Below are 46436 nucleotides of genomic sequence, written 5' to 3' on the forward strand. Positions count from 1 at the left end.
TTATTGAGTTATGTGTCGGGCATCGGGCCGAAATTAGCAGAAAACATTGTGAATTATCGCGAAGAACATGGTGCATTTACTTCTAGAAATGAGATCAAAAAAGTACCGCGTTTGGGCGCCAAAGCTTTTGAACAGGGCGCAGGTTTCTTACGTGTCAAATCGGCTAAAAACCCATTAGATGATTCTGCAGTTCATCCAGAAAGTTATGCATTAGTTGAAAAAATGGCCAAGGATTTAGGCAAGAACGTTTCTGATTTGATCGGCAATAAAACCGAACTTCAAAAATTGGATTTAAACACATACTGTTCTAAAGATGTGGGCTTACCGACGCTTCAGGATATTATCAAAGAACTGGAAAAACCAGGATTGGATATTCGTGAACAGGCGAAAGTGTTTACATTCAACCAAAACATCAAAACCATCAACGATTTAGAAGAAGGTCAATTGCTTCCAGGAATCGTGAATAACGTAACCAATTTTGGTGCTTTTGTAGATATCGGAATCAAAGAGAGCGGCTTGATCCATGTGTCCAATCTGTCAGATACTTTTGTTTCTGATGTGAATGCACACGTTGCCTTGCATCAACAAGTTATTGTTAAGGTTTTGGATGTGGACATTCCGCGGAAGCGCATTCAGCTTAAATTGCATAAATAATAAGTATAATAAACTTAGTATAAAAAAACCATCCCTCTAATACTTCTATAATTTGAATATTTAGAAGCGTTAAAAGCGATGGTTTTTTTTGTGTATTACGACTGTTTAGGCAGCGCTAACGTTATTTTTATTGTATTTATGCTTGTCAATAAACGCCAACCATTTTTCAGCACGTGGCATTTCTTCGTTTTGTGAAAAACCTTCATCTGTAGAATACAAGCTAATTTTCACTGGCGCAGCATTCGAGATAAATGTAAATTCTAAATCGAGTCGGGACATTTCAGAAAAATGCTTGTCTCCGTTTTTAAACTCTCTAGTTATTCGATTAATCACACATTTTCTGACATCATCGAGGTCAACTTTTTGAAATCTGGTTACTGAATCCATGATGTTGATGTAAATCAATGTGTTTTCATGATCATCATATCCCAAACAGGAATTATTCCAATATTCGACCACTGACAATTTCAAATTTTGTTCTCTGGCAACATCTAAAAATTTTTTCTTCTTTTTAGCTTTTTCGGATTTGTCCGCCCAGATAAATAAGGAAAAAGGAATTACGACGATAAGTATGACGACAAGCATCACGATATTTAAGGATAATGAAATCATTGTTTTTTGTTTTAAATTATAAGATAGACTGACATAGGTACAGCGGTGTACCTATCATATTTTAACTAAAAAAAACAGTCGTTCTATGTAAAACAATGAAAGGGAAAAATGATGGCTTTCACCGAAAAATTGACCACAATTTGCTGGCCAATAATATAATAGGAAAGCTCATAAAATAAAGGAACAGTAACGCTTTGGACGCTTTTTTCTTTCTGTGGAAAGGTTTTGGCTGCTGGCGTTTCATAAGTAGACGAATGATTGACATCTAAAACTGCGTCAAAAAATAAAGGCGTGCGCTCTTGCTTATCTGAGGCAGCAATACTGTCCACAGGGGTATATGATGCGCTAGGCAATGCCGTCAGATCAGTAGATCCCAACAACATCAACCATCCAAAAAAGCTAAATATGGCGCCTTTTAATGCAAACATCAACGTAATTTTATAGGACAAAGATAAGGATTGCAGTGTTAAAAAAATCTAATAAATTTTTGAAACTTTGCATGCGAACAAATTATCTAGAGATCAATCCAACAATTCTTTAGAATACTCTCAAGCTGTCTACAGTTTTTATTCGGCGATTCTTTTCTTCAAATCCATTCTTTCATGTAATATTCTTGTTATTTCTACATAGCTCTCGCTTAAAACCCTATAAAATACTATATGTCGATTTGCCTTGAATCCGAGAAGTTGCTTAGATATTCCTTCGTAGTTTTGACCTAAATCTGGATCTTCAGAAATCTCATGACAACTTGACAATTTGAAATTAGTTCATTCTAATATTTGACAACTTGTTTTTCCGACGAAACCTCAAAGTTATACTCCCAAATCTTTGATACATCCTCAACAGCTTTCTTTGTTAGCTTATATTCAGCCATTCGAGTGCATTTTAGCCTTTAAAGATTCAAGATGTTTTTTCGGGTCAAGGTCATGAGCTATTCCGCTGTCAATTCCTTCTTGAATTGCACTTTTTAAAGCACTCACTTTGCTTTCTTCCTCTTCTAAGAGCCTCAATCCAGCACGGATTACTTCGCTAACATTTTTAAATCTTCCTTGACCTATGCTACTTTGGACGAATTCGTCGAAATAATTTCCGAGTGATATGGAGGTGTTTTTACTCATTTAATTATCTTTTAGTTCAAATGTACCAAAAATCGGGTTTTTCAAAATCTTTTTCAAATTACGCAGGACTTGATTTATCCTGTTTTCAAGCCGATATCTAAAATAGATTTTATAATTTGCGGCGACTGCGGGTCATAATATACTGCATAAACAACGAATCTCTGCCCAAGATATTTGCATATGCTTAAAATAGCGTACCATCCCATTTATAAACATCCACTACCGGAAGGCCATAGGTTTCCGATGCTTAAATATGAACTGCTTCCTGAACAATTACTGCATGAAGGCACATGTACCGAATCCAATTTTTTCAAGCCTACTATGGCTGAAGAACATCATATCCTAAATGTTCATACCCAAGCATATGTTGACGATTTAAAAAATCTGACGATTGAACCAAGAGCGGCTCGGAAAATCGGATTTCCTTTAAGTAAAATGCTCGTCCAGCGCGAATTCATTATTGCTGACGGCACTATCAAAGCCAGTAAATTTGCACTCAAATATGGGATTGCCATGAATATTGCTGGCGGCACACACCACGCATATTCCGATCATGGCGAAGCTTTTTGTATGCTGAACGATCAAGCTATTGGTGCACGTTATCTTCAAGAAAAAGGATTGGCTCAAAAAATCTTAATCGTCGATTTAGATGTGCATCAGGGCAATGGCACCGCTGAAATTTTTGAGAATGACCCTTCGGTATTTACCTTTTCCATGCATGGGAAAAGCAATTATCCGTTTAAAAAAGAGCACAGTGATTTAGATATTGCGCTTGAAAACGATTGTGACGACGCTACTTACCTTTCAATTTTAAAGGACACCTTACCACAATTAATCGATTGGGAAAAACCAGATTTCATCTTCTATTTATGTGGCGTCGATGTCATTGCTTCTGACAAATTAGGAAAACTAGCTTTATCCATTGCAGGCTGCAAAGAACGCGACCGCTTTGTACTACAAACCTGCAAAGACCATAATATTCCAGTGATGTGCAGTATGGGCGGTGGCTATTCTCCCGACATCAAAATCATTATTGAAGCGCACGCGAATACGTTCCGGTTGGCACAGGACATCTTTTTTTGAAATTCCAATAAAAAAATCCCAAATTCCAATGGTTGACTATTGGAATTTGGAATTTCATATTTTTTGGGATTTGACTTTTATTTGCTTCCCAATAACAACAATTCATTACAGATAATTTCTGTCATATACTGCTTCTTGCCATCCTTATCGTCCCAAGAACGGTTGGTCAGTTTGCCTTCAATGGCGATTTCCTTGCCTTTTGCGACATACTTTTCCACAATCTCTACAAGGCCACCTTTAACGACAACATTGTGCCAATACGTGCGCTCCACTTTAGCGCCACTTTTGTCTTTATAGCTATCGTCTGTGGCCAACGAAAATTTCGCCATTTTGTTTCCGTCAGGAAAGCTTACAATTTCAGGATCTTGTCCTAATCTTCCAATCAACTGTACTGTGTTTCTTAATGCGTTCATGATTTCTAAAATTTAAAGGTTAAACAGTTAATACTATTGAATATCGTTCGGTCAATTCAACAATACAAAGATGCGAGGACTTCCAAATGTTATTCGGTTGTTAACTGTTTAAACTCGTTTGTAAATGCTTGTAAGCGTTTGTAAACGGATATAGCTTGTGATTTACCCTATCTTAGAATGCATTGAATGACGTAAACCTACAAGTCGTGAACACTACAAATAATATTAGTTCGGAAAATAACCGAACTTTTTTGTATATTTATATCCAATAATGAGACTAACCAATAAAAATCATTAGAAAAGCTCAAGTGGAAGAATAGAGGAAATGTTCCTTTGGGTAATGCCATCGATAAATTGGTTAAAGATATTGAAGGCCACCAATGGAAAAACCAAACTGAAATAAATCAGACCAGACCAGATGCTGATTGCGTGCATAGTGATGGCTTTTATATATTCAATATCAGTATCCATAGGACAATGATTCTTATTGAAATTGATGACCAAGAAGCTTCAGTTGTTTGGGTCAGCACACATCAAGAATATGAAACCACCTTCAAAAACAATAAGAACACCATAAAGAAATGGTTAAAGTCTAACGAGTACATTTAACAAAAATCATGACAACAAAACTTGACATATCAGACTTATTGGAACATGGAAAAATTCAAAATGAATTAGATTTAGAAAGAGCCATGATTGCAGATCGAAGATTAAGAGTTCTTTCTAAAGAAGATCCCAAATATAAAGTCTTACGTAAGAAATTAAGAGACTGGATAGAAGACTATGAAAACAAAAACTGGTCTACTAACTCAAAAATATCTGAGGAGAAAATACAAGACAGTGATTTAGCTGAATTAATAGCGGAGAGAGAACGACAGTTCATTCAAAACAGAAAAGGGTTAATCAGAAAGAAACTCAAAAATTTAAATCTGACGCAACAAGATCTTGGCTCCGTATTGGGACACAATAGCAAATCCTATATGTCTGAATTAATGAATGGCATGAGTCCTTTTTCTTTAAAAGATTTAATTGTTATCAATCGTTTACTGAAAATAGAGTTATCTGATTTAATACCTACTTTTTTACCGGAATCCGACCAGGTAAGAATAAAAACTTCAATTGATAAGCTTGATAATCCAAAACTGAAGTTAAGCCAGGATGATTTTAAATTGTTGTAAATACTAGTAGCAACATGTCTAAAATTCATTACTGGTCTTTTTTTGGGGAAGCCTACAAAACCTCAGGATCTTGTTACGATTTTCCAATTAACATTCAAAATTTATTATTACAATAATGCTTTCTAAAATTTAAAGGTTAAATAGTTAATACTATTGAATCTCGTTCGGTCAATTCAACAATACAGAGACGCGAGGACTTCCAAATGTTATTCGATTGTTAACTGGTTAAACTTGTTTGTAAATGCTTGTATGCGTTTGTAAATGGATATGGATAATAATTATCTTATATTCGAGGAAACTAAATGTGGTATATACACTTGCTAGCTCCAGAAAAATAAACCGTAAATAAATGAACATTCGAAAGGTAAGTTTAAAAGATCTTGAAACTTTAAAAGACATCGGAAAACTAACTTTTGTTGAGACTTTCGCTTCCGTTAACAGCCAAGAAAACATGACGGAATACCTGGAAAATGCATTTTCGACCGAAAAACTTAAAGCCGAGCTGACCGACAAAAATTCTGAATTCTACTTTGCAGAACTTGACGGAAAGGCAATCGGCTATTTAAAAGTCAATGTCGGAGAATCACAAACCGAGTTAAAAATAAAAAATGCACTTGAAATTGAGCGTATTTACGTGCTAAAAGAATTTCACGGAAAAAAAGTAGGACAACTTCTTTACGACAAAGCTCTTGAATTGGCGAAAGAGAAACATGTAGAACATATTTGGTTAGGAGTTTGGGAAGAAAATCATAGAGCAATAAGCTTTTATGAAAAAAACGGTTTTGTAACATTCGACAAACACATTTTCATCCTCGGAAATGATGAACAAACCGACATCATGATGAACCTAAGAATTAATTAAAAAGCTAACTTACAACGTTATGCAAAATAATTACCTAGCTACCTTCTACTTGTAAAAAGAATAAGAAAAACAGAATGCTAAAATTATTAGTTTTTTTAGCCCTACTTCTTTCAACCATGCATTGGTACATTAAAACAAAGACTATGAAAAAAAACGTGATTTTATTTTTTGTATATCTCCTTTCTGTAATTCAGACCTATAGTCAAGACCAAAAATATAGTGACTTAATCAATGAAGCTTCTATTCTTTATAATTCTAAAAATTATTTAGAAGCTGCAAAAAAATATTCTGAAGCCTTTTATATAGAAACAAACAGCTCAAAAACTGTCGACAGATATAATGCTGCGTGCTCTTGGGCTTTAGCAAAAGAAGTTGATTCTTCATTTGTTCAATTATTTAAAATTTCGAAATCAGGAGATTATTATAATTACAATCATATTATTCAAGATTCTGATCTAAGTCTTTTGCACAACGACAAACGATGGAGTGAGGTGTTGTCGCTAATTAAAACTAATAAGGAAAAGTTAGAAGAAAATTTCGACAAACCTTTAGTTGCAACTTTAGATACTATCTACCAATTGGATCAATCCTCACGCACAGAATTAGAAAACATAAGTGAAAAACATGGATGGAAATCGCAGGAAATTAAAGAACAATGGGAAAAGATTGATAAAATCGATTCGGTTAATTTAATTAAAGTAAAAAAAATACTTGATGAACGTGGATGGATGGGAACCGACAAAATTGGAGACCAAGGAAACGTTACCCTATTTTTAGTAATTCAACATTCTGACCTTGAGACACAAGAAAAATACTTACCTATGCTAAAAGATGCCGTTAGTAAAGGTAATGCTAGAGCGAGTTACTTAGCTCTTTTAGAAGATAGAGTCGCCTTAAGAAATGGAAGAAAACAGATTTATGGCAGTCAAGTTAGTCAAGACGAAGAAACTGGCGAACCCTACGTTCTTCCCTTAATTGACCCTGACAATGTTGACAAAAGAAGGGCGGAAATTGGACTAGAAAACCTACAATCCTATCTATCGTATTATGAAATGACTTGGGATTTAGAAGCATACAAGAAACAATTACCTGAAATAGAGGCTAAACAAAAGAAATAACGCTTGTCAACACCACATAAAACAAAATCTGGCACTTGCCCATTGAATAGCCTAACGGCACTCGATAGCTTCATAGGATGAAATACAAAATTGGATTTAGTATTAAACTGGCTCGAAATGATTTTAGTTATTTTCATGACATTTTTCGCTGGATTTTTAGTTGCTAGTCCTATTGAGAATAAAATCATTTATGCGAGTATGCTGATTCTCGGGACTGGAATTATTCTAATAAAAAAGAAGGTTAAAATGCCTTTAAAATAAACGTTATTCAAAAAAACCAATCCCATACAAAGCGATTGGAATTTTTGCCCGCCTGTCGGCAGACAGGGAATTTAAAATATTGGGATTTTTATCTATTACTTAACCACCCTCAACGCCTCAAACAACGCCTTCTCCTTCTTCCCTTCAATCGCACCGCGTTCTGAATACACGATAGTTCCGTCACTTTTAATCACAAAATAAGATGGAAACGATCGTAAATCATAATTTTGATCAAAGACCGCATCACCTTGGAGAACCAAGTAATTGATGTCTTTGTCTTTTACAGTTGCTTTTGTTTCTGAGAGGTCATAATCAAAACTTACCGTAATCACCTTAATCTTGTCTCCAAATTCCTTACCAATTTGCTTGACTTTTGGTAGGGATTCCATGCAATGACTGCAGGAAGACACCCAAGCTTCCAAGAAAATTGGAGATCCTTTAAAGTCATTTAAGGACACTTTATTGCCATCGAGATCCAATAAAGTCCAATTGGGCGCTTTGACATTGAGCATCGGTTCTTTTTTAATTCCATAAACCGAAGAAACGTACCCTTCATTTTCCGGATGGGTAAATAAGTCCTCACTCATGGGCTCATTAAACACAACTCCTGAATAAACTATTTCCTTTTGACCTGATGCGCCATCATCGATTTCAAGCTTTAGCGGCGTGGCGTCCTTCGCGTCCAGCCAAAGCTTGTAATTCTGAAGTTTGTAAACATAGACTTGTCGGTCATTAAAATCTGACTTTTCCACAAATGAGAAGTCATCTTTAAACTTACTCAACAATTCCGCCGTAAACAGCAAATTGTCATCATCGCTCATATAAGCCTCCAAATATTTTGGAATGGAGCGATCCTTTCCATAATCGAAAGTTGTGATTTTCTTTTTCTGATTTTCCACCACCGCCAGAGACGTCAATTTGTAATAAATGCTTACTTCTTTGTTCATTTCCTTGAAAAAGAATAGTTTCAAATGTGGCTCATAATTAACGCGCTTCAATTTATAAACGGTTGATGTCGCTGGTTTGGAGCCATCGGCATTAATCGTCGCGGCCGTAAAACTTAAAGTCTCCCAATTGTTGAGTTGCTGGGTAGCTTTAGTCAAAATATCTTGTGGAGCGACGTCTTTTCCTGTGCAAGACAATAAGTTAAACGTTACCGATAAAAGAAGTATGTATAATTTCATAAGACTCGAGTTGATTTTCAAAAATAGAGGTTATAGTTTCATTTCTTCTAAAAATTAAAATAAAAAAATTCCCAACTCAATACAAGTGATTGGACTTTGGAGGTATATAATTTTATGAAATTTGGTTTTACTTGTCACCCAACAGCAATAACTCCTTATAAAAAATAATGATTTAATCTTAAAACATGGACAAATTTTATTTCCATAGCTTCTCGTCTTTCCAATTATCTGGGAACCCCATCGCGCTAACATCAATGTTAGGATATTCAGCCAATAACTTTTTGAACCTAACAACTATAGTATTACTTGGATTTATGGTTTGCATTAAAAACAAGATCATTGATAATATAAAGAATACTTTTTTATTGCTTACCTTGGAATCATCCATCCAGCATTTTGAGGTCTTTTGTGGTTTAATAGGCTGAATACTCATTGATCTATTCCATAACCTCGAATGATGAGCGCAAACATTTCTCAAATAAACTATGCTATGCATCCAAGAAGCAAACGTTCTATCGTTCAGTCCAAAATGTTTTGCAATCATTCTTTTTGTTCTGCCATCCTTTAAATTACTATATAAAAAAGACATTGTTCCAAAAGATGTAATTTCTAACATCATCCAACTCGGTGGTAGTGGATCTGTATATTTATTGCGAAAAGCTTCAATAAACTCTTCATCACTTCTCTCATATTCATTCTGTAAACTCCCTAAGGTTTTACTGTGCCTAATAAGATTTTTAAAAAGAATTGAATCTTGATACCAAAAAGCTCCATACTCATGGGACAGGATGTATATCATTTTAGCTCTTATAGAAACCTCAATCTTCTCTAACTCCCTTAAGACTAAAATCCTAAGCCTTCTATCAAAACAATAAATATCAAATGCATTTTGGAAAGTAGACCCTTCCTTAAATAAATGATTTGATTTATCTATAAGCATTGGATACCAATAACCACTTAATCTGTAATAACTTATACTTTCTAATAGGTGTTTTGCTCTTGGTATATTCGAAATAATTAGTCCCCTATTTTGTAACTGAGAAATTTGTTGAGAATAAGTTAAGGCAGGTTTATTATAAGAAGATTTTGCCATAAAAGTAAAAAGCTTACCCTGAGCGCGCTGATCTAAACGGGAAGCGGGGTAAGCATGTTAATACAAATATATTTAAATTTTTCAAAACAACAGCAGTTTTACCCACAAAGTACGTCTTTTGAGGGTTGAAATGCACGTGTTTTTTCATTTCTTTCATTCCACTACAACTTCTAGTTACACTTGTTATACCATCTTGACATTTAATTGTACAATACACGTTTTCAGATTCTTAATAATTAAAATCTATATAGCATCGACAAATCCTTTTTGACTTATCACAGAATGAGTCTTGAACATCGCTAAAATAATATAATGAGAATTCTGGCATCAGAAGCGAACTTTCATATTGAAGTAACAGTAGAAAATGGAAAGGCCATATTAAAAGTGAAAACCATAGAGATGTAACACAACAAATTATAAACACAAAAATTTTATATTTTCAGAAATCACTATATTTACTTCTATGAGTAAAATTTTAAGCTATCTCTATCCGATTACAAAAAAAGTGCATTCTGATGTCAGCGGCACTTTGGAGATTACCTGGTACAATGGGAAAAAGCACCTCAATACCAAAAACGCCAATTACTCTTACGGTTCCCTGCAACGGATTTTAAAATTTGGCTTGGAAAAAATTGATTTAAAAAACGTCAATTTCATTCTGCTCTTAGGTCTCGGCGGCGGCAGTGTCATTGAAACTTTGCGTCACGACTTTGACTATTCAAAACTTATCGTGGCTGTCGATATTGATCCCGTTATTATCGACCTCGCAAAAACCGAATTCCATCTCAAAGAAAGCGAAAACCTAGATATCATTTGTGACGACGCCCTTAACTTCATGACCTCAAATACTCAACAATTCGATGTCATCATTATCGATTTGTTCGTGGATATTGAGGTCCCGAAATCATTTTTAGAGCTAAATTTTTGGCGGAATGTTATGAAGGCCAGTGCAACAAATGGTGCTGTTATTTTTAATGCTTCATTAGAGAAAACAAAAAGCAACGCTTTAATTGCCGTCATCGATTTTTTAAAAACCCAATTCTACACAACAGAAGTTTACGAAAAAGTCAACCAAACCAACACCTTAATAATCGCCAAAGGTTTCTGAGTCATTGACAATGAATAATTTGTATCTTGTCTCGTATTAACTTTGTAAACTATGAGTAAAGGATGTTTGGAGTGTGGCGAAAAAATTGTTGGGCGTATCGACAAAAAATTCTGTAGTGATGCGTGCCGAAATTCCTATAACAATACCGTCAATAAGGACAGCAAAAACTTAATTCGTAATACCAATAATTGGCTGCGAAAAAATTACCGCATTCTTGAAACGTTGAATCCGGAACAAAAAACAAAAGTCTCCCGAGGGAAACTTATTGAAAAAGGATTTGACTTTAATTATTTTACCAGCATCTACACCACTAAAGCAGGAACTATCTATTACTTTGTATATGATCAAGGTTATTTGCCTCTTGAAGGGGATTTTTATGCTTTGGTAAAACGTGAGCGTTGAACTTCATCAGCAATTATGCTATTTAACGGTCGAATTCCAATTTTGGCCTTTCATTTGCAAAGCCGCTTTTAAAATATCTTTCTGACTGATTTGCCCCACTAATTTCCCGTTTTCTAGAATCGGGAATCTGCGGTGTTTGGCTTCTAAAAAAACGTTGGCCGCATCAAAAACATTCATATTCCCGTCTAAAGTATCGACATTTCTTATCATGCGCTTTTCAACGGTATCATCCTCCATCGGCATGTTGTAATAGCGACTTTCACTAATTTGTTTTAAACAATCGCCTTCAGAAATCATCCCCACCAATTCATTTTGATCGTTCACTACAGGTCCTCCAGAAATTCTATGTTTGATCAGAATTTCCACCACCTCAATCACTTTTTGATCCGGTTTAAACGTAATCAAATCCCTACTCATAAAATCGCACACCCTAAACGGCAACTGCTCAATAGCCTTTTGTTGCGGTTTTCGTGCCCCTCGAAAACTCTTGATAGCCATAATTAAAATTTTTTGTGATGCTTAAATTTAATTAAAATTAACCATTTAACCTAACATCCATTTACAGCAAATTAATTTTGTAGTTTTAGCTACCAACTAACATTTCTTCACATGCTTAAAAAAGCCATTGCCGTCGCACTCATTATATTAGCCATTTATTGGAGCTTTTATGCGTTACTGCCAACACACATTTCAGACCTACAAACGGCACCAACTGCCTTCTCTTCCGAACGCGCTTTGGAACATCTCAAGAACATTACCAAAAAGCCACATTATGTCGGTTCTGACGAACATGAAGTGGTCAAAAATTACCTGATACAGGAATTGAACGCTTTAGGCTTAGAAACCCAAATTCAAGAAGCCTATAGCCAAAACAAAAAATGGGGCAGTATTGTCAAACCTAAAAACATCTTAGCGCGGATTAAGGGCAGCGACAATTCCAAAGCCTTGATGTTGCTCACGCATTATGACAGCAAATCGCATGCTTCTTATGGTGCTAGTGACGCTGGCTCGGGCGTGGTTACGATTTTGGAAGGTCTGCGAGCTTTTTTAAGCCAAGGCAAAACGCCTAAAAACGATATTATCATTCTTTTTTCTGATGCTGAAGAATTAGGATTAAATGGTGCCGATATTTTTGTCAATCAACACCCTTGGGCAAAAGATGTCGGCCTTGTATTGAATTTTGAAGCCCGCGGCAGCGGAGGTCCAAGCTATATGCTGATTGAAACCAATGGCGGCAACCAAAACCTCATCAACGGCTTCAAAAGAGCAAATCCTGATTATCCTGTGGCCAATTCGCTGGCCTATAGCATCTATAAAATGTTACCGAATGATACAGATTTGACCTACTTTAGGGAAGATGGCAATATTGATGGTTTGAATTTCGCTTTTATTGATGACCATTTTGATTATCACACCGCTTTAGATAATTATGACCGCTTGGACAGAAACACCTTGGAGCATCAAGGTAGTTATTTGATGCCTTTATTGGCTTATTTTTCGGAAGCCGACCTCAACACTTTAAAGAGTGACAAGGATGCAGTGTATTTTAATGTGCCGCTTTTTAAAATGATCAGCTATCCAAACTCCTGGATATTTCCAATGCTCATTTTAGCTGTTCTCATATTTCTTGGCTTGGTATTTTATGGCATCCATAAAAGAAGACTGGAATCCAAATTTATGGCTTTAGGTTTCCTTCCGGGGATTGGTGCCTTGCTCATCAACGGGGTCGTAGGCTTTTTTGGTTGGAAATTATTGTTGATCATCTATCCGCAATATGGAGAAATCCTTCAAGGTTTTCCGTATAATGGACACCTATATATTTGGGCTTTTGCATTGTTTTCTACAGCGGTGTGCATGTGGCTTTACAACAAAGTCTATAAACCGGAAAACACGGCGAGTTTGGCCGTTCCGCCGTTGCTTTTATGGCTTATAATATGTGGTGTCATCGCATTTACACTCAAAGGGGCCAGCTTTTTTATCATTCCGGTGTATTTTGGATTGATCAGTCTTTTTGTGTTGATACGCCAAAAACATCCGAACATTATTCTGATGACTTTATTGCTATTTCCTTTACTCCTGATCATGTCGCCATTTATCGTCATGTTTCCCGTCGGACTTGGGCTTAAAACCATTGTGGCTACCACGCTTTTGGTTTCGATTATGTTCTCCTTATGTATCTCCGTCTTCGGATTTTCAAGATATAAGAACAGATGGGCTTACCTCCTATTTATTGCTGCTTTCGGGTTTTTGGTGGCCGCACATCTGAAATCTGGTTTTACTGAAGAAGGACCAAAACCAAACAGTTTAGTCTATCTCTATGACGCCGATAAAGACATGGCAGTTTGGGCAACTTATGATCAGTTATTGGACGATTGGACCAAAGCTTATCTGACCGATAATCCCGATGTTTTTGACACTTCAAATATCAACTTTGATAGCAAGTATGGCACGAAGTTATCCTACAGTAAAGAAACGGAAGTTAAAGCCTTAAAACCCTTTTTTGTTGACAAACAAAAAGACACCATTATTGGCGATACGCGACACATCAAAGTATTTATTACACCACAGCGCAACGTTAATACCTTAGAGTTTTATGCCGACGCTTCCAATAAGTTCTTATCCTTTAATATCAATGGATTGGAAATTCAAAAGAAAGAAGGAGAAGATTACGTTTTTAATGACCGCATAAAAAACAGATTGTTCAGTTATATGGTTACGGAACACAAATTGATCGAATTGAATTTCACGGTTCCAGCAGCTCAAAAAACTAGTTTTAATATCTTTGAGGTATCTTTTGACCTCGTTGGCAATGATTTGTTTAATGTCCCAGAACGTCCAAAGACGATGATTCCGAAACCATTTGTACTAAACGACGCTATCATCATAAAAAAAACCATCACTTTTGAATAAACACATCAGTATTATCGGTTGTGGCTGGTTGGGGTTTCCACTGGCAACAGAATTGGTCAGAAATGGCAATCTTGTGAAAGGCTCGACCACTTCTCCAAGCAAAATAGAAGTTTTAAAAAAGGCTGGAATCATTCCGTTTGTGGTTTCTATTTCTGAAGAAGGCATCACCGACGCTATTGAAGAGTGTTTAAAAGATTCTGAAGTATTAATTATAAACATTCCTCCTGGATTACGAAAAAATCCAAAGGCGAATTTTATAAAACAGATGGATTTGCTAAGCAAGCACATCGAACATTCTGATATAAAAAAAGTACTTTATGTGAGTTCTACTTCTGTGTATGAAGAGGAGGTTGATATACCCACGATTACCGATGAAAACGCTCCAAATGGTCAATCGTATGCTGCAAAACAATTGATTGGCGCCGAAGATGTTTTTAAAAACAATCCTAATTTCGAAACCACAATTTTAAGATTTGGAGGATTGATTGGCGGCGATCGCAATCCAGCGAAATACCTTTCCGGAAAAGAAAATGCGCCAGATCCTGAAGGTCCGGTCAATTTAATCCATCAAGAGGATTGTATTGCCATTATAAAAAACATCATCGTAAAGGAACAATGGAACACCGTTTTTAATGCGGTGGCACCGCAGCATCCTTCACGTGAAAAGTATTACAACTCGCTTTGCGAAATACAAAAGTTGCCACTTCCCCATTTTGACCATGCCACACCGAGCAAAGGGAAAATCATTTCGAGCGAAAAAGTGGAACGGGAGTTGCATTATGTCTTTACCCACAAACTGTAACAATTAGCACGCTTTTAAGAGTTTGTTTTATTAATTTTTATAGATTTGGCGCAATTAACTAAAATAACGGCCTGATTTAAAGGCTAGAATACACCAATTGAAAATGAAAAAATTTATACTCGTTGTTATCGTGATGAGCTCATTAAGCATCACTGCCCAGACAAAAACAGAACTTCAAAAACACTTTGAAAAATATTACCAACAAATGAAAAAGCAAGGTGACGTACAAGGCGTTATCAATGCCATGACGCACTTGGATGTCCTTAAACCAAGTCAGGCAAGAAAAGACACCTTGGCTTATATCTATGTTTCTGAAGGTCGCAATATGGAAGCTTTAAACACCATCGGCATTGAAAAAAGCGCCACTGATTCTGATTTGAACACAGAAATCAAAGCCATTGCTCTTAATGCTTTGGGCGAGCGCCAACGCGCTTTGGAGTTTTATAATCTCCTTTACAAAAAACAACCTAGTGCAACTTTGGCGTATGAATTGGCTGATTTAATGTTACAAACTGGCGATTTAGTCGGGGCACAAGAAAAAGTAGAATACGGCTTAGCTAATGTTACGGATGAAATGCGACGCACCTATTACGAACAACAACAGCCTTATCAAACCTCATTAAAAGCTGGATTATTATATCTAAAAGCAATTGTGACTTATAGTGAAGATAAAGACGCGAATCAGGAAATTGCAATCGCTACTTTAAATCGCGCATTGGCCATTGATCCTAATTTCAATATGGCCAGAATTAGCAAGGAAGCCTTGTTGAGCCGTGCAAAAGGAACGGATTAACACTTATAAACAGGGTTAAATGAAAAAGCAGTCTATTTTAAAATAGACTGCTTTTTTTTATAAACAAAATAGCATTTAAAATATTACCAAATTCTCACACGCTTTTCAGGTGCCAAGTACATTGGATCTCCTTCTTTAATATCAAAGGCTTCGTAAAACGCATCAATATTTTTTAAAGGTTGTGTTGCTCTCTGGATTCCTGGGGAATGTGGATCGGTTTTGATTTGAGTTCTAAGTGCATCCTCTCTGGATAAAGTCCTCCAAACGGTTGCCCAGCTCATAAAGAAACGTTGTTCTGGTGTAAATCCGTCAATATTATCAGGACGACCGTGTTTCGCAAAATCCAATTGCAAAGCATCATAAGCGCCAAGAACACCACCAAGATCACCAATATTTTCACCTAAAGTAAATTTACCGTTGATGTACACGCTGTCCAATACTTCAATACCGCTGTATTGCTCAGCTAAAGCATCAGCACGTTTGGTAAATTCCTCTAAATCTTTTTCTGTCCACCAATTTTTCAAGTTACCATCGCCATCATAACGCGCTCCAGAATCATCAAAAGCATGAGAGATTTCATGGCCAATGACCGCGCCAATACCACCATAATTCACAGCATCATCCGCGGTGTAATTATAGAACGGTGGCTGTAAAATAGCAGCAGGAAACACAATTTCGTTATTTCGTGGATTGAAATACGCATTTACTGTTTGTGGAGCCATCCCCCATTTTTTTCGATCCACAGGCTCATTGATTTCAGAGAAGTTTTTATCTCTGGCCCAATGGCTAACGGCCAACATATTTTGGGCATAGCCATTACCTTCTTTTATTTGAAGTTTTGAATAGTCTTCCCACTCATCAGGATAGGCAATCTTAACGGTAAATTTATCTAATTTTTCAATTGCTTTTTTCTTAGTATCCTCAGTCATCCAATCTAACTTCGTGATTCTGTTCTTGAACGCTTGGATCACGTTGGCAATCATTTCTTCAGCTTTGGCTTTCGCTTCTGGTGGAAATTTCGCCTCTACATAAACTTTTCCAATAGCCTCGCCAACAGAACGATCAACAGTAGCTAAGGCGCGCTCTTGTGCAGGACGTTGCTTTTGTACACCATTCAGTGTTTTGTCATAAAAATCCCAGTTTGCCTTCTCCATTTCTGTAGTTAAATAGCTAGCAGAATCGTTTAGAGTATTCCAAACCATTAAGGTTTTGAGGTCTTCAATAGGCGTTTGCTTTAAGAAATTTTGTAAAGAAGCCATGTATTTCGGTTGCATGACATTTACAGTTTCGATCTTTTTATCAATCTTTAAATCGTCCACCAATTTTTGCCAGTTGATGGCAGGAGTCATTTTTTGTAAATCTGCAAAAGACGTCGGATTGTTATAATTACGCGCATCTCTCATCGCCACTTTATCCAATCTTGGCTCGGCTAATTTGGTTTCCATCTCTAAAACCTTTTTTGCCGCAGCTTTTGCTTTCACCTCATCATAACCGATAAACTGAAGCATTCTCGTGATATGATCTACATATTGCTGTCTGATTTCCTTAGATTTCGCATCTTGATCCAAATAATAATCTCTTTGCAATCCTAGTCCGCCAGGAAAGATCCAAGCCATATTCATGCTACTGTCATTAAGGTTTGCTGACGACCCCAGGCCTGCAAAAGGTGCGCTCACGCCATCAACTGTGGCATAAACGGTTTGCACGTCATTAAGGTTTTTGATGCCGGCAATCGCTTTTAATGCAGGTTCAATGGGAGCAATTCCCGCATTATTTCTCGCCACCGAATCCAACTCACTTTTAAAAAGCAACAAGGCTTTCTTTTGGTCCGTGCCATCCGCATAAGTATTCTGTTCAATTGCGGTATTTACAATATTAAGGACGTCTTGACGGGTTTCCTTTCGCAAAACGCCGAAACCTCCCCAACGGGTTTCATCATCAGGAATCGTGGTGTTTTTCTCCCAGTTTCCATTAACATATTTGTAGAAATCGTCTTTCGGACTGACAGAAGTGTCCATGTTTTCGAGTACAATTCCTGGAATTTTTTCGTCCGCCATTGCCGTGTCCTTTTTTGGTTCGTCTTTACAACCCACAAGGGTCGCAAATACTAAACCAGTAGTCGCCAACGCGTACTTAAGATTGGTTTTCATAGTGTTTAAGTGTTTAATTTGACTAAAAATAGTTATTATAAGAAGCTTGTTGCTCGTTTTTGTTACATATTAACAAGAAATTAAGAGAGTTTTTGACGGTTTTCAGTCAGCAGTCTTCAGTCTTCAGTCAGCAGTATTTAGTCTGAAGTGTTCGATTAGCAGTCATTTAAAAATTCGTCCGTACCGAGAAGGCACGTTCATGTAATCAACAATCTTCAATCTGCAATCAGCAATCTTAACCTCACACCTAATCCCTAATACCTCATCCCTAATGCCTACTTCACCGGCACCTGAATCTGCTGCGCTTCCTTTTCAAACTTTTTGTTGATTTGAAGTTTCAGATTGACATCTGCGACAAGCAATTCTTTGATGGCTTCCAATAGCTCTTTTTTCTTAATGTTATCGAGATTGGCAAGGTCTTGCAGCCTTAGTAAATTGGTTTCTAAAACCGTCATTCGTGAGCGTATTGCTGGTGTGTTAACGCTTTCAGGCTGGCCTGCTTTTAATTCGTTAATAAACTCTTGCATGATTTTCTTCTCGACCTTAAAAAACGAAAGGTTTGCCTTCTTTAAAAGCTCAATATTAACTTGTAAATCCTGATATTTTTGCCAATCCCTAATAGCCTGTTCACTATCGGGACTCAAAATATAATCTGTATAGTTGAGTTTTTCAATATCCTCTGCAGTAACAGCAAAGGCGTTTTCCTGATTTTCAGAAGGTAGGTCTTCAACCTTTGGCTCAGATTTACAACCAATAAAAATTAAGATACTTAATAACAAGAGTTGTTTCATACCACAAAGACATTTGAAAATAGATGATTAGCGTTCAAAGGTAAATAAACTAAAGTTATCTTCATTTATTAGCTTTTCAATTATTGATCTCATTCAACTAAATTTAATTCAACACAAAATAGTTTTAGGGGCAATGCGATTGAAACACATTTTTTATCTTGGCCCAAGTTTTAAATGTGTTTATGAAATCATCTAACAGAAAAATCACTTTCAAGGTTCTTTTTGGCTATATCGCACTGGGGATATTAGCGGCAATTTCAGGATGGCTGGTGTTTTCTGAATTGGGCAATTTTACCGCTACCCAAACTGACGACCTCAAAGAACGTCATAAACTCATAAAAATAAGTGGTTTGGTGGCCGATATTTATGAGAATGAAAGCTTGGCCAGAGCAGCGCTTCAGATGAATACGGACGAAAAATTTAGTGCCTATATTTCGCAAAATGATAGTCTTATTACCACTATTGACACCTTGATGGTTTTAGTGAACAATCCTTATCAAAAGGCACTTTTAGATAGTGTGAAAGTAATTTTCGACAAAAAACAACAAGACCTGAATGAGTTGAGACGTCTTAAAAACACAAGCAGCTCTGAAAACTCCATCGAACAAACCATTAACAAACTAAAGACTATTGATCCTATTTTAGGAAAATCGACCTTAGAAGATCTTGTGGAAAATCCGAAGGGAATGGATCCCAAGACCAAAGAGGTCTTAGAGGATTGGGTGACCTATTTAAATGAAGTCAAAACAAAAGATCCTGTAAACGAAGTCGATCAAAAGGAAATTGACTCCATCGTGACCACTTCACGCAACATGCTCAATAAAATTCAAAAAGATTTCGCTGCGCAAAAGCAATCCTTGATGCTTAAGGAGCGCGAACTGGTGGAAAACGATTTGACAACCTCTCGTCAATTAAGAAATCTGCTTCGCACATTGGAACGTGAGATGGTCGCCTCTTCTCAAAGTATCATTACCCAACGTCAAAAAGCACTGGATAGAGGCACGACGATCATTTCATTGTCGGCCATTGTCAGTTTTATTTTGGTCACCATTTTTTCATTTATCATTTTAAATGATTTTTGGAAAAGTCAGGAGTATCGCGATGAACTTGAAAAATCCAATGCCTACACCAACTCCCTATTAAAAAGCAGGGAGCAATTGATCAATATGGTCAGTCATGATTTACGATCGCCATTGAGCACCATTTCTGGCTATAGTGAATTGCTGCACAAAACCGCGCAAAACAGCAAAGAGGAAAACTATTTGGACCATATTAAAAATGCTTCCAGTTATATGAGTCAATTAGTGGATGACCTCTTAGAGTTTTCCAAATTGGAAGATGGTCATATTACAATTGAGATGGTGCCTTTCTGCCTCAATAGTCTTGTGGATGAAACCACTGAAAACATTAAGGCCATTTACGCCGACAAACCTATTGAACTCATCATAAATCAAGACCCAGCGCTTGACATTACGATTGCCTCCGATCCTTTCCGAGTGAAACAAATTTTATACAATCTTATCGGCAATGCCTATAAATTCACTGATAAAGGCAGTATTACCGTCAGCACTAAATTGCAGGTAAAAAACAGAGCTTATAGTGCCGTCATAAACGTTTCCGATACAGGTATTGGCATTAGTAAAGAGAAACAACACGATATTTTTAATGCCTTTACCCAAGTTAACGAAATCAGTAATGCCAAAAATTCCGGTTTTGGTCTGGGATTAGCGATTTCAAAAAAACTAGTGAATTTATTAAAAGGTCAATTGACTTTAGAGAGCGCACCTGGAAAAGGAAGCAGTTTTGAATTCTTTTTTCCGGTAAAGCTTTCTGATCAACCTTTGGAGATTAAAGCAGTCACACCATCCAACGCAAATTTCAAATTAAAAGCCGTCGTGGTGGATGATGATGTGTCACTGCGCCAACTCATCGTTGATATTTTAGAGCAACATGAAGTGACCACTCATGCCTTTGAAGATGCCAAAGCAGCACTTTCCGCATTGGAAAACCTGTCTTATGACGTGATCATTACCGACATTCAATTGCCAAAAATGAATGGTTTTCATTTTATGGAAACCGTAAAACAATTACCATTTTATAAACAGCAACCCATTATTGCCATGACGGGCAGAAAGGATATTGATACGGAAGAATATCTCAACAGTGGCTTCTCAAAAGTGGTTTACAAACCTTTTGAAGCCCACATTTGGTTTGATATTTTAAGTGAATTATTTCCAGAAAGCATCACACAACCTGAAGAAGATCATAAAAAAACAACTTTCCGATCCGACTATTTTGACACCAATTCCATCGCCGGATTTTTAAATTATGATGAAGAGGCTTTAAAATCGCTTTTAGAATTATTTTTAAAAGACACCAAAAAACACATGGCCGAGTTAAAATTGGCGCAACAGCAAAACGACCTGCAAACCATCAAGGACCTGAGTCATCGCATGCTCACGATGTTTAAGCAATTAAAAGCCACTACTGTGGTGCCTCACCTAGAAATATTAGAGCAGAGCCCTGTTGTGGACAATCAACTTTTAGAAGCGTTAGAAATTAAGCTCACGGCTTTTTGTGAGGACATGGAAGCTTATATCACTCCAAATCATACTCCTTGAGTTTGTTGTAAAGTGTTTTTCGGGAAAAATTAAGCAATTTTGCCGCTTGGGTTTTATTGTTGTTGGCCTCTTGAAGGACTTTTAAGATCAACTCCTTCTCATTCGTTTTTGCAGAAAAAGAAGGTGGCGTTACTTCTTTTATAGGTGCAGCAGACAATTCATGGGGAAGCACTTCCTTTTGAATTACATGACCAGTGGTCAATAAAGTGGCACGTTTGATAACGTTGGAAAGCTCACGCAAATTCCCTGGCCAAGAATAGGTTTGGAATATTTTTAAAACTTCTGGAGAAAAACCGATGATGGATTTGTTCAATTGCTGATTGGCATTTTCCAAAAAGAAATCGGCATAAAGAATAAGATCATCCCGGCGTTCTTGCAAATTAGGAACTTTGATAAAAAACTCATTCAATCGGTGGTATAAATCTTCTCTAAAATCGCCTTGCTCCACGGCTTTCAGTAAATCCTCATTAGTCGCCGTCAACAATCGAATATCGACTTCAATTTCGTCATTACTTCCGATAGGTTTGACACGTCTCTCCTGAAGTGCTCGCAATAATTGAATTTGGTTTTCGTAAGTTAAATTCCCCACCTCATCCAAAAATAAGGTACCACCGTTGGCGGCTTCAAAATGGCCTATTTTATCATTGATGGCTCCTGTAAAAGAGCCTTTTTTATGTCCAAAAAATTCGCTAGCCGCTATTTCCTTTGGAATGGCGCCACAGTCGACCGCAATAAAAGGCTTATTTTTTCTCGAGCTTTTTAAATGAATGGCTTTAGCGACCACTTCCTTACCTGTTCCACTTTCGCCTGAAATCAAAACCGACATGTTTGTAGGTGCCACCAGATTAATATGATCATACAACACCTTTGAGGCGGCGCTAATCCCAGTTACAAACCCTGCCTCAGCTTTAGATTGATTTTTTGGTGTGGAAGGTGTTGGGTCTTGTGGTGTTTTTGTTTGATGTTTTTCGTTCAACGCATTTTTCACGACCTGCAATACCTCTTCCGGATTAAATGGTTTAGAGATATAATCAAAAGCACCATCTTTCATGGCTTTAACAGCGGTGGAAACTTCGGCGTAACCTGTCATCAGAACCACAGGAACAGAAGCGTCCTTGGTTTTAATATGGTTCAATAATGCAATCCCATCGCCATCAGGAAGTCGGAGATCAGTAAACACCAAATCAAAAGTCGAATTCTTAACTTTCGTTTTGGCATCTTCAAGGGTGTAAGCTAAGGTAACCTCATGCTGATGGCGCTCCAAAAAACGTCGTAACATTTCAGAAAAACTGACATCATCTTCAACCAACAAAATCGCGCTCATAGCTTGTTCATTTTTACAAAAATATCAAGTTAAACTCAGTAAACCTTCTAAAAAAAACATAAAAAAAAAGGACGTTCTATAAAAACGTCCTTTTTCTGCTTAAATAAAGTGGATTCTTAGTCTTTTTTAATCCAGTGTCCATCCTTATCAGCGTACACCGTTGATGCCGCTCCATCAACGGTAATCTCTAATTTATATTCTTGCTTATGGTTGACATAAGCTTTATTAAGAGTCGCGGTCTGAAAATCGGCTGCCAATGCATCTTTTACAGCTTTTGGAAGCGCTGTGGTTTTTATTTCCTTATAATCGTCCTGTACGGCTACCACTATTTCATCGGTTTGTTTGATTGCAAATGCTGATGTGGCATAGGTTGATAGTCCTCCCAATACGATTGCTGCTGTTAAAATTACTTTTTTCATGATGTTATATGTTTTAAATGTTTATTTGAGATATGTTATACTACTATAATCGATGGAACTTATTCCTTTTCAATCCAGTTTCCGTCCTTGTCAGCGTATACGGATGACTTCGCGCCATCAACAGTAATGTCCAATTTATACTCTTGCGCATCATTTACATAAGCTTTATCAAGCGTGGCAGTTGGAAAATCTGCTGCCAAAGCATCTCTCACAGCTTGTGGAAGTGCATCTACTTTAATTTCTTTATATTCTTGATTTATGGTTATCATTATGGCATCTGTTGTATTCATTGCGAATGCTGAAGTTGCATAAGTTGATAATCCTCCTAATACGATTGCTACTGATAAAACTACCTTTTTCATAATCTTTTAAATTTTATTGTTTAACTGTTATTTGTTTGTTGTGTTATTATCTAATAAGAAATAAACATGCCATTGCAGCGATCAGCATGAAGCAGACCTCTAGAAATCTGATTATCAGGACAATAACTAGATTTACCGGGATTTTTAATTTTTGAAAAGTGTGTAAAAACTCAATTTTCACGTAACAGTCCGTGTAAAAATTATACAATGATCTACTTTTGAGAGGTTTTAGTTAAACATGACATTATATGAATCATAAATTCATTCCATAAAACAGGATAATCTTCATCAAAAAACTTTGTACTTTTGCCTTCAAATCTATCAACAATGGCTCAAAAAATTCTAATTATTGGCGCAGGTGGCCAAATTGGCTCTGAATTAACGCTTAAATTACGAAGCATTCATGGCGATGAAAATGTTATCGCATCAGACATCAATTATAACAATCTTGACTTAGTCAATTCAGGAATTTTTGAAATTGTTGACGCACAAGATTACGGTTCAATCTTGCTTTGTGTAGAAAAACATCAGATCGACACCGTTTATTTAATGGCCGCTATGTTAAGTGCTACGGGAGAAAAGTACCCTATGAAAGCTTGGGACTTGAATATGAATTCCTTATTTCATGTTTTAAATCTTGCGAAGGCTAAATTTATAAGTAAAGTATTCTGGCCATCAAGTATTGCCGTTTTTGGACCAACCACTCCTAAAGATAATACACCTCAGCACACCGTTATGGAGCCTACAACAGTTTATGGGATGACCAAACAAGTGGGCGAACGTTGGTGCGAATATTATTATGATAAATACGGTGTTGACGTGCGCAGTATCCGCTATCCGGGAATCATTAGCTGGAAAACCATGCCAGGAGGCGGCACCACAGATTATGCTGTTGAAATTTATCACAAAGCCATCACTGATGGAAAATATGAAAGTTTCCTATCAGAAAACACCGAATTGCCAATGATGTTTATGGATGACGCCATTGATGCGACCATTCAAATTATGGATGCACCTGCTGAATCATTATCTATTAGATCATCTTATAACTTGGCCGCCATGAGTTTTACACCTAAAGACATCGCTGCTGAAATTAAAAATCACATCAAGGATTTTACCATTACCTATAATCCGGATTTCAGACAGCAGATTGCCGATACATGGCCAAAATCAATTGATGACAGTCTTGCCAGAAAAGATTGGAACTGGAACCATCAGTTCGATCTCAAAAAAATGAGCGCTGAAATGTTGACCGAATTAGGCAAAAAATACGCTACTTCCGAAAAATAATTTTCAAAAGATGATGACATTCTATTGATTTAAGAGATGCACCCTTAAATGAGGTATCATTCTCTTAAATCCATAGTGTCATGAATTCTAAATTAGCACCAATTATTAGTGCTTCTATTGGCTTATTGCTGGTTGTTGGAAGCTTTTTTATCCATGATTTCTACACGTCTGAAGATCTTGATGTTACTATCAAAAAGCAGATGTCATCATGCCTGCAGCGCATCGGGTTTATGCCAACATGAAGATGCCGTAGCCCACATATAAAAAACAACTCCCAAACAAAACACTGACAACCTCATTTAGGTCTTGTTTTTTCTGGGAGTTATTAGATAACACTTAAGTGCCGTGGATTACATTTTCGGATAAGTATTGATTTCTGTCTCAATTACTTTTCCATATTTTTCAGCAATCTTTTTTATTTCTGAGGCTTTTCCAATTAAGACAATCTGTAGTTTATCCTTCGGGAAATAGGTTTCAATAATTTGATTGGCTTTTTTCAGATCCAAGGCATCAACCGTTTTTTGAAAATTGTTGATAAAGGATTTATCCAAATCATACCAAAACATTTCTCCTAAAAGCACCGAAAGCTGTGTAGCCGTTTCATATTTAGGTGGAAATTGTCCTTTTACATAATTTTTGGCCGAAGCTAACGATTGCTCATCCAAACCTTTGCTATGCAGTGTATTTAAGACCTCCAAGGCTTTGTCAATGGCTGGCTCGGTCGTTTCGTTTGCCGTAAATGTCGAAATCGTAAAGGACCCGCCGTATTTCAACGCATCAAACCTGCTATTGGCACCATAGGTTAACCCAGAATTAACTCTTAATTCATCGTTTAACATGGAGGTAAATCGGCCACCAAATAGGGTGTTGATAATGGAGATATCTACAAATTCTGGATTATTTCTGCTAATGCCTGGCGATCCAATATAGAATGTTGTTTCCTTTGCATCGTCCTTGTTTACCAATAATACCCTTGATTCCGAAAAAACAGGAAGTGGTTTTGAGGCCAAGTTGACTTTTGGGATTGCCGATTTTTTCCATTCGGAAAACAATTTGGTAATCATGGTTTTCATTTCCCTACTGGAAAAATCGCCCACAATGCTTATCGCTGAACCATTTGGGGAATAATTGGCACTGTAAAACTCCTTTAAATCTGAAGCTTTTAAGGCGCCTACGGTTGCTACAGTCCCTTGAGGGATATTGCCATAAACGTGATTGCCATAGATCAATTGGTCAAAATAGGAAGGAATGATGCTTCTTGGGCTTTCCTTTTGTCGTTCTAAACCAACAAGCGCGCGATTTTTTTCCTTCTCAAATTCTGCTGCGTCAAACGTAGGATAAAGCAAGATGTCTTTAACAATGTTCAATATTTCCTTTGAGTCCTTGGCTGCAAATTTTGCGTTTAGGGAAGCATATTCCTTGCGCGCCGTGGTATTGATGTTGGCACCAACAAAATCCAGCGCTTCATCCAATTGCGTTTTGGTATAATTCTTTGTACCCAATTTAAGCGCATCGGCAGTAAAAGAGGCTAAACCAGCCTTTTCGCCATCGTATATAGCTCCCGCAGGAAGGATCACATTAAGTGCAATTACAGGAACTTCATGCTGTTCCATCAAATTAACGACAAGACCATTAGGCAATGTAAAGCTCGTGTAATTAGGCAATTGAAATGCTTGTGCCACTATAATTGCCGGAGTTGCCAGCAGTACTATTATAATTAGAATTACTTTTTTCATCAGATTTCTACCTTAATTTTCAACATTTGATTTTAAAACTCCCACAGTCCTATTGCTTTTTGAAAAATATTTTTTAGCAACATCTTGAATATCCTTTACCGTAACTTTATTATAGTTTTCAGGAGCACTGAACATTTTATTATAATCCCCGAAAAAGACTTCGTAGGTACCAAGCGTATTGGATTTTCCATTGATCGTTTCCGTCTGGCTGTAAAACTCCATTAATTTCTGATTCTTAACTTTCTGAAGCTCAGTTGAACTGATGCCGTCTGTTATTATTTTATCGATTTCGATATAAATTGCCTTTTCCAAATCAGACTCATTTACATTTCTATTTGCAACTGCTCCAATAGAAAACAAGCTAGGGTCGAATGAAGTATCAAAAGATGTAAATACTTGTGTGGCCAATTGTTGTTTATCCACCAATTCTGAATATAATCGCGAGGACTGCCCATTACCCAAAATTGAACTCAACATACTGAGCGCATAATAATCTTCATTTTTGGTTTCTGGTGTATGGTATGAAATCAGAAGATAAGGCGTGGCGACATCTCTCTGCTCTGTAATGCGACGCTCTCCTGTTTGTTTCGGTTCAACGATATGCACTTTTGGTGGTTCTGGCTGTGAAGGAATAGGTTCCAAATATTTTTCGGCCAAGGCTTTTACCTTGTCAAATTTAAGTGCTCCCGAAACGATCACCACAGCATTGTTTGGCGCATAATACGTCTTGAAATAGCGTTCCAAATCAGCTTGGGTCCAATTTTTCATGTCATCCTCATAACCAATCACTGGCCAATGGTACGGATGTTCCTGAAAGGCGGTAGCCTGAACTGTTTCAAACAACTGTCTCCAAGGGGAATTCTCAAGGCCGGTTCTGCGCTCGCTTAACACCACGCCGCGCTCACTTTCTACCATGGAAGGATCGATGCTCAAATTGGCAATACGATCACTTTCCAGATCGAACATGACCTCGGCTGCTGAAGCTGGGAACCAGTCCGTATAAACTGTTACGTCTGAAGTTGTATAGGCATTATTGGAACCGCCATTGAACTCCATAGTTTGATCGAACATTTTAGGACCATATTTTTTGGCGCCATTAAACATCATATGTTCAAAAAAATGGGATAAGCCCGTAATGCCTTGATATTCATTACGGCTGCCCACTTTGTAAAACAAATACATATTAGCATTGGGAATGGAAAAATCCTCAACAACTAAAAATTTCATTCCGTTTTTTAAAGTAAACGTTTTAACATCATCAACCTTCATTTGTGCGCTGCCTAAATGTGAAGCACCCAGAAGGAATAAAAGCAATAGTTTTTTCATATAGTAAAGCAATGGTTTATAAGACTTTTTTATAAAGTGATGAAATTTACGAGATTTAGTCGCAACAAAATAATTATTCGAGTTTTGATTTAAAATCTAGCCCTTGACTGAAAAGTATAAACAAGTTAGAAATTAACCTGATTTGAATATGGAGGCCATAATTTGGTTCTTACTATATAATTGGCAGTCTAACATACATTCTTAAAAGCGTTTCCTAGTTAAAGTAAAACGGTTTTTATAAAAACATTCTATAATCTAAATAAAATCGGTAGGTTTATTTCAATTAATTGCTGGAATTGGGAATATAAAATTAGACTCAAAAAAGGTCATCCAAAATGAATGACCCTTTTACTACTTTATCGAAGGCTAATTCAAATTAAAGTATTACTACTAATCTCAAAATTTTTAAATATCTAAACTGTTAAGAAGGTCTTTCAACTTTTCTTCTGAAGGTCTTGGTGCATCGTAAGCAACAATATTACCTTGTGGATCCAACAGGATAAAACGTGGAATGCCATAGATGTAATAATCCGCAAAGAACTGTGATTCTGTCGCATTATCAGCCATTAACTGGATGCCGTGCATGTTTTTGTCCTTGATCATTTTACGCCATTTCTGTTCATCTTTAGGCTGATCAGCAGAAATACTCAAAAATTTGATGTTTTTGCCTTCATATTGCTTTTCAACTTTGGCCAAAAATGGAATTTCATAAATACAAGGCACACACCAAGTTGCCCAAACGTCAATATATACATAGCTGCCTCTATAATCGGCTAAAGAACTTTTACCACCATTGTAATTGGTATAATTTTTAAAATCAGGAGAAGGCTTCCCTTGGCCCAACTTGGCATTGATTTCCAATTGCTCTTGGTGTTGTCCTTCCATGTTGATTTTAAATTCCTCTATGTCTGCTCTTTCTTTGGCTACAAAAGCGGAGTCTAGAACATTTGCTTTCTTATCCAATTCTGTATTAAAATCTTTTAAAAACTTGTGGGTCGTCGTATTGAAATCTTCGGCATTCAAGCCTAAGTACTCTTTATAATCTTCTCCAAAAAGTCCTGCTACATGCTTAGACTTAAATTTTAAAAAGTTGTTTTCATCTTCGCCCTTTCCTTTAAAAGTGATGGTTTCCTGAATTTTTTCGGAATCAAAATCCACTTGAAGATCCATGTCATTTTTAAGATACATCACAAAGATGTTGTTATAAACAGCATTGTACGAGGTTGGCTTATCCAACTTTAAAGTGTCTCTAAAGTTTCCGTTTTTGTCCACTTCAATAATTACTGATTTTGAAGTTTCAGGATTGTAAAGACGAAGACTAATACTGTCATTTACATTCTTGATAGTACCGTGAATCACGGCATAATCTTTAGGAACATGTGGTTCTTGCTTACAAGAAGCAAACAACACGATCATTGCAATTACTACTAAATTTCTCATCTGTATTATTCTTATTTATTAATATCCAGGATTTTGGACGATGTTAGTATTACCAATCCTTACCTGAGAAGTCATTGGCAATATAAATTTATCTTTAGAAGTCAAAGTCGACTTAATGGTTGACGCACTAAGATTGCCTAAGATATCATAACGAACAACATCAAACCATGGCTCGCCATTTTCAAAAAACAATTCCAAAAGTTTTTCCTGACGAATGTCTTCTAGCAAAGTAGTCTTATTTGAAAGCGTTTTCTCAGCTACGCCTGCCCGCAATCTGATCGTATTTAAACTCTCTAAGGCCGCCTCAAGATCTCCTCCAACACGTCTTGCTTCCGCTTCAGCGTGAATCAAATAGAACTCTCCTAAACGCAAGTGGTAAATGGTATTGTTTTGTCCTCCCGAAGTCGTTCCAAACGGATATTTACCTTGCGTATTTACACCTTGAGTATCATCAGAATAAGCATAACTAAAACGTGGATCATAACCAGAGCCTTCTTCAAATAGATCGCCATCGTTAGAAGTTCCCACTTGAGCATCAGCTAAACTTCTTAAGCTTTCACTAAAAGTTGTTCTGTTGATCAAACCCATTTGGCTTCCTCCTTCAGCACCTTTTCCGGAGAATGGTGCGAAAATAACTTCTGAAGAGTTAAAACTGTTCATGAAAATACTTCCATAATTAGCTTCCAAGGCATAACCTTCGCCATTATTGATCACTTCTTCTGCAAGTGTTGCAGCCGTGTCAAAATTGCCTAAGTACAATTCTACTTTAGCCAATAATGCTTTTGCGGCTAAACTACCAGAATAATAATGATCCACATAAACAGGCCCATTTTCGGAGGCATATTGTAAATCAGATTGGATCTGTGCGTAAACTTCTTTTACGGAATTTCTTGGTTGTGCGACGATCTCATTAGCAAATTCGGTTCTTACAACCACACCATAGGGGGAGTTAATATCGTAGAACTGTCCAAAATAACGCAATAAGTTAAAATAGGTAAACGCGCGTTGAAATTTGGCTTCAGAAATCATTTCTGCTTTACGCGAATCAGATATATCAATGGCTTTTCCTGCTTCCAATTCTTGAATCAAGAAATTGCTCAAATTTATGATTTTGTACAATCCATTGTAAAGGTTGGTCAAATATATGTTTTGAACAGGCACTTCATTGGTGTTAAAACCCTGATAACCCGACAAGCCGTTTCCAACAATGCGTCCTTCATTTCCATAAGCTGCTAAATACAGCGGGAAGTTACTGACGTCAAATTCACGACCCAAATCATAAACGCCATTAAGAACGGACTGCGCTGAGGCGGCATCTCTAACTGCATTTTCTTCAGTCAATTGATTGATAGGCTTGATATCATCAATGCTACAACTCGTAGCCAAGACGATGATTGACAAGCAGAGGATTGATTTTAATAATGTGCTATATGTTTTCATTTAGATATGTTTTTTTAGAATTGAAGTTGAACACCTACAGAGAATGATTTAGCCAATGGATACGGATCTTCGTTATTCACTTGGTCAATGATGCCACCTCTTTCTGAAAAAGTTTCAGGATCAATACCTGGCCATTTGGTCCATGTCAATAAGTTGGTTCCTGTAAGCATTAATTTCGCATCGCTAACTCCGATTTTTTTCATGAGTTGCGGATTGAAATTGTAGCTCAACTGTAAACTTTTTAATCTCAAATATGAAGTGTCATACATATATCTGTCTGAAATACGTCCACTTGCAGAAGGATCAAAATAAAGTGCTCTTGCATAACGAGCGTTAGGAGTTTCTGGTGTCCAGGTGTTCAATGCATACTCACTGTATTTGTTTTCTCCCAATTGGTTGAAAGTTCCCCTTGGAATAGCATCCCAAAGCGATTCAGCACCAACAGAGTACTGTAGCAATGCTGACAAACTAAAGCTTTTGTAGGTGAAGGTATTTGAGATTCCTCCAAAATAATCAGGTTCAATATTACCGATAATCTCGCGGTCGTCAACAGTAATGCGTCCATCACCATTAGTATCTGCATACATATAATCACCAGCTCCCGTTGAGAATTGATCGTAAACTCCCGTTGGAGATGCATCGTTTAGGGCATCAACTTCATCTTGTGATTGGAAAATTTTGGTCACTTTATAACCTTTAATGGTTCCGACCGGTTGACCTTCAACAAAATAATCTAATTGGTATGGGTTGATGTTAGAACCATTTAGTTTATCTAATTTGTTTCTGTTAATTGAAAAATTGACATTGGCAGTCCACAAGAAATCTTCAGTTTTGATGATATCTCCACCCAAACTTACTTCCACACCTCTATTGCTCACATCTACAAAGTTTGCATAATACAAAGTAGAACCCAACTCATAAGGAATTGGCGTAGGAACCAAGCCTCCTTTAGTCTTTCTGCTATAGACATCCACACCACCTCTTAAACGCGATTTGAAAAATTCAAAATCCAAACCGAGGTTAATTTCCTCAGTTTCTTCCCAACCCACATTTTTATTAGGAAAGTTATTGCTAAATACTAGTGCAGAATTCCCTTGATAAAGATCATTGGAGTCTGATTTTAAAAACTGTAAGTATGCAAAATCAGAGATGTTAGTAGAACCAACACGTCCTGCACTTGCTCTTAATTTTAAGACGTTGACCGTTTCATTCTTTGCAAGAAATTCTTCATTGGCAATATTCCAGCTCACAGACAACGATGGAAAACTAGCACGTTGGTTGCTTGGGCCAAATTTTGAAGACGCATCCGTTCTATAATTGAGCGTTGCATTGTATAGATTTCTGTAACGGTAAGTCACACGAGAGAACAGAGAGTTCATCCCATTTTCCACTCGGTTGCTGCTATAAGCCTGAACAGATTCGGCAGAAGAACCGTTAATAAGAACATAGTCATCTGGAAATCCTGCGTAAAACTGGCTACTTCTCTCCAGATTAGTTCGATCCCAAGCGGCACCCACCATAAAATTAAAATGGTGATTAGCAGACAGTGTTAAGTCATAGTTGGCTTGCAAATTACTAGTGATATTAGACACCATCGTATTTGATTCGTTCAAATAAGATTCGTTTGGAGCGCCAAAATAGGTTTGTGTTCTTTTTGGAATAAATGAACTATTGTCGGTATAAAAAACAGCGGCGTTGACATCTGCTTTAACTTTCAAATGTTTTACTGGCTCAATTTCTATATAGGAATTTCCAATAAAGTTGTAATTTTTGTTATTGGTTTTGTTTTGCAAACGCAATAATGGACTCGGCTCCAAAGTTTCAAATCCGTAAGCATAATCTGGCTGCGCCAATAACTGTCCGTTGGCATCGTACACAGGTAAGTCAGGACGTGCACGTGCAATCGAGGTATTGATGGTATACTCTCCAAACAAATCATCTTCTCCAGAATTTGACTCTGTATGACCTATATTAATCGATCCACCCACTTTTACACGTTTGGCCACATCGGTATCCAAGGACATGCCCAAAGTATATTGTTTTAAGCCATCTCTTACAGTCAAACCATCTTGATCAACAAACCCTAAGCTCAATGCATAGTTGGTTTTTTCACTACCACCCGCAACACTCACGTTAGCTTGTTTGGTTATGGCTAAACTTCTGAAAACTTCCTTGTTCCAATTGGTATTTGCCTTTCCAAAATATTCTTCACGCAAACCACCATAATTGACCATGAATGTATCAAAATCAAGTTCAACATTGCCTATATTATCCAAATCAAAAGCAAAGAAAGGATCTAATTGACCAGCGTTCATGGCATCCACACTGTTTCCGATCATCAGATCATAAAAATTACGATATTGATTAGCGTCCAAAACTTTGACTGTATTAATAGGTTGCGCCAAAGTGGTAGCATAAGATAAATTTATGGAGGCCGCTTGGTTACGTTTTCCTTTTTTGGTATTAATAATGATCACACCATTCGCACCACGAGATCCATAAATGGAGGTTGCAGCAGCATCCTTTAAAACATCAAAACTTTCAATGTCGGCAGGATTCAAGGTTAACAAGGCATTTGAAGCACCTGCACCATCAATATTAAAAGGTATCCCATCAATAACATATAAAGGTTGGTTCAAACCTGCAGAAGAAAAAGGCGAGGTCACCCCTCTAATATTCAAACGCACGGGAGATCCTGGACGTCCAGTACCTTGGGACACTTGCACACCTTTTACCAAACCACCCAGGGCGCGGTCAAAACCAACACTTCCGGTAGCAGCTTGTACAATGTTTTCTGTTTTTAAAGAAGATACCGCTCCTGTAACGTCTTCACGTTTTTGCTCGCCGTAACCGATCAATACCACTTCATCCAACTGGCTAAAATCTTCTTTCATAACCACATCAACAATTGTGCTATCTCCTAGAGTAATACGTTGGGTTTGATATCCTAATGAAGAGAAAACCAAAACTTGGCCATTACCTGGCACTTTTATGAAATATTCCCCATTATAATTGGAAACAGTCCCAGCATGAGTGCCTTCAAGAACCACGGTAACGCCCGCCATAGGCATCCCCGTTTCATCAATGATAATACCATTAAACTCACGTTCTTGAATAACTTGAGCCGTTACAGAAGGCTCTAGTGGAGCACCTGCTTTTTTCAATACGATTTGATTGCCCAAAATTTGATAGGTCATCCCCTTATTTTGAAACAACTGCGACAACAATTCCATAACCCTAAGATTATCAGCATTGACGGACACTTTTTGTCGAACATCCAAGTCCTTAGTATTGTAGAAAAAATGCAGATCGGTTTGATCTTCGATTTGTTGAAATATTTGCGTCATTGAAACGGCATCTTCATTCAACGTTACTTTCTGGTTTTGGCCATAACTATTAGAGGCATTAACTTGCAACAGACTGACAAACAAAAAGAGGAGAGAAAATTTCATCTTCAGATGGGATTGGTTCAAAATGCACGAAAGCACATTTTTAATTCGTTGTTTTTTCATAAGTTTACATCGATTTAATTGGTTAACAAACGGTTGAATCACTAATTAATACTGAGGAAGGTGTTGGCGCATCTTCCTTTTTTTCTCATTCCCACGTAGGTGGGAATCTTATAATGTTTCTACTAATCCCATAGCTATCGGGAGGAATCTCATCTTATTTCGGTTTGGTAATCGTTACTACACCATTCTTTATATTATAATCAAACTCTATATAGGTCTGAAATGTTTTTAAAACTTGATCAATAGTTTCACTTTTAAAGGTCGCTGTAATGTTGATGTCATCCAGGGCACTATAAGTGTTATTGAACGTTACATTATATTTGCGTTCTAATTTATTCTCGATCACGACAAAAGGATCATCTACAAATACCAATTGTCCTTGTACCCATGCCACATATTTTCGAACGTTTACTGGGATTAATTCCAATTGATCACCATTAAAAAACACTTTTTGATTAGGCTCTAAGACTTTAGAATCCTGAGCAGACAATTTGTTATGTGCTGCCACTTTTCCTTCTACCAATACGGTAAAGGTTTTATGATCATCTTTATAAGCCGACACATTGAAAAGTGTTCCTAAAACTTCGACATCCATATCTTGTGTATTGACTATAAATGGATGCTCTTTATTTCTGACAACATCAAAAAAAGCCTCACCGTTTAAGTACACTGTGCGATTTTTTTCATTGGCAATAAACTGAACTGGATACCTAAGTTCTGAGCCCGCATTCAATGTGACTTTAGACCCGTCAGACAAGGTAATGCCAAAAGTTTTTCCGTAAGGCACTTTTAAGGTGTTATAGCGAAGAACTGTTTCTGTAGAATCCTGAACATAAACCAACTCGTGATCTTTTTGCTCAGATACTTTATGTCCTGAGGCATTGTTTATGACGGCATTTTGACCTTCATTAACGATTTGAATCGTCCCATCTTCCAATTGTAAAACAATTTGTGTTTCACTTGGCAAGTGCACCACATCAGCGGTACGCTGATAAATGCCATAGCCGATAATGGAAACCCCAACAAATATGGCCGCATATTTCAAGAGGTTTAGAAAGCCACCAGAACCTTTACTGCGATTGATTTGCCTGAGGACGTTCTGATAGGCTTTTTCCGCATCCACATGACCATTCAAGCTGTTCAATTCATGGTTGACCCGTACAAGTTCCTTGAATTTCTTTTGGTTCTTTGGTTTTTGGAGCCACCGCTTCAAAAGCTCCAAATCTTCATTGGAAACAGAATCGTTTAAATATGTAATGATAATCTTTTTCAAAATATGCTTGACTTATTTACACCTATGATGCGCAAAAAATGATTTACCCTTAAGAAATTTTAAAATTATTTTAATAAAAGGTATTAAATTTACCATCGCGTTGAAAAAAAGCGTTGAATTCAACCGTCTATTTTGAAGCTGCCGAACGGCAGACATCTATTTCAATGGCTTCCGAAACGTCGGGATTCAAAATAGAGTTTCGCTAATTAATATTAACTTCATCGCAAATTTCACAGAATCCGCAATGAATGACACTAGTTTAATTGGGCAAATAAAAGAAGGTAACACTTTGGCTTTCAAGTATTTTTTTGAGCGTCATTACCGTCCGCTATGCTCCTATTTGGTCAATTTCACCAATGATATTCATGCCGCAGAAGACCTAGCACAATTGGTTTTTGTGGATTTCTGGAACAAACGCGACACGATTGAAATCCGCTCTTCAGTAAAAAGCTATTTATATAAAATGGCCTACAACCAATTTCTGACCAGATTGCGTCAAAAAAAGAAAGAAGGCAGCGTTTTGGAACAGCTCAAATATGAAGCCCTCCAAACCATTGCCGTACCCACCGAAGCTGAACTAGAACAAAAAAACCAACGTTTATGGCGTGTGATCGAACAATTACCAGAGCGTTGCCAAGAAATTGTCAAACTTAAAATGGACGGTTTAAAATATAGAGAAATCGCAGACACCCTTGGACTTTCAGTAAAAACAGTGGAATCTCAAATGCGCGTGGCGTTTATAAAAATTCGAGAAGATTATAAAGAGGATTTGTTGCTGTTTGTGTTGATGATGGACTAAGGTTTGTATAAATAAAGAAGCACCTTAATTTGATTAAATTGCCCTTGATGACCACTAAATTTCCCATACTTCGCTCAAAAACTGGCGACAGAACCCACCGGATCCTGTTCCTGTTATTTGGCTTCGATACCACTTCATAATCGCAACATAATCGATTGGCCCACAACCATATTAACTTTTTTTAAGAAATATTAAAACTTGTGTTAATACCTTCCCAAATAAGATTTTTTTAAGATAATTTTGAGAGTGATGTTTGTAAATTAGTGAGGAACTTAAAAATCAAATATTATGAAAACCACAATAGAAAAAGCAAAGGAACAAGCACATAAAGACACCGTAAACGTATTGCAAGGTATTTTAGAAAAGAACTATGACGCCGAAAAAGGTTATAAAAAAGCGATGCAAGATGCGAAAACACCTGCATTAAAAAACTTCTTACAAAAACAAGCCGTACAACGCAGTCATTTTGCAACAGCCATTGATAAAGAACTGCGCGATCTCGATGAAACTCCAATAGAAAGTGGTAGTCTAACTGGAACATTGCACCGCGCATGGATTGAAATTAAAAGCTCAGTAGCGGGCAATGACGATGCAGCGGTATTGGAAGAAGTGATTCGTGGAGAAAAAGCAAGTGTTGATGAATATCAAGAGGTCATGAAAAATAACACTCTAGCCCCAAAAATTAACAGTCTATTAAAATCGCAATTAAGTGATATTCAAGACACACTCAGTCGTGTAAAAACACTTGAAGATATAGTTTAAAAAATAATTATATAAAATTGGAAGCCGTCTCAAAACTAATTGAGACGGCTTTTTTATGAAATCACCTTCCAACTCACGAATGTAAAGCTCAAAGGAATAAATATTAATTTTAAACTTACAATTAGGCCTATAAAAAGCTTATACCACTTCCCTGGAAGCTCTTATTTCCCTAGAACATCCAGTGCGCGTGTTGAGAAGAAATGGATAATTCATAAAACATAGAATTTGTCGGATATTTGAATATCTCTAATAAATATGTTGAGGCTCATACCACAAAGGCATCTCCATCTTTAGTTCAAAAACTTGTAAGAGAGCGGATGGATTCTGTTTCTCCTATTGAAAATTAAACCGACATTACGACCTTCTGTTTTCAGGATAAATAACTGAATAACAAACGTTAACGTTGTGCCAAATGTGATTTCTTTAATACAATAATAAGAATTATATGCCTATACTATAGATAATCAAGAAATTATAAATTATGAAAACCACATTAGAAAAAGCAAGAGAAAAAACAAATAGAGATACCGTTAATGTTTTACAAATTATTATAACCAAGAATTATGATGCTCAAAAAGGCTATAGAAAAGCAATGGTTGACGTAAAAAATCCTGAATTAAAAACATTTTTACAACAACAAGCTCGACAACGTAGTAATTTTCTAACTGAAATTGATCAGGAAATTCGCAGCTTAAACGAAATTCCAAAAGAAAATGGCAGCAGAACTGGAACCTTGCACCGCGCTTGGATTGACGTTAAAAACTTTGTCGCTGGCAATAACGACGAGACTGTTATTGAAGAAGTCATTCGTGGTGAGAAAGCGAAGATTAATGAATATCGAGATGTACTGAAAAGAAACACCTTAGCACCACAAATAATTAGTATGCTGCAATCGCAATTAAATGGCATTAAAAACACTCTTAAGCAAGTAAAAACACTTGACTTAGAAGTATCACTTAATTAGCAATATGCTAATCTACTTCGTTACCTAAAAAAACTTAAGACATTAGGACATAGGACGTAAGACAATACATTGTTAAAAAAGAGGTGTTTTGCTCAGAATGAATGAGTCTTATGTCTTAAGCGATACACTGAGTTTATCGAAGCGTCCTTTTATCTTATGTCTATTTTGACCATTGTGTCAGTTTACGGACAACCATTATTAGTAATGAAAAATTAAAATTGAAGACCTCTTGAAAACCTCCGTAATGGAGGTTTTTTTATGTTTTTACAGCCTCAATAAGAGCATTTATTTCAGATTGAGTTTACCGAAATTATTAAATCTATGGAATTTATTTAGCGCGACTCTACTTTGAATTGTAATTCCATTACCAACTCCCACCGCCACCGCCACCAAATCCGCCACCCGATGAACCTCCTCCCGACGATCCACTGCTACTAGTAGTCGGCGAGCTGACCATTGTCGATTTAGCTGATGACATCGTATTGGCAAATGAATTGGAAAAACTATTCATCGTTAAAGGTACCGTTGATGATGAACTGTACCAAGTTGGCGGTGGTATGTTTAACGCTTCGAACTTGCTTGCCCATTTGTCAAACAAACCAAAAGCAAGGGCATAACCCATGGTGGTTTCAAAATAATGAGGATCTTCAATGATCAGCATTTTCAATTTGTTGATTTCGGCGACTTTGATGAATTGTCTAAACCCCTTCAATTCTGATAATGCGGTGTTTCCTTTCGGGTTCTTTTTAATCATATGCTTGTTCATGATGATGAGCAAAATCGTCAGAATAACATAAGCGATCATGGCGACAAAGCCCCAAACCGTTAGAAGCGTCGGAGCCAAAACCAAGGCTAATAAAAAAAGGACGCCATAAGTAATATTCCGCACAAGCTTGGCGCCAGATTCATAATAAGGTTGCGCTTCCTTCTTTAAAGAACTTCGGGCACTACTCATGCTGGTGTAGAATTTATCTTTCAAACTACTGATCAAAACCTCTGTTTGATCTGGATTGATGGATGTGCCAAATAACCCTTTAAATATGGTTCTTTCATAACTAGGAGCATCGTCTGGCAGTGGTTTTAGAGCAATCAATTTGGTATCAGCTTTTGAAAACCAACCTTTTTTGGGAATCTCCTCAATCCGCAGAAAGCCTTTCGAACCCCAATAAGGAATCAGGGAAATCAGATCGGAGACATCATCGGCATCATTAATCAGAAACCCAGCCATGGCAGGATCCATGCCATTAGGAGGAAAATAACTGGTAATACTAACCACCTCATCATCTTTACCATAACGCAGCCAAGTCATAAAAAAACTGCCAAGTAATACTGCCAGTATTAATGTCCACCCGTAATCCGTCCAAAATGGCCATAGTGGTTTGATTTCAGCAATTGAATTTGGCGGGAGATTAATTAAGATGGTCACACTTTGACCTTGATAGGACTTAAAAGCTGACTGACTCCTACCCTCTACAACACCATTCGCCACCGTAAAATTTATGTCGGGGCTCACTGTGGTAGCGCCCACATCTCCTGAATAAACAAAAACAGCATCGTCATTTACACTGATTGAAGATGGCAAATGGATTTTAAATTCAATATTACTAAAAGTCGCCAGCCAGTCACTGGGTTTTAAATTCCAATAGAATTTATCCCCATCCGATTCATGCAAAAACGCATTGGTTACACGGTATTTGATTTCATAATGTTGCGGGCCCATCACAGTTTTATCGGCATCGCCAATCTTAATTTGATAGGTTCCGGTCAGATTCTGTTCAAATCCGAAAGGCGTTTCAAATTTATGCCCGGGCACTTCAACCTTGCTGATTTTTGTCTTTCGAATCTCCTGATTTCCTTCTTCGGTCAACAAATCATACTTAGTCTGGATATCACGATAAATACCGTGTTTTGGCATATCAAATGTGAGATCGTAGGTTTCCACCACATCAAAATAACCTTCCTCATGGATGGTAATTTCCACCGAATACTGATCCACGGTAAAATCTTGCGCATATCCGAATTTAAAACTCAGAAGAAACAGCAGTAAAAGTGATATCTTTTTCATGGCACAAGCCTAAAACACAGCGAAATAGAAGGATTCAAGATTAAATAAAACAACACAAGAATGGAATGACCCTAAGATTCTTAGAAACTCACTTTCACATTCTCTCGGCTGGTGGCATCGGCTTCAAAAAAGTCAAAGTGCTGATATTTGAGCATACCTGCAAACAACGCACCTGGCAAACTTTCACCATACGTATTGTTTTCACGCACCGTTCCGTTATAATAACGACGGCTGCGCTCCAAGTTTTCTTCAATCTCGTTCAGTTTCTGCTGTAAATCCAAGAAACCGGCATTCGCCTTCAAATCTGGATAAGATTCACTTAGCGCAAAGATGCTGCGCAAACTCTGTTGCAATTGGTTTTCTGCCTTTATCTGAGCATTGATATCGCCATCAGGTACTTGCATGGCAGCATTTCGGGCTTGTACAACTCTTTCTAAGGTTTCCTTTTCGTGAGTGGCATAACCTTTTACCGTTTCCACCAAATTGGGAATCAAATCATAACGGCGCTTAAGAGCGACATCAATATTTCCCCAAGCATCCTTTACTACGTTTCGGTTTTTGGCAAAACGGTTGAACGCAGAAACCATCAAAAAAACAAGAAGGACAATGATGCCCAGAATAATAGGAATAATCATAAATGGAAGATTTTAATGGAAATCCTATTTCAAAAAAAGACTTCCTGTTGAGTTTAAGATACTAATATAGCGATTTTTATGTATTTATAACAATCTAGAAAGCATGGTTTTGACTATCCTAAAACTTGAGATAGTCATGAGTTTGGTGATAAACCCAAAGATGGCATATCAAAAAATTACTTCTTTTGAACGGACAGCTCGTGAGCTGTCCTAACGGAAAATCTAGTGACTCCACCAGGATTCGAACCTGAATCTAAAGTTTAGGAAACTTTTATTCTATCCCTTGAACTATGGAGCCTTATGAGCAAAGGTACTACTCTCATTGTGACTGTATGTAACGCAATCTTGCACGCGATTTTCACAATGTTTTCCAACTCTAAGCTAAACAAAAAAAAACTATCTTTTCAGAATTATTCGATTTTCTGCTCACATCTTGTGCGTAGGCAATAGTCTTGAATACATTTGATTGAGATAAATTTATAATTTAAAATAAAAAAAATGTTTAATTTAAGCCTCCACATTATGCGTTTTATTGGTGTTTTTAAATGGTATGGAGCGCTCCTATGTATTTAAAATAATGTTTAATTTCATCCTCTATTTCGTACGCCATGAAAATCTTTATTAAATTTGATTTTACCACTTTATCCACCAGATTTATCGATGATAAAATGACGGAACTAGGCATCAAATATCAAATGCTGAATTTTGGAGAGATTGAATTTTTAGAAAAAGTTCCTGAAGATAAGTTGCAGGCATTTGACCACATTCTCGACGATTACGGTATTGAGAAAATAGAAAATCAAAAGGTTATTTTGGCGCAGAAAATGAAGGACGCCATCATTGACATGGTTTTAAATGCGAATGATACCATCAACGTTAAAAGTTCGGTTTACCTTTCCGATAAATTGGGACATAGCTATGGCTATCTTTCCAATCTATTTTCAGAAGTGACTTATACATCCGTTGAAAACTTTATCATCCTTCAGCGCATTGAATACGCCAAATCATTGATGATCAACACGGATTTGTCATTGACAGAGATTGCATTTAAATTGCAATATTCCAGTGTGGCGCACTTAAGCACTCAATTTAAAAACACCACAGGCATTACGCCGACAACGTTTCAGAGAATTATTACCAAAAGAAGAGAATTAAACACTAACAAAAACGAATAGAAGAAAATGCGGGAAGATTACACTTATGTAGTATTGGCGGACGATGATGAAGATGACCGCTTATTTTTTGTAGAAGCTTTTGAAGAACTGAAAATGCAGACCAAAGTAGCCGTTTATAAAGATGGCGTTGCGCTGATGGACGCTTTAAACCAATCCGATTCAGTGTTGCCAAACATTCTCTTTTTAGATTTGAACATGCCCAAAAAATCCGGCTTGGAGTGTTTGCAGGAAATTAAATGCAATAATCGCTTTAAAGACATCGCCATCGCCATATATTCCACTTCGGCCTCAGAAGAAGATATTGAAGACACCTTTGTCAATGGCGCCAATATCTACATCAAAAAGCCCGATAACTTCAACATTCTTAAAAAAATATTATCTGATGTGGTGACCATGAATTGGCAGTATCACACTAACGGATTGAATAAAGACAATTTTTTATTACGTTTGTAAATATGAATTTCAAGTCCATCTATAATTCTGAGCGCTTTCTGAAAATCATCTTCGGTTTAAGTTTGTTCATTGTTTTGGTCATGGGCGGTTTAGCATATCAATATATACAGAAGCTATCCAAAAGTTTTGATGAAGTTCAGCACACCTACCAGATTCATATCGAATTAGAGAAACTGGCTTCTCTTCTGAAAGATGCCGAAAGTGGCAAAAGAGCCTTTATCATATCCAAAGATTCCACCTTTTTAGAACCTTTTTTATCAAGTGGCGAAGCAATAGACAGTAGCTTAGACCATTTAAAGTATCTAACGGTCGACAATCCAGAACAACAAAAAAATCTAGAAGAACTAGAAATCAAAATTGACGAAAGTCTCGATATTTTCGAAAAAACACTGCAGCTCGCGGTTTCCAACAAGCTGGAATCGCCAGAATTTATTTCGGGTTTCAATGAAGGGAGACGCACCATGAATAGCGTGCGCTTTAAAATCATTCAAATGACCACTCATGAAAATAACATGCTTGGTATTAGAAAAGAAAAGAGTTCAAAAACACTGTCTAACGCTCCCATGATCGTTTACTATGTTTTGATTTTATCACTGGTCATTTTACTGTTGATATACATCCAAATCAGTAAGAATCTCAAAAGTTTAAAGCAAAAGAATGAACTTTTAGAAACTTTCAAGGAATCCACCACGCAATCTGAAATTATCAGCAAACTCGGCAATTGGATCTGGCATGTAGAAAAGGACACTTTTGAGTTTTCTGACAACCTCTACCGATTGCTTGGAGAAGAACCCCAGTCGTTCGAACCAACCATGGAACACTTTATGGCTTTCGTCCATCCGGAAGATTTGGATAAATTCTCAGAGCAAGTCACTAAAATGATGGCAAACGAAGATTTGCCTTTCACACATTACAGAATTCTTCAAAAAGATGGCAGCGTCAAACATTTCAAATCCTACGGAAAAGTTTTAATCGATTCAGAAGGCTACAAAAAACTGTTGGGAACAACGGCCGACATTACCGACGAAATCGAAAATTACCGATTAATTGAAGAAAGAAACCTCGAATTAGAACGCAACAATAAAGAACTGGCGTCATTCAACTATGTTGCCAGCCACGATTTGCAAGAGCCTTTACGAAAAATCCAAACCTTCATCTCCCGATTGGAAGATAAAGAACAGGAACAGTTATCCGCCAATGGCAAACTTTATATACAGCGCATCAAATCATCATCCGCAAGAATGCGATCCTTAATAGATGACTTATTACAGTTTTCAAGAACCAATAAATCAGAGGAAGCTTTCGAGGAGTCGAACGTTAACATCTTATTGGAAACCGCTAAACACGATCTGGCAGAAATCATCTCCGATAAGAGAGCACGGATTTCATCGGACAGAATGCCTTCCATGAAAGTGATCCCATTTCAAATCAAACAATTGTTTTTAAATCTCATCAGCAACTCCTTAAAGTACAGTCGTAAAAATATAGCACCAGTTATCACAATTACCTATTCACAAACAAAGGCAAGTGATTTACCAAAAGTGAAATATTCAAAATACAACCTCTACCATACCATTACCATAAAAGACAACGGGATTGGCTTTGACCAAGAGTATGCTGACAAGATTTTCATTCTATTTAATAGGCTGCACAACAAAACAGAATACTCCGGTACAGGCATCGGCCTTTCTATCTGCAAAAAAATTGTCGAAAATCACAACGGCTATATTACCGCCGAAGGAAAGGTAATTGAAGGTTCCACCTTTACTTTTTATCTCCCAATTAGCTAAGACTTTTAAAACAACTTCTTAATCAACACCCTTTATACCACATATAGGGTGTTTTTTTTTGCCATTTATGGAAATTCTATAATCAATTCCGAAAATGCTGTAAGAAAAAATAAGAGATGCCTCCGCATCTTTGTAATGTAAATAATAAGCCAACAAAAAGGATTTAGCATTTCATATGAAAACCTTGTTTTACACAATATCAGTTTTAGTCGTGATTGTATGGGCCTTAAGCTACTTTGTATATGGTCTAAATGAATCCGTTCATTTTTTACTGTTAACGTCAATTCTCTTAGGAGTGGCGGGACTTTTTGAGAAACATTAACGTATCGAATTACAACGCCGATAACTATTACAAACAAAATTTAAGAGAATCGATAAACATGAAAACTACCCAACCTTCCGACCTAAAGCAATATGCCGAGTTTTTCCAAAAACGAATCGTAGTAGCACAAATGCCAGAATTAGAATATTAGCCACAAACAACGGCCAAATATAAATTCCAGACACCAATAATTAACCAATAAAATAACAAGCCATGATAACAATTGCATCTAAAGTTAACGATCTGTATTCCTTTTTTGATACACTAAAAACTGAAATTGGTGGTACGTTAGCCAAAAACACGGCCGAGTATAAACTTAATATTGATAATGATATCGCAAAAGGCAGCATCCGCTCCATTGCTCTTGAAGATGGACTAGCCGTTTTGGAGTTTGATATCATTGTCCATGAAAATATTAAAATGACTATTGACACGTGCCTTGCAACTCATGTCAATTTCATTTACTGCTCAAAAGGAAGATTATCGCAATCTTTCAATGCGGATAGCACCACCAATACGATTGACGCTTTTCAAACCAGCATTGTCGCGAACATTATATCAGAACAAAACATCATTGTCTTAGAAAAGAATGTAGAAACCGTAGCGACACTAATTTCGGTGAACACGTCTTATGATAGCACTTCACAATGGAGCACAAAGTTAAAAGATGCCTTCATTTCAGATAAGAAAGAGGACTATCTATATATCGGTTCCTACAACCTTAAAATAGCCGAAAGCATCAAACAGCTACAATCCATCAAACAAGAAGGTTTGGTGCGGGAATTATTGACCAAAGGCATTGTAAACGTCATCTTGGCGCTGGAAATTGACCACCATAATAACGACATCGAGAATTTGGAGATGGAACCGACCTCTTTAACTAAAATGGAAATCAGTTTAATTGCAAAACTCACGGAATATATCAATGAATTTCCAGATTTAGATCATAAAGTTGAAAACCTGAGTGATCGCGTTGGATTATCTGCAGCCAAATTACAAGAAGGCTTTAAGTTTCAGCACGGCTTGACTGTTTGCGAATATATTCGTTCGGTAAGATTGACCAAATCGGAGGAACTGATCATCAATACCGACTTAAACATTTCAGAAATTGTGTACAGCGTTGGATTTACCAGCCGAAGTTACTTCTCTAAAATATTTAAGGAACGATACGACTGTACGCCTAGTGATTACAAAAAAAATAAGTTAGCTGTCTCAGCATAATATATATATAGCACGTCCCTCAACGGATTAAAGTACCAATTTGAATAAAGCTCTGATGAAAATTGGGGCTTTTTTCTTTATACTAAATATTTAGCGGAAAAATCAAAATTTCTTTTGAAGTTATAATGGATTTCCACCTCAACATTCATTGTAAAATAATATCGCTATCAATATTCAACTTTTGATGCAAAGCTTTTGCAACATTTAAAGTAATCTCTCTATTACCATTTAGATAATCACTTATTCGCGAAGCGCTTGTATTCAAAAGCGTAGCTAGATCTTTCTTTCTTAAACCCAATTCAAACATCCTCAACTTGATCATTTCCTGTAAGGTTGGCAGACCAATAGGAAAATGGATTTCTTCATAGCACTCGATGATATCGCTAATCTTCATAAACTCTTTTGCTAAAGGATCATCCAACGGCGTATCGTCATCGACAATATCTACCAATTCTTCCAAGCGAAGGTTTGCCTTGACGTATTCTTCATGTGTTATTAATTTGCTCATATCATTAAAATTTATCGATATTCTTTATTTTGTCGTAATCCTTATGGCTACCTACCCATCGAATTAGCACTTTCTTAAACTTAAATCGTACGATGGCTACAATCCGGTCATGGTTTCCTTTAACATTGAAAACAAATCTTCCATTCCCAACGTTGTCCGCAGAATTGAAGGTATTCTTTAAATCAGCAAAACTATCCCATTCAGCCTTCTTAGTTATTATATACCAATCTCGCAATGCTGTAGTAGCGTTGGTTTCTTTCGAAAAAAAATCTCTTAATTTTTTGAATGAAATAATGTGCATATGAGAAGAAAATCAATTCTATATCACAAAGATAAAGCTAAAAATTACATATATGGTAATCTATTTACAATTGTTGTAATTTTGTATGTACGAATTGAACTGACATGCTATCGTTGGTGTTTTCCACCAATACAATAATCAACCAACTTTGAGTTTATTCTCTAAA

The 46436-nt window shown here is 36.9% G+C and carries 43 protein-coding genes and 1 tRNA gene; 20 read left to right on the forward strand and 24 right to left on the reverse strand.

Going from position 1 to position 46436, the window contains the following annotated elements; genetic code table 11:
* A partial coding sequence (locus tag ABIQ28_RS07875) for a helix-hairpin-helix domain-containing protein (RefSeq protein WP_348036341.1) occupies positions 1 to 654 on the forward strand: 654 nt, incomplete at its 5' end.
* A gap of 105 nt (positions 655 to 759) precedes the next feature.
* Here the strand turns inward: ABIQ28_RS07875 and ABIQ28_RS07880 are convergent.
* The 4 genes from ABIQ28_RS07880 to ABIQ28_RS07895 all read right to left on the reverse strand — a co-directional run bounded on the left by ABIQ28_RS07880 (position 760) and on the right by ABIQ28_RS07895 (position 2384).
* A complete protein-coding gene (locus ABIQ28_RS07880) occupies positions 760 to 1266 on the reverse strand; it encodes a hypothetical protein (protein WP_348036342.1) in 507 nt (168 codons plus the stop codon).
* Positions 1267 to 1349: 83 nt separating this feature from the next.
* A complete protein-coding gene (locus ABIQ28_RS07885; protein WP_348036343.1) occupies positions 1350 to 1694 on the reverse strand; it encodes a hypothetical protein in 345 nt (114 codons plus the stop codon).
* A 138-nt stretch (positions 1695 to 1832) separates the two neighbouring features.
* On the reverse strand, positions 1833 to 2021 hold the full coding sequence (locus ABIQ28_RS07890; protein WP_348036344.1) for a type II toxin-antitoxin system RelE/ParE family toxin: 189 nt from the start codon (positions 2019 to 2021) through the stop codon (positions 1833 to 1835).
* A gap of 111 nt (positions 2022 to 2132) precedes the next feature.
* Positions 2133 to 2384 carry a type II toxin-antitoxin system ParD family antitoxin gene (locus ABIQ28_RS07895; protein ID WP_348036345.1) on the reverse strand — a complete coding sequence of 84 codons (252 nt, stop codon included), beginning with the start codon at positions 2382 to 2384 and terminating at the stop codon, positions 2133 to 2135.
* Between the two features lie 180 nt (positions 2385 to 2564).
* Here ABIQ28_RS07895 and ABIQ28_RS07900 point away from each other — a divergent pair, with 180 nt between their 5' ends.
* A complete protein-coding gene (locus tag ABIQ28_RS07900; protein ID WP_348036346.1) occupies positions 2565 to 3467 on the forward strand; it encodes a histone deacetylase in 903 nt (300 codons plus the stop codon).
* 77 nt (positions 3468 to 3544) lie between these two features.
* Here ABIQ28_RS07900 and ssb read toward each other — a convergent pair whose 3' ends face one another.
* Positions 3545 to 3880: a single-stranded DNA-binding protein gene (gene ssb, locus ABIQ28_RS07905; protein ID WP_348036347.1), complete on the reverse strand. Its 336-nt coding sequence runs from the start codon at positions 3878 to 3880 to the stop codon at positions 3545 to 3547.
* A gap of 333 nt (positions 3881 to 4213) precedes the next feature.
* On the opposite strand from ssb, the gene ABIQ28_RS07910 reads away from it, so the two are divergent.
* The 4 genes from ABIQ28_RS07910 to ABIQ28_RS07925 all read left to right on the forward strand — a co-directional run bounded on the left by ABIQ28_RS07910 (position 4214) and on the right by ABIQ28_RS07925 (position 7038).
* Positions 4214 to 4489, forward strand: coding sequence for a type II toxin-antitoxin system HigB family toxin (locus ABIQ28_RS07910; protein ID WP_348036348.1), 276 nt, complete (start codon positions 4214 to 4216; stop codon positions 4487 to 4489).
* A gap of 8 nt (positions 4490 to 4497) precedes the next feature.
* A complete protein-coding gene (locus ABIQ28_RS07915) occupies positions 4498 to 5058 on the forward strand; it encodes a helix-turn-helix transcriptional regulator (RefSeq protein ID WP_348036349.1) in 561 nt (186 codons plus the stop codon).
* A gap of 349 nt (positions 5059 to 5407) precedes the next feature.
* Complete coding sequence (locus tag ABIQ28_RS07920) at positions 5408 to 5920, forward strand: GNAT family N-acetyltransferase (protein WP_348036350.1); 513 nt, start codon at positions 5408 to 5410, stop codon at positions 5918 to 5920.
* Positions 5921 to 6063: 143 nt separating this feature from the next.
* Positions 6064 to 7038 carry a DUF6624 domain-containing protein gene (locus ABIQ28_RS07925; RefSeq protein ID WP_348036351.1) on the forward strand — a complete coding sequence of 325 codons (975 nt, stop codon included), beginning with the start codon at positions 6064 to 6066 and terminating at the stop codon, positions 7036 to 7038.
* Positions 7039 to 7394: 356 nt separating this feature from the next.
* Here the strand turns inward: ABIQ28_RS07925 and ABIQ28_RS07930 are convergent, their stop codons facing one another.
* Positions 7395 to 8483 (reverse strand): redoxin family protein, encoded by a 1089-nt coding sequence (locus ABIQ28_RS07930; RefSeq protein WP_348036352.1) that lies wholly within the window; start codon positions 8481 to 8483, stop codon positions 7395 to 7397.
* A gap of 196 nt (positions 8484 to 8679) precedes the next feature.
* A complete protein-coding gene (locus tag ABIQ28_RS07935; protein ID WP_348036353.1) occupies positions 8680 to 9576 on the reverse strand; it encodes an Abi family protein in 897 nt (298 codons plus the stop codon).
* Positions 9577 to 10039: 463 nt separating this feature from the next.
* On the opposite strand from ABIQ28_RS07935, the gene ABIQ28_RS07940 reads away from it, so the two are divergent.
* Positions 10040 to 10684 carry a fused MFS/spermidine synthase gene (locus ABIQ28_RS07940; RefSeq protein ID WP_348036354.1) on the forward strand — a complete coding sequence of 215 codons (645 nt, stop codon included), beginning with the start codon at positions 10040 to 10042 and terminating at the stop codon, positions 10682 to 10684.
* Between the two features lie 51 nt (positions 10685 to 10735).
* Positions 10736 to 11086, forward strand: a complete 351-nt coding sequence (locus ABIQ28_RS07945) for a hypothetical protein (protein ID WP_348036355.1) — start codon at positions 10736 to 10738, stop codon at positions 11084 to 11086.
* Positions 11087 to 11104: 18 nt separating this feature from the next.
* Here ABIQ28_RS07945 and ABIQ28_RS07950 read toward each other — a convergent pair whose 3' ends face one another.
* Positions 11105 to 11584 (reverse strand): CBS domain-containing protein, encoded by a 480-nt coding sequence (locus ABIQ28_RS07950; protein ID WP_348036356.1) that lies wholly within the window; start codon positions 11582 to 11584, stop codon positions 11105 to 11107.
* Positions 11585 to 11695: 111 nt separating this feature from the next.
* On the opposite strand from ABIQ28_RS07950, the gene ABIQ28_RS07955 reads away from it, so the two are divergent.
* The 3 genes from ABIQ28_RS07955 to ABIQ28_RS07965 all read left to right on the forward strand — a co-directional run bounded on the left by ABIQ28_RS07955 (position 11696) and on the right by ABIQ28_RS07965 (position 15591).
* Positions 11696 to 13996, forward strand: coding sequence for a M28 family peptidase (locus ABIQ28_RS07955; protein ID WP_348036357.1), 2301 nt, complete (start codon positions 11696 to 11698; stop codon positions 13994 to 13996).
* Positions 13989 to 14798: an SDR family NAD(P)-dependent oxidoreductase gene (locus ABIQ28_RS07960; protein WP_348036358.1), complete on the forward strand. Its 810-nt coding sequence runs from the start codon at positions 13989 to 13991 to the stop codon at positions 14796 to 14798. The genes ABIQ28_RS07955 and ABIQ28_RS07960 overlap by 8 nt, the downstream gene beginning before the upstream one ends.
* A 103-nt stretch (positions 14799 to 14901) precedes the next feature.
* Positions 14902 to 15591 (forward strand): hypothetical protein, encoded by a 690-nt coding sequence (locus ABIQ28_RS07965; protein ID WP_348036359.1) that lies wholly within the window; start codon positions 14902 to 14904, stop codon positions 15589 to 15591.
* Between the two features lie 83 nt (positions 15592 to 15674).
* Here the strand turns inward: ABIQ28_RS07965 and ABIQ28_RS07970 are convergent, their stop codons facing one another.
* Both ABIQ28_RS07970 and ABIQ28_RS07975 read right to left on the reverse strand, forming a co-directional pair.
* Positions 15675 to 17741 (reverse strand): M13 family metallopeptidase, encoded by a 2067-nt coding sequence (locus tag ABIQ28_RS07970; protein WP_348036360.1) that lies wholly within the window; start codon positions 17739 to 17741, stop codon positions 15675 to 15677.
* 275 nt (positions 17742 to 18016) lie between these two features.
* On the reverse strand, positions 18017 to 18532 hold the full coding sequence (locus ABIQ28_RS07975; RefSeq protein ID WP_348036361.1) for a hypothetical protein: 516 nt from the start codon (positions 18530 to 18532) through the stop codon (positions 18017 to 18019).
* Between the two features lie 182 nt (positions 18533 to 18714).
* On the opposite strand from ABIQ28_RS07975, the gene ABIQ28_RS07980 reads away from it, so the two are divergent.
* Entirely contained in the window at positions 18715 to 21153 is a 2439-nt protein-coding gene (locus ABIQ28_RS07980; RefSeq protein WP_348036362.1) for a hybrid sensor histidine kinase/response regulator, read from the forward strand.
* On the opposite strand, the gene ABIQ28_RS07985 is transcribed toward ABIQ28_RS07980, so the two are convergent.
* The 3 genes from ABIQ28_RS07985 to ABIQ28_RS07995 all read right to left on the reverse strand — a co-directional run bounded on the left by ABIQ28_RS07985 (position 21131) and on the right by ABIQ28_RS07995 (position 23258).
* Positions 21131 to 22477, reverse strand: a complete 1347-nt coding sequence (locus ABIQ28_RS07985) for a sigma-54 dependent transcriptional regulator (RefSeq protein ID WP_348036363.1) — start codon at positions 22475 to 22477, stop codon at positions 21131 to 21133. The genes ABIQ28_RS07980 and ABIQ28_RS07985 overlap by 23 nt on opposite strands.
* Positions 22478 to 22593: 116 nt before the next feature.
* Complete coding sequence (locus ABIQ28_RS07990) at positions 22594 to 22896, reverse strand: hypothetical protein (RefSeq protein ID WP_348036364.1); 303 nt, start codon at positions 22894 to 22896, stop codon at positions 22594 to 22596.
* 59 nt (positions 22897 to 22955) lie between these two features.
* Entirely contained in the window at positions 22956 to 23258 is a 303-nt protein-coding gene (locus ABIQ28_RS07995) for a hypothetical protein (protein WP_348036365.1), read from the reverse strand.
* Between the two features lie 327 nt (positions 23259 to 23585).
* Here ABIQ28_RS07995 and ABIQ28_RS08000 point away from each other — a divergent pair, with 327 nt between their 5' ends.
* Positions 23586 to 24548, forward strand: a complete 963-nt coding sequence (locus ABIQ28_RS08000) for an NAD-dependent epimerase/dehydratase family protein (protein ID WP_348036366.1) — start codon at positions 23586 to 23588, stop codon at positions 24546 to 24548.
* A gap of 350 nt (positions 24549 to 24898) precedes the next feature.
* On the opposite strand, the gene ABIQ28_RS08005 is transcribed toward ABIQ28_RS08000, so the two are convergent.
* The 6 genes from ABIQ28_RS08005 to ABIQ28_RS08030 form a co-directional block, all read right to left on the reverse strand.
* Positions 24899 to 26284, reverse strand: coding sequence for a pitrilysin family protein (locus tag ABIQ28_RS08005; RefSeq protein ID WP_348036367.1), 1386 nt, complete (start codon positions 26282 to 26284; stop codon positions 24899 to 24901).
* 12 nt (positions 26285 to 26296) lie between these two features.
* Positions 26297 to 27610 (reverse strand): pitrilysin family protein, encoded by a 1314-nt coding sequence (locus tag ABIQ28_RS08010; RefSeq protein ID WP_348036368.1) that lies wholly within the window; start codon positions 27608 to 27610, stop codon positions 26297 to 26299.
* 405 nt (positions 27611 to 28015) lie between these two features.
* Positions 28016 to 29050: a TlpA disulfide reductase family protein gene (locus ABIQ28_RS08015; protein WP_348036369.1), complete on the reverse strand. Its 1035-nt coding sequence runs from the start codon at positions 29048 to 29050 to the stop codon at positions 28016 to 28018.
* Positions 29051 to 29068: 18 nt separating this feature from the next.
* Positions 29069 to 30490: a RagB/SusD family nutrient uptake outer membrane protein gene (locus ABIQ28_RS08020; RefSeq protein WP_348036370.1), complete on the reverse strand. Its 1422-nt coding sequence runs from the start codon at positions 30488 to 30490 to the stop codon at positions 29069 to 29071.
* A gap of 14 nt (positions 30491 to 30504) precedes the next feature.
* Positions 30505 to 34002 carry a TonB-dependent receptor gene (locus tag ABIQ28_RS08025; RefSeq protein ID WP_348036371.1) on the reverse strand — a complete coding sequence of 1166 codons (3498 nt, stop codon included), beginning with the start codon at positions 34000 to 34002 and terminating at the stop codon, positions 30505 to 30507.
* A gap of 154 nt (positions 34003 to 34156) precedes the next feature.
* Complete coding sequence (locus ABIQ28_RS08030; RefSeq protein WP_348036372.1) at positions 34157 to 35275, reverse strand: FecR domain-containing protein; 1119 nt, start codon at positions 35273 to 35275, stop codon at positions 34157 to 34159.
* A 244-nt stretch (positions 35276 to 35519) separates the two neighbouring features.
* Between ABIQ28_RS08030 and ABIQ28_RS08035 the strand changes: the two genes are divergently transcribed.
* The 3 genes from ABIQ28_RS08035 (at position 35520) to ABIQ28_RS08045 (ending at position 37800) form a co-directional block, all read left to right on the forward strand.
* Positions 35520 to 36074 carry an RNA polymerase sigma-70 factor gene (locus ABIQ28_RS08035; RefSeq protein WP_348036373.1) on the forward strand — a complete coding sequence of 185 codons (555 nt, stop codon included), beginning with the start codon at positions 35520 to 35522 and terminating at the stop codon, positions 36072 to 36074.
* 288 nt (positions 36075 to 36362) lie between these two features.
* On the forward strand, positions 36363 to 36836 hold the full coding sequence (locus ABIQ28_RS08040; RefSeq protein ID WP_348036374.1) for a PA2169 family four-helix-bundle protein: 474 nt from the start codon (positions 36363 to 36365) through the stop codon (positions 36834 to 36836).
* A 481-nt stretch (positions 36837 to 37317) separates the two neighbouring features.
* Entirely contained in the window at positions 37318 to 37800 is a 483-nt protein-coding gene (locus ABIQ28_RS08045; RefSeq protein ID WP_348036375.1) for a PA2169 family four-helix-bundle protein, read from the forward strand.
* 364 nt (positions 37801 to 38164) lie between these two features.
* Here ABIQ28_RS08045 and ABIQ28_RS08050 read toward each other — a convergent pair whose 3' ends face one another.
* The 3 genes from ABIQ28_RS08050 to ABIQ28_RS08060 all read right to left on the reverse strand — a co-directional run bounded on the left by ABIQ28_RS08050 (position 38165) and on the right by ABIQ28_RS08060 (position 40798).
* A complete protein-coding gene (locus tag ABIQ28_RS08050; RefSeq protein ID WP_348036376.1) occupies positions 38165 to 39865 on the reverse strand; it encodes a DUF2207 domain-containing protein in 1701 nt (566 codons plus the stop codon).
* An 80-nt stretch (positions 39866 to 39945) separates the two neighbouring features.
* Positions 39946 to 40500, reverse strand: coding sequence for a LemA family protein (locus ABIQ28_RS08055; RefSeq protein WP_348036377.1), 555 nt, complete (start codon positions 40498 to 40500; stop codon positions 39946 to 39948).
* 226 nt (positions 40501 to 40726) lie between these two features.
* Positions 40727 to 40798, reverse strand: a tRNA-Arg gene (locus ABIQ28_RS08060).
* A gap of 310 nt (positions 40799 to 41108) precedes the next feature.
* Between ABIQ28_RS08060 and ABIQ28_RS08065 the strand changes: the two genes are divergently transcribed.
* The 4 genes from ABIQ28_RS08065 (at position 41109) to ABIQ28_RS08080 (ending at position 45461) form a co-directional block, all read left to right on the forward strand.
* On the forward strand, positions 41109 to 41675 hold the full coding sequence (locus ABIQ28_RS08065; protein ID WP_348036378.1) for a helix-turn-helix transcriptional regulator: 567 nt from the start codon (positions 41109 to 41111) through the stop codon (positions 41673 to 41675).
* Between the two features lie 6 nt (positions 41676 to 41681).
* Positions 41682 to 42128 (forward strand): response regulator, encoded by a 447-nt coding sequence (locus ABIQ28_RS08070; RefSeq protein WP_348036379.1) that lies wholly within the window; start codon positions 41682 to 41684, stop codon positions 42126 to 42128.
* A gap of 2 nt (positions 42129 to 42130) precedes the next feature.
* On the forward strand, positions 42131 to 43918 hold the full coding sequence (locus tag ABIQ28_RS08075) for a CHASE3 domain-containing protein (RefSeq protein ID WP_348036380.1): 1788 nt from the start codon (positions 42131 to 42133) through the stop codon (positions 43916 to 43918).
* A 535-nt stretch (positions 43919 to 44453) separates the two neighbouring features.
* On the forward strand, positions 44454 to 45461 hold the full coding sequence (locus ABIQ28_RS08080) for an AraC family transcriptional regulator (RefSeq protein WP_348036381.1): 1008 nt from the start codon (positions 44454 to 44456) through the stop codon (positions 45459 to 45461).
* A gap of 145 nt (positions 45462 to 45606) precedes the next feature.
* On the opposite strand, the gene ABIQ28_RS08085 is transcribed toward ABIQ28_RS08080, so the two are convergent.
* Both ABIQ28_RS08085 and ABIQ28_RS08090 read right to left on the reverse strand, forming a co-directional pair.
* Positions 45607 to 45969 (reverse strand): helix-turn-helix domain-containing protein, encoded by a 363-nt coding sequence (locus ABIQ28_RS08085; RefSeq protein ID WP_348036382.1) that lies wholly within the window; start codon positions 45967 to 45969, stop codon positions 45607 to 45609.
* A gap of 4 nt (positions 45970 to 45973) precedes the next feature.
* Positions 45974 to 46270 carry a type II toxin-antitoxin system HigB family toxin gene (locus tag ABIQ28_RS08090; protein WP_348036383.1) on the reverse strand — a complete coding sequence of 99 codons (297 nt, stop codon included), beginning with the start codon at positions 46268 to 46270 and terminating at the stop codon, positions 45974 to 45976.
* Positions 46271 to 46436 lie beyond the last annotated feature (166 nt).

It is taken from the genome of Gelidibacter sp., from assembly GCF_039916245.1.
In the GTDB taxonomy this organism is placed as follows: domain Bacteria; phylum Bacteroidota; class Bacteroidia; order Flavobacteriales; family Flavobacteriaceae; genus Gelidibacter.

Coding starts and splice junctions, on each gene's coding strand:
- ABIQ28_RS07880 (WP_348036342.1), bottom strand. CDS start 1,266: ATGATTTCATTATCCTTAAATATCGTGATGCTTGTCGTCATACTTATC.
- ABIQ28_RS07885 (WP_348036343.1), bottom strand. CDS start 1,694: ATGTTTGCATTAAAAGGCGCCATATTTAGCTTTTTTGGATGGTTGATG.
- ABIQ28_RS07895 (WP_348036345.1), bottom strand. CDS start 2,384: ATGAGTAAAAACACCTCCATATCACTCGGAAATTATTTCGACGAATTC.
- ABIQ28_RS07900 (WP_348036346.1), top strand. CDS start 2,565: ATGCTTAAAATAGCGTACCATCCCATTTATAAACATCCACTACCGGAA.
- ssb (WP_348036347.1), bottom strand. CDS start 3,880: ATGAACGCATTAAGAAACACAGTACAGTTGATTGGAAGATTAGGACAA.
- ABIQ28_RS07915 (WP_348036349.1), top strand. CDS start 4,498: ATGACAACAAAACTTGACATATCAGACTTATTGGAACATGGAAAAATT.
- ABIQ28_RS07920 (WP_348036350.1), top strand. CDS start 5,408: ATGAACATTCGAAAGGTAAGTTTAAAAGATCTTGAAACTTTAAAAGAC.
- ABIQ28_RS07925 (WP_348036351.1), top strand. CDS start 6,064: ATGAAAAAAAACGTGATTTTATTTTTTGTATATCTCCTTTCTGTAATT.
- ABIQ28_RS07930 (WP_348036352.1), bottom strand. CDS start 8,483: ATGAAATTATACATACTTCTTTTATCGGTAACGTTTAACTTATTGTCT.
- ABIQ28_RS07935 (WP_348036353.1), bottom strand. CDS start 9,576: ATGGCAAAATCTTCTTATAATAAACCTGCCTTAACTTATTCTCAACAA.
- ABIQ28_RS07940 (WP_348036354.1), top strand. CDS start 10,040: ATGAGTAAAATTTTAAGCTATCTCTATCCGATTACAAAAAAAGTGCAT.
- ABIQ28_RS07945 (WP_348036355.1), top strand. CDS start 10,736: ATGAGTAAAGGATGTTTGGAGTGTGGCGAAAAAATTGTTGGGCGTATC.
- ABIQ28_RS07950 (WP_348036356.1), bottom strand. CDS start 11,584: ATGGCTATCAAGAGTTTTCGAGGGGCACGAAAACCGCAACAAAAGGCT.
- ABIQ28_RS07955 (WP_348036357.1), top strand. CDS start 11,696: ATGCTTAAAAAAGCCATTGCCGTCGCACTCATTATATTAGCCATTTAT.
- ABIQ28_RS07965 (WP_348036359.1), top strand. CDS start 14,902: ATGAAAAAATTTATACTCGTTGTTATCGTGATGAGCTCATTAAGCATC.
- ABIQ28_RS07970 (WP_348036360.1), bottom strand. CDS start 17,741: ATGAAAACCAATCTTAAGTACGCGTTGGCGACTACTGGTTTAGTATTT.
- ABIQ28_RS07975 (WP_348036361.1), bottom strand. CDS start 18,532: ATGAAACAACTCTTGTTATTAAGTATCTTAATTTTTATTGGTTGTAAA.
- ABIQ28_RS07980 (WP_348036362.1), top strand. CDS start 18,715: ATGAAATCATCTAACAGAAAAATCACTTTCAAGGTTCTTTTTGGCTAT.
- ABIQ28_RS07985 (WP_348036363.1), bottom strand. CDS start 22,477: ATGAGCGCGATTTTGTTGGTTGAAGATGATGTCAGTTTTTCTGAAATG.
- ABIQ28_RS07990 (WP_348036364.1), bottom strand. CDS start 22,896: ATGAAAAAAGTAATTTTAACAGCAGCAATCGTATTGGGAGGACTATCA.
- ABIQ28_RS07995 (WP_348036365.1), bottom strand. CDS start 23,258: ATGAAAAAGGTAGTTTTATCAGTAGCAATCGTATTAGGAGGATTATCA.
- ABIQ28_RS08000 (WP_348036366.1), top strand. CDS start 23,586: ATGGCTCAAAAAATTCTAATTATTGGCGCAGGTGGCCAAATTGGCTCT.
- ABIQ28_RS08005 (WP_348036367.1), bottom strand. CDS start 26,284: ATGAAAAAAGTAATTCTAATTATAATAGTACTGCTGGCAACTCCGGCA.
- ABIQ28_RS08010 (WP_348036368.1), bottom strand. CDS start 27,610: ATGAAAAAACTATTGCTTTTATTCCTTCTGGGTGCTTCACATTTAGGC.
- ABIQ28_RS08015 (WP_348036369.1), bottom strand. CDS start 29,050: ATGAGAAATTTAGTAGTAATTGCAATGATCGTGTTGTTTGCTTCTTGT.
- ABIQ28_RS08020 (WP_348036370.1), bottom strand. CDS start 30,490: ATGAAAACATATAGCACATTATTAAAATCAATCCTCTGCTTGTCAATC.
- ABIQ28_RS08025 (WP_348036371.1), bottom strand. CDS start 34,002: ATGAAAAAACAACGAATTAAAAATGTGCTTTCGTGCATTTTGAACCAA.
- ABIQ28_RS08035 (WP_348036373.1), top strand. CDS start 35,520: ATGAATGACACTAGTTTAATTGGGCAAATAAAAGAAGGTAACACTTTG.
- ABIQ28_RS08040 (WP_348036374.1), top strand. CDS start 36,363: ATGAAAACCACAATAGAAAAAGCAAAGGAACAAGCACATAAAGACACC.
- ABIQ28_RS08045 (WP_348036375.1), top strand. CDS start 37,318: ATGAAAACCACATTAGAAAAAGCAAGAGAAAAAACAAATAGAGATACC.
- ABIQ28_RS08050 (WP_348036376.1), bottom strand. CDS start 39,865: ATGAAAAAGATATCACTTTTACTGCTGTTTCTTCTGAGTTTTAAATTC.
- ABIQ28_RS08055 (WP_348036377.1), bottom strand. CDS start 40,500: ATGATTATTCCTATTATTCTGGGCATCATTGTCCTTCTTGTTTTTTTG.
- ABIQ28_RS08065 (WP_348036378.1), top strand. CDS start 41,109: ATGAAAATCTTTATTAAATTTGATTTTACCACTTTATCCACCAGATTT.
- ABIQ28_RS08070 (WP_348036379.1), top strand. CDS start 41,682: ATGCGGGAAGATTACACTTATGTAGTATTGGCGGACGATGATGAAGAT.
- ABIQ28_RS08075 (WP_348036380.1), top strand. CDS start 42,131: ATGAATTTCAAGTCCATCTATAATTCTGAGCGCTTTCTGAAAATCATC.
- ABIQ28_RS08080 (WP_348036381.1), top strand. CDS start 44,454: ATGATAACAATTGCATCTAAAGTTAACGATCTGTATTCCTTTTTTGAT.
- ABIQ28_RS08085 (WP_348036382.1), bottom strand. CDS start 45,969: ATGAGCAAATTAATAACACATGAAGAATACGTCAAGGCAAACCTTCGC.
- ABIQ28_RS08090 (WP_348036383.1), bottom strand. CDS start 46,270: ATGCACATTATTTCATTCAAAAAATTAAGAGATTTTTTTTCGAAAGAA.